The sequence below is a fragment of the Spiribacter salilacus genome (assembly GCF_009649225.1).
Classification (GTDB): domain Bacteria; phylum Pseudomonadota; class Gammaproteobacteria; order Nitrococcales; family Nitrococcaceae; genus Spiribacter; species Spiribacter salilacus.
Genome location: NZ_WJPP01000002.1, coordinates 225,497 through 283,167, shown reverse-complemented (window position 1 = coordinate 283,167; position 57,671 = coordinate 225,497). Strand labels below are relative to the sequence as shown.

At 57.9% G+C, this 57,671-nt stretch carries 18 protein-coding genes (2 of these 18 running past the window's edge); 10 read left to right on the top strand and 8 right to left on the bottom strand.

What is annotated here, in order from left to right; translation table 11 throughout:
• Positions 1–8,002: the 3' end of a filamentous hemagglutinin N-terminal domain-containing protein gene (locus tag GH984_RS04400; protein ID WP_153718987.1), read on the top strand. 15,560 nt of this gene lie to the left of the window's left edge; only the last 8,002 of its 23,562 coding nucleotides appear in the window; its start codon lies beyond the left edge, outside the window; the stop codon is at positions 8,000–8,002.
• Between the two features lie 19 nt (positions 8,003–8,021).
• On the opposite strand, the gene GH984_RS04395 is transcribed toward GH984_RS04400, so the two are convergent.
• Complete coding sequence (locus GH984_RS04395; RefSeq protein WP_153718986.1) at positions 8,022–8,507, bottom strand: DUF192 domain-containing protein; 486 nt, start codon at positions 8,505–8,507, stop codon at positions 8,022–8,024.
• 59 nt (positions 8,508–8,566) lie between these two features.
• On the opposite strand from GH984_RS04395, the gene GH984_RS04390 reads away from it, so the two are divergent.
• Positions 8,567–8,899 carry a DMT family transporter gene (locus GH984_RS04390; protein WP_153718985.1) on the top strand — a complete coding sequence of 111 codons (333 nt, stop codon included), beginning with the start codon at positions 8,567–8,569 and terminating at the stop codon, positions 8,897–8,899.
• 54 nt (positions 8,900–8,953) lie between these two features.
• On the top strand, positions 8,954–9,430 hold the full coding sequence (locus tag GH984_RS04385) for a Dps family protein (RefSeq protein ID WP_153718984.1): 477 nt from the start codon (positions 8,954–8,956) through the stop codon (positions 9,428–9,430).
• Here GH984_RS04385 and GH984_RS04380 read toward each other — a convergent pair.
• Complete coding sequence (locus GH984_RS04380; RefSeq protein WP_153718983.1) at positions 9,419–11,278, bottom strand: sensor histidine kinase; 1,860 nt, start codon at positions 11,276–11,278, stop codon at positions 9,419–9,421. The genes GH984_RS04385 and GH984_RS04380 overlap by 12 nt on opposite strands.
• 38 nt (positions 11,279–11,316) lie before the next feature.
• Here GH984_RS04380 and GH984_RS04375 point away from each other — a divergent pair, with 38 nt between their 5' ends.
• The 7 genes from GH984_RS04375 to GH984_RS04345 all read left to right on the top strand — a co-directional run bounded on the left by GH984_RS04375 (position 11,317) and on the right by GH984_RS04345 (position 52,449).
• Positions 11,317–12,600, top strand: a complete 1,284-nt coding sequence (locus GH984_RS04375) for an O-acetylhomoserine aminocarboxypropyltransferase/cysteine synthase family protein (RefSeq protein ID WP_153718982.1) — start codon at positions 11,317–11,319, stop codon at positions 12,598–12,600.
• 132 nt (positions 12,601–12,732) lie between these two features.
• The gene (locus tag GH984_RS04370) at positions 12,733–14,496 is read left to right on the top strand and encodes a ShlB/FhaC/HecB family hemolysin secretion/activation protein (protein ID WP_153718981.1); all 1,764 of its coding nucleotides are present in this window, start codon (positions 12,733–12,735) and stop codon (positions 14,494–14,496) included.
• 5 nt (positions 14,497–14,501) lie between these two features.
• Complete coding sequence (locus GH984_RS11025; protein WP_153718980.1) at positions 14,502–49,850, top strand: glycine-rich domain-containing protein; 35,349 nt, start codon at positions 14,502–14,504, stop codon at positions 49,848–49,850.
• 42 nt (positions 49,851–49,892) lie between these two features.
• The gene (locus GH984_RS04360; protein ID WP_153718979.1) at positions 49,893–50,618 is read left to right on the top strand and encodes a SapC family protein; all 726 of its coding nucleotides are present in this window, start codon (positions 49,893–49,895) and stop codon (positions 50,616–50,618) included.
• Between the two features lie 3 nt (positions 50,619–50,621).
• A complete protein-coding gene (locus GH984_RS04355) occupies positions 50,622–51,365 on the top strand; it encodes an energy transducer TonB (protein WP_153718978.1) in 744 nt (247 codons plus the stop codon).
• 11 nt (positions 51,366–51,376) lie between these two features.
• Positions 51,377–52,036 (top strand): MotA/TolQ/ExbB proton channel family protein, encoded by a 660-nt coding sequence (locus tag GH984_RS04350; RefSeq protein WP_172973166.1) that lies wholly within the window; start codon positions 51,377–51,379, stop codon positions 52,034–52,036.
• Positions 52,033–52,449 carry an ExbD/TolR family protein gene (locus tag GH984_RS04345; RefSeq protein ID WP_153718976.1) on the top strand — a complete coding sequence of 139 codons (417 nt, stop codon included), beginning with the start codon at positions 52,033–52,035 and terminating at the stop codon, positions 52,447–52,449. Before GH984_RS04350 ends, GH984_RS04345 begins: the two co-directional genes overlap by 4 nt.
• 207 nt (positions 52,450–52,656) lie before the next feature.
• Here the strand turns inward: GH984_RS04345 and GH984_RS04340 are convergent, their stop codons facing one another.
• The 6 genes in view from GH984_RS04340 to phnH are tightly spaced (at most 15 nt apart) and all read right to left on the bottom strand, a layout consistent with a single transcriptional unit that may run on beyond the window.
• Positions 52,657–53,802, bottom strand: coding sequence for an alpha-D-ribose 1-methylphosphonate 5-triphosphate diphosphatase (locus tag GH984_RS04340; protein WP_153718975.1), 1,146 nt, complete (start codon positions 53,800–53,802; stop codon positions 52,657–52,659).
• Complete coding sequence (phnL, locus tag GH984_RS04335) at positions 53,799–54,476, bottom strand: phosphonate C-P lyase system protein PhnL (protein WP_216643620.1); 678 nt, start codon at positions 54,474–54,476, stop codon at positions 53,799–53,801. The genes GH984_RS04340 and phnL overlap by 4 nt, the downstream gene beginning before the upstream one ends.
• A 15-nt stretch (positions 54,477–54,491) precedes the next feature.
• A complete protein-coding gene (gene phnK / locus GH984_RS04330; protein WP_153718974.1) occupies positions 54,492–55,262 on the bottom strand; it encodes a phosphonate C-P lyase system protein PhnK in 771 nt (256 codons plus the stop codon).
• Positions 55,259–56,092 (bottom strand): alpha-D-ribose 1-methylphosphonate 5-phosphate C-P-lyase PhnJ, encoded by an 834-nt coding sequence (locus tag GH984_RS04325; protein ID WP_153718973.1) that lies wholly within the window; start codon positions 56,090–56,092, stop codon positions 55,259–55,261. Before GH984_RS04325 ends, phnK begins: the two co-directional genes overlap by 4 nt.
• Positions 56,089–57,156 carry a carbon-phosphorus lyase complex subunit gene (locus tag GH984_RS04320; protein ID WP_153718972.1) on the bottom strand — a complete coding sequence of 356 codons (1,068 nt, stop codon included), beginning with the start codon at positions 57,154–57,156 and terminating at the stop codon, positions 56,089–56,091. The genes GH984_RS04325 and GH984_RS04320 overlap by 4 nt, the downstream gene beginning before the upstream one ends.
• Positions 57,156–57,671, bottom strand: the 3' portion of a protein-coding gene (gene phnH / locus GH984_RS04315) for a phosphonate C-P lyase system protein PhnH (RefSeq protein ID WP_216643619.1). Its footprint extends 57 nt past the window's final position; 516 of the gene's 573 nt are visible here — the last part of the coding sequence; its start codon lies beyond the right edge, outside the window — the gene reads right to left on this strand; the stop codon is at positions 57,156–57,158. Before phnH ends, GH984_RS04320 begins: the two co-directional genes overlap by 1 nt.

The window sequence follows — 57,671 nt, the reverse complement described above, 5'->3', positions numbered from 1 at the left end:
CGGTTTCAATAACGCCGATGGTGACCTGACGCTCGAGTCGGAATCTGGCGATATCACGCTCAATGACGGTGTTGATGGCAGTGCCGATTTGGTTATTAACGCAAACCTTGATAACAGCGGTAGCGCTGGCAATATCGTGTTGCTTGGCAATGTCGGCAACAGCAGCAGTGATCTGGACTCGGTGAGTCTTACGGGTGGCAACATCACGCTGCAAGATGTCACTACCTCTGGCACCCAGACCTATAACGCAAACACCGGAATTACGACTAACAGCACCTACACCAGCACCGACAGCGACATCACCTTTGATGGCGATGTGACAATCGCTGACGCCGTCAACGGTCTGAGCGTCGAAACAGGCTCAGGTTCGGGTGACATCACGTTTACTGGAACCGTGAACTCTGGGGCTGGCGAGACCAATGATCTGACGCTGACAGCAGGCACCGGCAATGTGAACCTGCAGGGTGATGCCGGTCGTCTGGGCACCTCGGGCGATTTGGGTGCCTTCGAGATTATCTCGGCGGGTCAGGTGGATATGGAGTCTGTGTCAGCTGATTCGATTACCATCACCTCCGCAACGAATGTTGATCTTAATGCGGCTAGTTACACCGCCAATAGCGGTGATGTGTCCATTACCGCAGCAACCGACTTAAGGGCCGCGGGAACCACAACAGTGTCTGCAACCGGTGGTATCACGCTCGATGGCACGGTAGATGGCAACACTGCTGACAACCAAAGTCTCAACCTAGATGCCGGTAGTTTAGGCGCTATCAGCGTTACCGATGCCATCGGCGGCAGCACTGCGCTGGCCACCTTAACGGTGACCAACTCTAACGGCGCCAGCTTCCAGGCTGTTACCGCGGATACCTCCGTCGTCCTCACAGATACCTCCGATGGACAATCCATTATCTTTAATGGCGCGCTGACCACGCCAACGCTGACAACGTTCGGTGAAGGCTACAATCTGGCACTGCTCGGCGGCGGCACCGTCACAAATGCGACTGAGTTGCTCAACACGGGCACCGTCGATATTGGCGATGATAGCGTTGATAACTTTACCTTCGAGGGTGGGCTTGAGACCACTGACAATGCCAGTAACCCATCACAGGTCAGTATTGGGGGTGTCCTGCAGACCAGCGGCCAGGCATTGGTGCTGGACGATATCACGCTGACTGCAGATGCGATGCTAGACACCGGCAATGGGGCCTCTGGCAGCCTATCGGTGGGCACGGTTACTGCAGCGGGTAACAGGCTGGTGCTCGATGTGGGTTCGATCGCAGGGGCAACCATCACGCTGGGCAAGATGGCGGATCTCTCAGGTGGCCTTACGGTTCGTGATGCTAGCGACGCTGCCACGTTGACCGATCTTGGCGGGACGACGCCTGGCGCGGTCACGATCACGCAGAGTCTGGCGGGCGTTGTGACCTTTGCTGGTGATCTCAATGCCACCTCGCTGACACTCACGAATACAAACGGCACGGTGTGGTTTAATGATGGCGGCGATGTGGATCTGGGCAGCTTGTCCACGGCAGCCGCAGACTATAACGTCGTCATCGAATCCTCGACGTTTGACGTGACGAACGCGGCAACCTTCTCGAACACCGGAACGCTCACGCTTGGTTTTGAATCGACGGATGCTCTGACTTTCAAGGGTGGCCTGACGGCCACTGCCGCGGGCCAGATAGTACTGGGCGGCGGCACAGTCGCCACGACGAATAACAACCTGTCTCTTGGTGATGCCAATGCCAATGCGATCAGGGTTATCGCTAACAGCATCTTGACAGCAGGCACCGGCACGATCGATTTAGGCGACACTGTCCTGGCCGATGACGTCACGCTTACGATTGGCGATGACAGTGCTACAACAATCCAGATGGATGCGCTTGCGGGCACCTTCGGCAGCGGTGGTTCGGATATTACATTTAACACAAGGGGCGCGGTGACCGTGGCCGGTACCGTCGGCACCGATATCGGCACGATCACCGTAACCGATAGTCTCGGTGTGACGTTTGAGGACAGCCTCGATGCCACAACCGTGGACATCGTGGACACTCGCGGCACGGTCGCCTTCGAGGGAGATACCACGATCACTGATCTGAGCACGGCTAGTGCGGGTTATGGGGTCAGCTTTACGGGTGCTAGTAACGATATCAGCGGTGACACGACGTTTAATAACACCGGCACAATCACGCTGGGTGATGACTCGGGTGACAGCACGACGTTCACCGGCGGGCTTAATACCACGAGCGGCTCGAGCACCGAGATTGCTGGCACCGTCGAGACTAACGATGCCCTAATGGACCTTGGTGACGTTACCTTGACTGCCGATGGCACCCTGAAATCCGGCAGTGGCCTAATCAATGTGGGCTCGATTAACGGCGGCACAAACTTTGGCCTGACCCTGCAAGATGGCACGGGAGGCTCAACCGGTGATGTGACTTTCAGCGGTGCTGTCACCGCCAAATCGCTGACCACGTTCAGTGGCGATGCCGGCTACAACCTGTCCTTCAATGGTGGCGGCACCATTGTTGATGCAGTCACGCTGAACGTTAGCAACTTTAGTTTTGGTGGATCTGATAGCAATGTCTTCACCTTCAAGGGTGGGCTGAACGCATCGGCAGCTAACGCTGCTACCTTCATCAACATCGTAGGCACGGTGCAAACCGAGGGCGCCGATCTTGTGATCGGTGATGCCGATTTGCCGCTGTTCCTGCGTGGCAACAGCACGTTATCTACCGGTGCGACGAATGCGGGTAACCTGATCATTGGCAGCGTTCAAGAAGGCTCACACGATCTTGTGCTTCAAGCCGGCACGGGCAATGTGGAAATCCTAGGCGATGTCGGTTACAACGGGGCCATTGGTAGCTTAACGGCAACGGGCACAACCATCGAGATAAATGACGTTACCACCAATGGCGGCAATGTTGAGCTTGATGGTGATGTCAGCGTTACTGATTCGGTTCTCGATGCCGGTGAAACCGGTGATATTTCAGTCACCGGCAGCCTCAATGCCTCGGGCACCCTTACTATTGCCAATGCCAACAGCGCCACCTTTATGGGTGATGCCAGCATTACAACCGGCCTTGTTACGGCGGGGGAGGATTACTCCATTAGCTTCACTGGCGCCAGCAACAGTATTGCCGGTGACACCACATTCCTGAATACCGGTTCGATTACCTTGGGCGACCAAACCGGCGATACCACGACTTTTGCAGACGGTTTAGATACGTTGGCGGCATCGGGCACAACGTTAGGCGGTACGATTTCTAGTGCAAGCACGGCAATGGATTTGAGTGCGATCACGCTATCCGCTGACACAACCATTACCGCCGCAAGCATCAATATTAATGGCACCATCGATGCCGATACGGCCAATAACCAGGCGCTAACATTAACTAGCGATGGCGTTATATCGCTGGGCGGTGCTGTGGGTGGCGTTAATGCGCTGAGTAGCCTGACGGTGAATGGCGATGGCTCGCTGACTCTCTCTGGTGGCAGTGTCAACACGCAGAATGCGCAAACCTACAACGCAGCGGTAGCGCTAGGTGCCAACACGCTGCTTGAATCAAACAATTCTGGCAATATCACCTTTGCAGAGGCGCTCACAGGCGCGCACACCCTGACCATTAACACCGCGGGTGAAACGCGCTTCAACAAACCGGTGGGCGAAGGCACGGGCAATGCACTTACTAGCTTGACCACCAATGCGGCGGGCAGCGTTGTTGTGGCGGGTGGCTCAATCAATGCCGCTGGCAATATCACATTGAATGACGCGGTTACGCTGGCGGACGATACCACCTTTACGGGTGCAAACTTTAGTGCTGGCGGTGTGGATGGCGAAAACACGGGTGGTGATGACTACAGTTTAGGCATCAATGCGGCCACCACACTGGCCGGTGATGTGACCAATATCACTAACCTGATCATTGGCGGCGCGGCCACCATTCGGGCGGATATCACCACAGCGGGCAAGCAGACCTATAACGGCGCAATTACCCTTGATCCGCTCACGGGCAGCTTAATCACCTTAAAAGGGGATAGTGGTGAATTAAATGGTGCCGTAACCGGCAATAACAACGGATTGACGCTAGACTTTGATGGCTTGACCGCCATCGATGGTAGCGACTTTACGGGGCTAGGTGCGCTCACAGTCACAGGCGGTGATGGTGGAACGATTCAGCTGCAAGGCACCATCATTACTACGGGTGCGCAAAGCTATGGTGCTGCGGTCACGCTGTCTGATGACGCCTCACTTAATAGTACCGCCGATGCGAATATTACCTTTGACAGTACCGTTCAAACCGCGGCGGGGCAGGGGTATGACCTGAATGTAGAAAGCGGCGGTGTCGTTACATTTGATGGCGCCATTGGTACAAGCAGTGATCGTCTTGGTCAGTTAATGACGCGGGCGGGTGGCACCCTGCAGCTTAATGGCGGGGCGGTGTTCACAACAGGTACTCAAAACTTTGAGCATGCTGTTGTGCTTGGTGCAAACACCACACTTTCCAGCACAGAAGAGCAAGTAGTGTTCACCGCGGGTGCCAACTCCGATGCCGGCCAAAACCGCACCTTAGATATTCAGGGCAACTTTACGCTTTCCAGCGCTATCGGTGCGAATGATGAGCTAGCAAGCCTATCGGTGTCTGGCAGTAGCCTTTTGGGCGCCAATATTGTAACTGCCGGGGCACAAACGTACACCGGCTCTATTCAGTTAGACGACGATGTTGTTTTACGGGGTCAAGACCTGACCTTGGCGTCTGCTAATGGCATTCATGACCTCACACTCACCGACGCAGGTACCACCATTATTAATGGCGCGCTAGGGGATGATAATGGGGCGCTGAGTTCACTAACCGTCAATGGTAAAGGCGGCGTGATTGAAATTAATGGCGGCACCATTATGACTGCCGGAAGCCAAACCTTTAATCGTGCGGTTAGCTTGGGCGCAAATACCTCCCTCAGCGGCAATACAATTAGCTTAAACGGTACGGTGAATGGGGCCTTTGATCTCAGCATTAGTGACGAAGATGAAACGACAATTGCTGGGGTTGTGGGTGGCACTAGCGCACTGACTGATTTGGCGATTGATGCAAGATCGCCCATCGTTATCAACACCACCGGCATTACCACCACCGGCACGCAGCGTTATGGCAATTCAATCACCCTCGGTGCCGGGCTCACGCTGACAGGTTCAGAAATTGAGTTAATTGGTGGTGTTACTGGCGCCCATAGTCTGACATTCGATGGTGATGTGGTGATCGCTGAAAACCTTGCCATCAATACCAATCAGATCACCTTTGAGCAGGCGGTTGATTCCAGTCAAAACGCTGGCAATAGCGATGCACATAACCTAACGCTGACCGGGCCTGTTGCGATAACCGCGGGTGCGATCGGCGCAAACAACGCCTTCGGTGAGTTGACGGTTAATAACAAAATAACCGCCACCAATGCGCTGACCATTACGGCCAGCACCCTGTCATTGCAAGATGTAGAGAGTGCTGGCTCCCAGACCTTTAACGCCAACACCACATTGGCGGGCACTTATGAGATTACCGACACCACCGATGCCCCGGCATTTACGGTGGATGGCACGACAACGCTTGATGACAATGTCACGGTCACCAACGCCAATGGCTCCGTCAGCTTTAGGGACGCCGTAACTGACCCGGGCGCGCATTTTTTGAGTGTTACGGCCAGTACCATCAGCCTTAATGATGTGGCAACTGGTGGCAATCAAACCTACACGGGCGCAACCACAACCAACAGCACCTATACCAGCGCTGGCGGCGCCATCGAGTTTGATGGAACGCTTACGCTTAATGATGACTTAGTTGTGGATACGACCAACGCCGGTGGCACGACTGCTGGCGGCAACATCACCTTTACGGATGTTGTTGAGTCTTCCTCCTCAGATACCTTGCGCGACATCACCCTCACCGCGGGCACCGCTGGCGTGATCGACGCGCAAGGCGCGGTGGCTGCTGATACGCTCAATGTTCAGTCAGCCAGCACGGTCACGATGGATGAATCTGCTAATACAATTACTTCGGTAACTGCTGCAGATATCGGGGCCGGTGGCCTAACGCTGCGCAACGCTGATGCGCTGGTAATAGCCGCGGGTGGTATCACCTCGCAAGGCGAAATCGATATTCAAGTCACGGGCGGTAATCTGACCCTAAATGGTGATATAGAAACCACCGACGCAGGCAGCGATATTTTGCTGGCCACAGATGCCAACTTTATCAACAACGCGGGTGCAGATGCGCTCAGCCTGCATGCAGACTCGCGTTGGTTAATCTACTCAACCGATCCTGGCGAGGACACCCGAGGTGACCTTGAAGGCAACGCCAACTTCAAGCAATACAACACCTCTGTTGACGACGGTTTGGACGCGTTACATGGCGAAACAGACCAAAACGGCCTGATCTATACCATCGCCCCTGAGCTGACGATTCGTTTAGACAAAGACAAGTTGGTTGAGAAGGAATACGACCAAAATAAGGATGCTGACCCAGCAGAGGAAAACTTCAGTATCGCTGGCGCGATTGACGGTGATGACATTACGCTGGATATCAGCGGTATCACCGCCAACTTTGATGATAAAAATGCCGGCGAGGACAAGTTGGTGAGCGTATCTGGCTTGGATATTGATTCTGTCTCCAATGGCGATCTCGACGTGTTTGGCTATCAATTCACCAGTAATGACGCCAGCGGCAACGTGGGCACCATTACGCCAAAAGAGTTAATCGTCTCCGGCATCACACCGCTAAACAAAGTTTACGACGGCACCACAGCAGCGCAGTTCTCGGCCTCTGACAAGCCGAAGCTGGAGAGGTTAATTGAGGGTGATGATGTATCCATTGATGCCGCTACCGGCCAGTTCGCTCAGGCGGATGTGAAGCGCGATGCCAACGGCAACATTCTCAATGTGGACGTGACTGTGGATGCGCTGACGCTGCAGGGCGACGACGCCGGCAACTACACCTTTGGCGGGGTTGAGGGCAACCCGCAGTTCTCAGCACGCATCACACCGCGAGACCTAGCGTTGTCTGTGGTTGGTGCTAACAAACAGTATGACGCCACGACCGCGGCTACGGTTGACACCTGGCGCGCAGACATCGTAGACGGCGAAGGTCAGGTGAGTCGTGTGACCTCCAATGGCGGTAACACGCTGATTATTGACGGCAGTACGATCAACTTCCAAGACTTTGATGCCGAATTTGAAGATCCCAATGTGGGTCAGGCCAAGTTCATTGAAGTCTCTAACATCGTAATCGGCGGCGGTGGTGCCAATAATTACACCATCGTGGGTCAAACGGGCGGCTTTGCCAACATCACTCCGCGCGATCTAACAATACGAGCGCTGGATCAAACTAAACGCTTTGGTCCTACCGACCCTGAGTTTAGCTTTGTGCAGCAAGGCTTGTTGGCGGGCGATTCGCTGGATATCGACTTTGCAGTACCGCGCGGCCTAGAGGCATTTGCCGGAACGCATGTGATCGAGCCATTCGGCACCGTTAGCGCTAACTATGCAGTCACGTTTATAAATGGCACGTTAACGGTAGAAGACAGCACACGCCCGAGTGATCTGGCGCTGCCGTCATCCAGGGGGGGTACAGAAAACACTTTGGTTGAACCGCTTGAACCAGGATTTCAGTTCACGGTACCGATGTCTGTATCGCTCAACAACGGTCAAAGCCAAACGGCCCCGCTTGCAACGGGCAACCTTGAGTTAGTGAAATTATCAACACCGGTAACCTCTGGCGCAGGCACCGCCGCAGACTTTGAGGGAATTTCTGAGGAATCGGTTGAGCAAGCGGTAGCCCAAATTGCCACCACCGTTGGGCCATACCCTTACACACGGATCTTGATTATCGATGATGGCATTAGCGTAGAACCCGTTGATCTGCCAACTAGCCGGCCGCCTGAAATTGACTTACCGCCTGAAGCGAATGAGGATGATGATGATCAGGAAGGCGATGACCGCCTGGCGCTGCGCTAGCTCGTTGTAAAAAGATTCGCTACCGACCAAGCCTTAAGCGCACGCCTACTTCCAAGCCATAATCGGCGGCTTGGCCGGCGGCTAGCTCAAGCGCGGCGGTAATGGGGGCGTTAATGCCGTAGCCGGTGCCATTGGGTTGCATTACCTCGCGGCCAATAATCCTTCCACTGGCATCGATGTATAAAATATCGAGGGGTAAGGCCACATTGCGCATGTGCCAGGACACCACCTGCGGTTGATTAAAGGCAAACCAAATGGGGTGCTCGCGAATAATTGCGGCAGGCAGGTGTTGCATGCCCTGCGCGCGCTGCGATGCGGTTTGAGCAATCCGCACGGGTAGCGTGGCGCTGCTGCCGTCAGGCCTTTGAATTTGTACTTCGCCTACCGCCATGCTTTGCCACACATCAGGTGGTTCAACAGGCTCAGCCGTTAGCCATTGGTTAGCCAATAAAATACTGCCTGCCAAAAGCAGCCCACCCGCAATGCGAAAAATCCAGCGTTTCATCGACTTAGTTTGACATATTGTTCAAGAAAAACCTGCCCAATTCCGTTAGGCTTTGGGTTATGAGTTTATTACCGGCCTGGCTGCTGTTGTTATTTGCGATCTTCTCCGAGGTGGGAGCAACTACGGCGTTAAAAGTGTCTAATGGGTTTAGTCGCCCCGTGCCCAGTGTGATTGTGGTGGTGGGCTACTTATTTGCCTTTTGGATGTTCGCGCTGGTGTTAAAGCGGATGGATATTGGCATTGCGTATGCGCTGTGGTCTGGATTAGGCGTTGCGCTGGTTGCGCTGGTGGGTATTTTCTTTTTTGGCGAGTCGATGAACTGGATTAAGGCCGTTAGCATGGTGTTAGTGGTAGTGGGGCTGGTTGGATTAAACCTATCGAGCGGGCCGTAAATCTGCTACAATGGAATTGTTTTAAACTAGACTGGAAAACGTTAGGAGGAATCCATGGCATCTCCAGCAATTGATATTGGAATTGATACCGCCGCACGCCAAGAAATTGCCGCCGGGCTCAGCCGAGTATTGGCTGATAGCTACTCGGTGTATTTGAAAACGCATAACTTTCATTGGAATGTGACCGGCCCAATGTTTAACTCCCTGCATTTGATGTTTGAGGAGCATTACACCGAGCTTGCCACCGCGGTAGATGAAATTGCCGAGCGCATTCGGGCTTTGGGTGAGCCAGCTCCCGGCAGCTACAGCGCGTATCAGGCGCTCACCTCTGTGCCGGAAGAAGAAGGCCAACCAGAAGCGGTTGAGATGATTAAGCAGCTGGTTAGAGATCATGAAACGGTCTCCAGAACAGCGCGGGAAGTGTTTCCGCTGGCCGAAAAGGCCAACGATGAGCCAACGGCTGATTTGCTAACCCAGCGGATGCAGATTCATGAAAAAACCGCATGGATGCTGCGTAGCTTACTGGCGTAAGCAAACTTCAAAGGCAATACGCCCGTCATCAACGGTGGCACGAATGGTGCCACCGAGCAGTGACATCACTCGATGGCATAACGAAAGCCCTAGCCCAGAGCCGCCAATATGCTTGGAATGATGATGGCGGTAGTAGCGTGTAAATAAGCGCTCGGGGTTGGGGCTAGTGCCTGGCGTTAGCGGGTTGGTTATTGTGATGATAACGGCGTTTTGTTCGTCATCTTGGCTAATGTTGGCATGAATTTCAGCATGCTCTGGCGCGTAACGAAACGCGTTATCTAGCAGATTACTTAAAACCATTTGCAGCAGGCTGGCGTCGGTTTGCACCGTGGTAGCGGCAGATCCGGTTAGGGCCAATCGGTTGACGTGTGATTCATTACTTTGTGCGAGCGTTTCTATTAGTTTAAAGGGCGAAACGGTGGTTCGCTTTACCTCAATGACCTGCCCATCAATTTTTGTGCTCAAGTCACACCGCTCAATTACTTGGTCAATGGTATTGACCGCCCGTTGAATATTAACAAAGCGTTTATGCACCGGCTCTGTGAGCGTAGGCCACTGCGCCTCAAGCGAGCTTGCAGCAATGCCAATGGTGGTTAGCGGGTTTTTAATTTCGTGGGTCAGCATATCAAGCAGCATGCTCTTTTCTTGCTGGCTTTCTCGCTCTGATTGGAGCTGGGCCTCCTGCCTGGCCAGCGCTTGGGCGGCGGCAGCCAATTCTTGATCCGTGGCCCAGTTGCGTAGCAATACCACCGCCATGGCTAGCAGCGGAATCGCAATATCTAACACCCGAGTGATGAGGATGGGTAGCTCTGTGGTGGCGCTGTGCATAATCACCAAATACAGCGCTACCACCTGCAGGGCATCATAAATTAGCAGCGTACTGACCAGCCCGGCTTTAAAAACAGGGTTAATCGAGCGAGCTTTAATCGCACCAACCGTATGTAAGATTGGAATAAACAGAATAAGAAAAAGGGTTAGAAACCGGGCAACGACTAACGCATCGACGAAATACAACCCGGCAGTGATACCCGCAGCGGCGTAGCTAAAATAACAGCTGTACCGATACCAACGGCTAGGTAAATGCGGGGCAATTAGCCCCTGATAAAGCCAGCCCCATAGCGCCACGCGTATGGCCACTAGGCTAATAAACAGCATCATCGCGGTTTCGACCAGCGCAGGCGTAGGTAGCATTAAGGGAATGGCGCCACTGCCCAGCCCTACTTGCACCACAATGGCAATGGTAATCAAAAATAGCCGCAAAGTGATGGCGTCACGGCGCAGCAGCCAGCCAATCAGTGCTAGGCCAGCAAGCGTTAATAGCATGCCTAGGTGAAGGCTAATTCCAAGCTTATGGTCGGCTAACCCAACTGGAGACTGCATCAGCCGAGCAGCAAATGCGATTTGCGCAAACCCTGGGGCATCAAGCTGAATAAGATAGTCATTCGCACCGGGCAGCGCATTAACGATAAACTCATGCCCACCCAGCGTTTGGTGCAAATTTCTGCCTTGGTGAAGGGCACCGCCGGCACCGGCTAGCCTCGTCTGCCCGGCGCGATAGGTATAAACCTCAATACCAGCTAAATAAAAGGGCCGAATGCTTAGAACAATGCTGGTGGGTTGATTAAGCGGATTATCCAGCGTAATTCGTAGTGTTTGCTTGGCATTATCAAAGCGCTGACTGGTGTCTGCGGGGCGTGTGGAGAGTACGCACCGGTCAGCGTCGCCTGCCTGATTGATGTTGATGTCTGTTGGGCAATGATAAATTTGCGGCGTGAGCTCGGCCGCCCAAACCGGTGTATTGAGTAATACGGCAATAAAACCAAAGCCGATAAACATGATTAACCGCATAACGCGTTATGCTAGCGCATTACTAGGAGGAACACGGTATGAAACTTGAAACCAAGGCAATTCACAGCGGCTATTCGCCAGACCCCACCACTAAGGCGGTTGCTGTGCCCATTTACCAAACCACCTCGTATGCATTTGATGATACGCAGCATGGTGCCGATCTTTTCGATTTAAAGGTTGAGGGTAATATTTACTCGCGCATCATGAACCCAACCAATGCCGCGCTGGAGCAGCGCGTTGCCGATATGGAAGGCGGTATTGCGGGCTTAGCGCTGGCCTCAGGCATGGCGGCTATCACGTATGCCATTCAATGCATTACGCGCGTGGGCGATAACATCGTAACCACCAGCCAGCTCTACGGCGGCACCTACAATCTGTTTGCGCATGCCATGCCGAATATGGGTATTGAGGTGCGGTTTGCCAGCGCTGATGATCCCGCAGCCATGGAAGCGCTGATCGACGCAAAAACCAAAGCCGTTTATTGCGAAACGGTGGGTAACCCCAGTGGCAATGTGGTGGATATTGAAGCCTTGGCGGCCATGGCGCACCGCCATGGGGTGCCGCTGATCGTTGATAACACCGTGCCCACGCCGGTGCTTTGGCGGCCCATTGAGCATGGGGCAGATATTGTGGTGCATTCACTGACCAAGGCCATGGGTGGCCATGGCACAACGGTAGGGGGTGTGATTGTTGATTCAGGGCAATTCCCCTGGGCCGATCATGCCGATAAATACCCCATGCTAACCGAGCCTGATCCTTCTTATCACGGCGTGGTATATACCGATGCGCTGGGCCCGGCGGCGTTTATTGGCCGTTGTCGTGTGGCGCCATTGCGCAACATGGGTGCAGCACTTTCGCCAATGAATGCGTTTTTGCTGATGCAGGGTATAGAAACGGTGCCGCTGCGCATGGCACGTCATGGTGAAAACGCGCAGGCCGTTGCCGAGTATCTGAGTGGGCATGCGGGCGTGAATTGGGTCAACTATGCGGGATTGTCCAATAGCCCTTATTACCCGCTGGTGCAAAAGTACATGGGCGGTAATGCCGGGGGTATTTTGAGCTTTGGCATTACGGGGGGTGAAGTAGGCGGTGCGCATTTTATTGATGCCCTGCAGCTGATTACCCGCTTGGTGAATATTGGTGATGCCAAATCACTGGCCTGCCACCCGGCTACAACCACTCATCGGCAGCTGAATGACGAAGAGCTGGCAACCGCTGGGGTAAGTCGCGACATGGTGCGCATATCGGTGGGTATTGAGCATATTGACGATATTTTGGCAGACGTTGAGCAAGCATTAGCGGCAGCGCAAAAGGCAAGCTAAACTCGCAATGTCGGTTTTTGTCAGATAAAGTCAGTTTTATCAGATATTTATCGAAATTTGTCCGTTGATCCTGGTGCGTGAGTGGATATCCTAAAGAGGTATCTAACCGCGTAATCAGGAGGCTCAGCGGTCATGCTCACTCGGTTTGGTTTGGGGCTGATCGCCATGGTAATGGCAACCGCCGTCCCTACCACAATTTGGGCACAAACACGTCCGGCAGATGTTGATGCAGGGTCTATTCTTCGCCAAGAAGAGGCCCTGCAGCGACAAGAGCCGGCGCCGCTTGTTGCGCCAGAAGAGCAGGCCCCGTTGCCTGAGCTTACCGGTATTGGTGAGGTTACCGTTGAGGTAAAGCAAGTTGAGTTTAGCGGCGCTACCGAGTTAGCCGAGTCGGCCGCTTTAGAGGCGGTTGTAGAAGAGGCCATTGGGCGTGAGCTTGATTTTGCCGGCCTTCAGGCCTTGGCCGAACGGGTTACACGGTATCTGAAAGAAGAAGGCTGGGTACTGGCCCGCGCCTTTTTGCCAGAGCAAGATGTGACCGATGGCGTAATCACCATCGAGATTATTCCTGGCCGGTTAGACATTCAGGGCCGCGCCTTTCGAATTGAGCAGATTGGTGATCGCCCGTTAAGGATCGATCCAGAGCGCCTAGGCGCCATTCTGACCGCCCTAATTCCGGCTGGTGAACCTATCCGTCAGGCAGATTTAGACCGGGCGATTCTGCTCATTAATGATCTGCCCGGCATTGAAGCGCTGGCGCGGTTAGAGGCGGGTGAGGCTGAGGGCAGCTCGCACATTCTTTTGAGCGTTCGTGAAGGCCCATTGTTTGCCAGTGGGTTAAATGTCAGTAACTTTGGCAGCCGCAGCACGGGGCGTGAGCGGGCCGGGTTTACTGGCAACTTGAATAATCCTCTAGGAATCGGTGATCAAGCTACGCTGGCCCTTACTGCGGCTGAGGGGCTGAGTCTTGGGCAGCTGAATTACAAATATCCTTTGGGCCCGAGTGGTTTGGCAGCCGACCTATCGCTGTCGCACATGGAATATGACGTCATTAATAGCGATAGCACGAGCAAGCTCGACGGCAGTTCTACCACCACGGGCATCGGTCTTTCATACCCGCTGGTGCGCTCTCAACAAACCAACGTCAACCTTGGGGTGGATTGGACGCGAGACGACCTTGAAGACCGCATTGACAGCGTGGCCTATAGCGATAAGCAGGTCAGCTACTTTGGCACCAGCATTAGTGCCGATCATACCGATCGGTTCTTTGGCCCAGCCGGTCGAACCAATGCCTCGCTGATGCCGTTTTGGGGCAGTGTAGATTTGCCTGCCTTAGTAAATAATCAGGCGCAAAGTGATGAGCTAGGCACCGAGGGCAGCTTTAGTAAGGTGGAATATAGCTTGTCTCGGCTGCAGTCTTTAGGTGAGCGCCCGGTCACGCTTTACACCGAGCTGCGTGGGCAGTGGGCCCAAGATAATCTCGACTCCTCTCAGCGCTTTCAGCCTGGCGGCTCTAGCGGCGTGCGTGCCTATCCTGGGGGTGAAGCCTCGGCTGATGAGGGGCATCTGCTCAGAGCTGAGCTGCGCTATCAATTACCCGAAGACTTTATCGACCTAGGCTCGGTGCGGCTGTCTGCCTTTTATGACACAGCCTGGGTGCGCATTAACGACACAATGCCCGAGGGTTTTGAGCTTGATACCGCCACCGGCAAAAACACCTACCGAATTGATGGGGCAGGTGTTGGCCTTCGGCTAACCCGGGGCGATTGGCTAACCATTAGCCTAACGCTGGCAGCCACCATTGGCGATAACCCAGGTCGCGATATTAACGGCAACAACAGCGACGGGCACTCAGACGAGCAGCGCGCCTGGTTGCAAGCTGTAGTGAGGTTATAGAGATTATGCCGATAACCGCTCTCCATAAAGCCGCACGCATTGCGATGGTATCGGGTACCGTTGCCGCCGTGGGTTTTGCCAGTCAGTGGACTAAGGCGGCGCCTGCGCCAGAAACGCTGCCGGGCGGAGAGCGGGTAACAGCGGGTAATGCCACGATTCAGCGCAATGGTCAGGTCATGACCATTACGCAGGGCAGCGATCGGCTAATTACCGAGTGGCAAGATTTCTCTATTGGGCGCGATGCGCATGTTGAATTTGTGCAGCCCGGTGTTGATAGTGCGGCGTTAAACCGAGTTGTGGGTGGGCGTCCGAGCCAGATCTTTGGTTCGCTAAGCGCCAATGGCCAAGTGGCCTTAATTAACCAGGCAGGCATTCATTTTGCGAGCGGTAGCCGGGTTGATGCTAGCAGCTTAGTTGCCTCTACACTTGATATTGCTGATGCCGATTTCCTTGCTAATCGTATGCGCTTTGCCGGCGGCTCTGGGGCGGGCATTGTTGCTGAGGGTGAAATTAACATCGCCGAAGGCGGTTATTTGGCGCTGGTGGCTCCCACCATAGAACATCGAGGCACTATTGAGGCCCCTAGCGGCAGCGTAGCAATGGCGGCTGCTGAAGCGGTTGAACTAACGCTGGGCGATACCGGCCTCGTCAGCTTTAAGGTCGATAAAGGCGCGCTAGATGCAGCCATCGATAATGGGGGTGTGATTCAAGTGGCCGATGGCGCGGTGGTAATGACCGCGCAGGGTATGGATGAACTTACCCGCGGCGTAGTTAACCACACCGGCGCAATCGAGGCCTCTGGCTTAAGCGCTGAGGGCGGGCGGATTGTTCTGAAATCTGACGGCCAGCTGAATATTGATGGCACATTAAATGTGGCTAGCCAAAGCGGCAAAGGCGGGCTAATTACTGCCGAGGCCGATCATATTAAGCTGGGTAGCAATACTCATGTAGATGCCACGGGCGCCACGGGCGGTGGTGATGTACTGATTGGTGGTGATTGGCAGGGCGGTGATCATGACGAGTACCGTGTGTTTGATGACCCCGATGCCCTGCACGAAGCCATCACCCTTGATATGGCGGCGGGCGCAAAAATTGATGCCAGCGCCACTGGCAGTGGCGATGGCGGCACCCTTGTGCTGTGGAGCGATATTGATAACTCCGCATCGGTAACCAATGTGCGAGGCACGCTACTGGCCCGCGGCGGGCCATCAGGCGGCGATGGCGGCTTAATTGAAACCTCTGGACATAAGCTCATTACCGAAGGCGCGGTGGTGAGAGCCAATGCACCGCAGGGTGAAGCAGGCTTGTGGCTGCTTGACCCTGAGTTCTCTTTAATCACGCAAAGCGTGGCAGATGGCTTTGCCGATACGCTCAACACCGGCACAAACGTAACCAACTTGGTTGCGGGCGATATGGTGTGGGGTGGTGGCGTGGTGCTAACCAAATCAGAGGGGGGTGATGCCACCCTCACGCTTCGCACCACGGGCTCGGGCGATATTACCTTCCAATCTGGCGCTAAAATTGAAAGCACCTCGGGTGCGCTTAATGTGGTGCTGGATGCTGATGGTCGCATCGACATTGCCTCGGGTGTGAGCTTTATTACCAACGGCGGGTTTACAAGCTTTCGTGCAGCCGGCAATGGAGCCGATGACAGCGATGACAGTGATGACGGCGGTGACACGGAAGCGGTGAGTGATGAGACGCAGGAGAGTGAGGAGGAAACTTCTGAGGCCGAAAGTGCTGATAGTGACTCGGAGGAGGGTTCAGCAGACTCGGCGGATGACAGCAGCGACAGCAATGACAGCGATAACAGTGAAGGCACGGTAACAACTGCCGACTCTTCGGAAGAAAACACGGCTGAGGCGGATTCATCAGCAGATGAGCCTGAGCCGGAACCTGAGCCTGAACCTGAGCCTGAACCCGCTAGCAAGCCGAGCGCCCCGGCCGACAACGGAGACGACCGGCCGCTGATCAATATCGCCTCCTCAGTTAGCATCGACACCAGCGTGGGCTCGCAGGCAGCATCAGGCTCCGTAGAGATGATTACCGAGTCGCGACCATCCGCCAAGGCAGATGACGCGGCACAGACCGATGCCGCTGCCCTGCCAGACCTAGAGCAATTCGTGATGATGCGCCCAGACATCCGCCTAGCCGGCGAGGTGGATGTTAGCTCCGATACCCTCGGCGGTGAGGTGTCGTTGCGCGCAAACAGCATTCAGCTGGCTGGCCATATTGATGTTTCCTCGTCTGACGGCAAGGGCGGCCGGGTTAAAATCGAAGGCGACAACATTGAGCTTGAGTCTACCGCCGAGGTAGACGCCACCGGCGCCACAGGCGGTGGTGAGGTGCTGGTGGGCGGTGACTGGCAGGGTGGTGCCAATGAAGAGCGTCGCGTGCTGGATAGCCCCAATGCTATGACCGAGGCCACCACGGTTACCATGCAGTCTGGCGCTACTATTAATGCCAGTGCCACCGATAAGGGTGACGGCGGCACGGTGGTGCTCTGGTCAGCCGTCTCCAACCCTGATTCCATTACCGCCGTGCACGGCACGATCTACGCCAAGGGCGGCCTCAACGGCGGTGATGGTGGGCAGATCGAAACCTCCGGCGCCACACTAAACACCGATGGCGTACGAGGCTCGGCAGCCTCTAGGGGCGGCGAGGCCGGCGAGTGGTTGTTTGACCCCTACGACTTCACCATTGATGCGGCGGCAGCCACCGATATCGTCACCTTGCTGGAGGGTGGCACCGACGTCACGCTGGACACCAATTCAGATCAGAGCCAGGCAGGGCTGGGGCTGACGGGCGAGTCTGGCAGCGGAGATATCACGGTGGCCTCCGCCATTGTGATGGCGGGTGACGAGCCTGAGGCCGAGCCTGAGGCCGAGCCTGAGCCCCCGGTTACCCCCGGTAACCTCACGCTGGATGCCGATGGCGATATTCTGATCAACGCCAATATTGATATTGCCGGGGCGCTGACGCTGACCAGCCAGGGTGACATCACCATCGATGCGGCGCTCACCGGTCAGGGCGATGGCAAAGCCTTTACCCTTAACAGCGCCAGTGGCGCGGTGGGCATTAACGCCGATATCAGCACGCAGGGCACGCTCACCGTCGATACCGGCACCAGTCAAAACATCAGCGTGGCAGCGGATATCACCACCGCTGACACACAGACCTACAACGCCACTGTCAACCTCGATCGCGCTAAGCGCAGCTTGACCTCCACCGCCGGCGATATCGTGATCAGCGGTGATCTGACCGCGCCGCTGCCTTATCTCACGGGTGAGTGGTTTGCCGGCGTTTTCAATCAAGCTACCAACGAAAACTGGCTAATCCCGGAGGCCGTTGATGAAGTACAGGTTTGGTTGATTGGTGGTGGGGGTAGTGGTGCCACGATCAATAATGACCGCTCGACGAGTGGTGGTGGCGGTGGTGCCGGTGGGTTGGCCTATAAAGTATTCGATGTAACGGCTGGTGGGGCGATTGCACTGTCCATTGCCGAAATCGCTAACCGCCCTCAAGGGCCCGGCACCGGCACAGACGGCGGTGATACCACAGCCACTTATGATGGCCATGTGGTGATTGCCGAAGGCGGGCGAGGCGGTTTTTATAATTCAAGTAGCTGGGTTCCCGGTGGCGGCGCCTCTGGTGCTGATGATTTTGTTGAAGGCGGCGATGGTGGTCGGGCTTGGAGCTACTATGCCGGTGGGGGCGGCGGCGCTGTCGGTGGCAACCGTGGTTTTATGGGCGGCTGGACAGGCACGGGTGGCCAGGGCGCCGATAGCAAAGACATGCTTGGCTTGGAGAGCGCGCTAACCAATGCCGGTTTCTATGCCAACGGCAACAATAGTACTTGGCAGATCGGTGATGGGTCGGGTGGCCAGGGTTCGTCACAAACCAATGGTTACGGCCACGGCGAATTCGCGCAAGGCTTTGGTGGCGGCGGCGGCGGTGCCAATGGGTATGGCGGCTATGGTGGACGTGGCCGCTTCGGTGGCGGCGGTGGCGGTGGCAGCGGTGGTGTTACGCAGCCCCAGCTCGGTGGTATCGGTGGTGAAGGCGTCATTGTTCTCAACTATGAGGTCTCTGGCGGTGCTGCGGTTCTGAACGCCGCCGCTGGCGATGTCACCATCGGCGGTGACGTTACCGTTGACGAGATCACAGTCAATAACAGCGGTTCGGGTTCAGAGATCACCGGTGATGTTAGCCTTGCCGGCGGCTTGACGAAGCAGGGCGACGGGACCTTGAGCCTTGATGCCATTGGGGCGGCTGGTGCACGCAGTGCTGTGGACGCCGTTCACGTCGAGGCCGGCACCCTTAAGATCGGCGCAACCAACAACGATGGTGCGATCGCCAGCGAGTCCATCACGGTTGATGCCGGGGCGACGCTGGAATTGCATCGTGACAATCAGACAGCCGGTACAGACTACGAGGTCACTGCAAACATCGCCGGCGGCGGTGATTTCATTAAATACGGTGATGAGGCGATTACCCTTAGCGGTGCCATCACGCACACCGGCACGATGACCCTCGATGATGGATCACTGACGATCCTGCAGGACAGCGGCACGGTTACCACCGGCGATTTCCAGGGCACCGGCATGCTCACCATTGAGTCCAAAGCCGACAGCTTTGATTCGCAATTCATCCTCGAGGCCGGTAAGTACGACACCCTCTCGGCACTGACGATTGGCAAGGCCAGCAACACCGCCAAGGTCAATATCAGCAATGATCTTAACCTTAGCGGGTCGCTCACCATTCATGGTGGGGTATCGCTGGCGGCCAATATCACCACGGGCGACACGCAGACCTACTACGACGATGTCAGCGTCGGCGGCGTGGACGCCAGCTTTACTGCCAACAGCGGTGATGTGGTTTTCAAGGGTGACTTGACCGCGCCGGTGGATACCAAAGACTACGCCGAATTCTTTGCCGGCAGTAATGCAACGTCAGGAACAAGCGGCAGCTGGGTGATCCCCGCCGGAGTGGATGAAGTCAAGGCCTGGGCCATCGGCGGCGGTGGTTCAGGCGGGGGGGCGTCTAATGGTAATGGCGGCGCTGGCGGTGGTGCTGGAGGCGTTACGTATATTACTTTCGATACCGACGGAGGGACGATTGATTACGTTGCAGGTGCGGGCGCGCATGCTGTTTATGGCGGACGAACGGGTAACGATGGCAAAGACTCCACGGTTACTTACGCTGAAGTGACCATTATTGCAGAAGGCGGAAAAGGTGGCGGTCACAACACCTTTGATGGCGGCGCAGGTGGCAGCGGGCAGGGCGGCACCACAGTTGATGGTGGCAGCGGCAATGCCGCTGGTGATTGGCGTCCAGGAGGCGGTGGTGGCGCAATTGGCGGCGTCGACGCTCAAGAGAGAACCAATAGTTCGGGAGATTCGGGCGCGGCCAGCCAGGACGTCAGTGGCCTGAAAGCGGCTCTGGAACTAGCGGATAGCGATCTACCTGCGGTAGGTACTGGTGGTGGCGCCTCTGGTTTATACTATAGCTACTACAAAGACGGTGGTAACGCCACTGGTTTTGGTAGTGGTGGTGGTGGTGCAGGTCAGGGTAGTGGCTCTAACCCAGACGGTAACGGCGGCCGCGGCGCCTATGGTGGTGGCGGTGGTGGCGCGTCTTCTAACAGCCGAGCTATGACTAGCGGTGCCGGCGGCCGCGGCTCGGTTGTGCTGCAGTACGAGATCACGGCGCAAGGCGTGTCGATCAACGCCCCCAGCGGTAATGTGCAGGTCGACGGTGATCTCAGCGCCCGCGATGTCACGATTGAGGCCGACGGTAACAGCTCTCAGGTCACCGGTAGGGTCGATCTCTCAGACAGCGGCAGCGGCCTGACCAAGCAAGGCGGCGGCACGCTCAAGCTCACTGGCGACAACAGCTTCAGCGCAGATACGAACATCAACGCCGGCACGCTGCAGATCGGTGACGGCGGCACCACGGGTGCGCTTGGCAGCGACAGCATTAAGATTGGTGATGAGGCGACGCTTGATATCCGCCGCTCGGATAGCTACACGCTGTCCGGGGATATCACCGATGCGGCGGGCACGCCGAGCACGGGTGGCCAAGTGGTCATCGACTCCACTGGCGCTGATATCACGCTTTCTGGCGATAGTGACTACAGCGGCGGCACCACGGTTACGGCCGGCGTGCTCAAAGCCGGCAGCAACAATGGACTGGGCACCGGGCTGGTCACCGTTGAAGACGGCGCCGAGCTCGATTTGAACGGCAAGACGCTGGGTAACAACCTCTCGCTGTCGGGCTCAGGGGTGAACGGCGGTGCGCTTAACCACACCGGCAGTGGGACGGCGGAGGTGACCGGAGACGTCACGATTGTGGCGCCCACGACATCCGAAAAGACCATCATCAAGAGCGTGGGTGATCTTCTGTTATCAGGTGGTTTCACCGCCCCAAGCGGTGGCGATGACCTCACGCTGACGTTCGACAATGACGGGGACGTCACCCTCAGTGACGATCTCGCGCTGGCTCAAAACACCACGATTGAGAGCAGCACGGGCGACCTGATCCTGGCGGGGGATCTCTCCGAGGCGGACAATGCAACGGCTGAGCTGACCATTGATAACAGCGGTGGTGTTGACCTGGCCGGGGATGTGAATGCCCTCGAAGCCCTCACCATCAAGGGCGTGGCCACCATCATTGGTGATGTCACCACCGAGGGTGATCAGACTTACCAGAAAGCCGTTACGCTGGGTGATCGGGATGTCACCTTTACCGCCAACACCGGCAATATCGTCTTCAACGATAACCTGACTGCGCTGCGCGCGCGGGATGCAGCGCAATTTTTTGACACTCTGGGTGCGAGCACCTGGACGACGCCTGATGGCGTTGACGAGGTCAAGATCTGGGCCGTGGGCGCTGGTGGTGCCGGCGGCAGCGTGGGCCAGGAACGTTACACCATGGGTGGTGGCGGCGCCGCCGGTGGTGTGGTTTACAAGACCTATACCAGCCTTTCGGCAGCTCAGTTTGACTTCGTCATTGGCGCAGGCGGTGTGCCAAGCCAGGGCGCGAATGACGGCGGTGATGGCGAAGACACCACTGTAACGCTCGATAGTGACACCATGACCGCGTTTGGTGGCCCGGGCGGGTTGTTCAACACTAATCAAACTCTGGTCGGCGGTGGCTATGACGGTGGTGACGGCGGCGACACCGGTGGCCGTGCCAACAATTGGAGCGGCGACTACGGCGGCTACGGCGGCAGCGCGATTGGTGGTAACGCCGGCGGTTGGGGTGGCAGTTCCGGCGGTCACGGCGCCACCAGCCGAGATGTGGATGGGCTTTTTGCTGCCCTGGATCTCCTGCCGGGTGGCAATCTAAACCGCGGCGCCGGGTATGGCGGTGGCAGCCGCAGCACGTCTTACAATTATTCTGACGGTATGAACGCCACCGGCTTTGGCAGTGGCGGTGGTGGTGCCAGTGCCTATGGTGGCAGCGGTGGCGATGGCTACTACGGCGGCGGTGGCGGTGGTGCGTCTGCCCACTCGGCCAGCGATCATGTCGGGGGTGCCGGCGGTCAGGGCGCGGTTGTGGTTCGCTACACCGCGCCGGGCCGAAGTGTGGCCATCAACGCGGCAGGCGGTGCCGTGCAGGTTAACGGGGATATCTCCGCTAAAGACGTCACCATTAGTACTGCCAATGACGGCGGTCTGACCGATGGATCGGTGGTCACCGGTGACATTGATCTTAGCGATGATAGCGGCGCCAACGGCCTGACCAAGCAGGGCGCGGGCACGCTCAAGCTGACGGCCGACAACACTTTCACCGCCGATACCCATGTTGAGGCCGGCACACTGCAAATTGGTGATGGCGGCACCACCGGTGCAATCAACAGCGATAATATCGATATCGGTGACAGCGCCACGCTGGCGATCAACCGCAGCGACGATTATGACCTGGACAGCGTGATTCAGGATGCCAGTGCCGGCCAGTCCACTGGCGGTTCTGTGGTTATCGATTCCGATGGCGCGAACATTACGCTCTCTGGGGTGAACACCTACACCGGCGGCACCACGCTTGAGGCCGGTCGCCTGAAAGCCGGCGATGACAGTGCGTTTGGTAGCGGGTTGATCACCGTTGAAACCGGCGCTGAGCTGGATCTTAATGGCTTCACAGTAGGGAATGACCTCAACCTCTCTGGCCGCGGTGTTGACACCGATGACGATGGCACCGGCGATGGCGGCGCGCTCACGCACAGCGGCAGCGAGACCGCCACGCTCACCGGCGATATCACCATCGCTGATCCGGATACCGTTATCGAAAGTCAGGGTGACCTGGTGCTGGATGGCAACCTGACACCCCCAACGGGCGTTAGCGACCTCACGCTGGAATTTGCCATCGGCTCGAATGACAGCGTGACGCTCAACAGCGCCCTCGAGCTGACGGTGCCCACCACCATTATCAGTGGTGACGGGGATCTTATTCTCACCGGTACGATTGATGAGGCGAGCAGTGGCGTTGATGCCGCTGGCACGGCGCTGACCTTCCAGCACACCGGCGACCTGCAGTTGCTGGGTGACATCGGCGCCACCCGCGCCATCGACAGCCTCACGGCCGGTGGTGAATACGACGACAGTGATCAGCTGGTCACCGCGGCTGGCGATCTCTATGTCGGTGCTCTCAGCGGCATGACCCTCCGCACCGATGGCGACCAGCATTACAAAGCGGATGTGGCCACCCTCGGTGATGTGGCGTTTGAGACCACATCAGGCAATGGTGGCAATATCACGTTCGATGGCAATCTGTACGGCCGGCTGACGGCACCGCAGGCAGAGATCTTTGTTGCCGGCGGTGAGAGCGATGATTGGGTCATCCCAACCGGAGTTACAGAAGTCGAAGCCTGGGCCATTGGTGGTGGTGGTGGCGGCGGCGGTGGTGGTCCCACCAACGGGGGCGCTGGCTCAGGCGGCGGTGCCGGCGGAATGGCGTACCGGGATTACACCATCGCCAACGATGAAACAACCATTGCCTATTCTGTTGCAAGGGGCGGATCCGGCTCCACATACAATGCCAGTAACGGTGGCACGACGACCATCGAATTTTCTGACGGTGATATGAAAGCCCTTGGCGGTACCGGAGGTCGGCCGAATGGTTACTTCACAGCGGGTGGTGGCTTTAGCGGTACGGCTGACCACGGTATAGAAGGCGGCGAGGGCGGTCGGTCGTCTAGTCATTGGGGTGGCGGCGGTGGCGGCGGCATCGGCGACCGGAATGGCGGATATAGCGCCAGCTGGGGCGGCGAAGGCGCGAACAGTATTGCAGACTTCCATGGCTTAGCCGCCGCTCTGGAACGCGCGGGTGAGACGGATGAGCTGGGCAAGCAGGAGACGCCGGCTTCCACCAACAGCAGCAACCGCCGTTCTCACGGCGGGTCGGCCACAAGCTATAAGGTTTTTGGCGGCGGCGGCGGTGGTGCTGGCTACCTCGGCGGCGATGGGGGGCGCGGTAACCATGGCGGCGGCGGTGGTGGCGGAGCCAGCGAGGAGTTTTATTGGTACGGTAGTTGGCGGGTTGATCAGGGCTATGGCCGCAATGGCGGCGATGGCGTTGTCGTCTTTCAGTACGAACTGGCAGGCGATGCGGTGGCGGTTACCGCCGATGGCGCGGTCAATGTCAGCGGTGAGGTAACGGGTGATTCGGTAACGATCGGGGCCGAGCAGGATTCCGTGGTCAACGCCGTGACGGTGCATGAAGACTCGGCCGTAGTCGGCGGTGGCTTTACCAAGCAGGGCAGCGGCAAGCTCACCATCGAGACCGATCTGGCGCACCAGACGAATGGAGACGCGGACAACGAGGTCTCCACCACGCAGATCGATGCCGGCACGCTGCAGATTGGCACCGGCGTTGATGCGGGTAGCATTGCCAGTGACAAGATCACCATCGCCAGTGGTGCCACCCTGCGCACGGAGCGTACCGGTGAATTCACCATCAGCGGCGATATAGATGGCGCTGGTGATTTGATCAAGGCAGGCGGCAGCACGCTCACGCTCAGCGGTAGCAGCACCTACACTGGAGACACCACCGTTAGCGCTGGCATCCTCAAAGCCGGCAGCGACATGACCACGGATGGGTCGAACACCCTCACTGGCGGTGCCTTTGGCACAGGCCTGATCACCGTCAGCGATGGCGCGGAGCTTGATCTTAACGGCTACTCCATTGGCAACGATCTGGATCTGACCGGTATCGGTGTGAACGGCGGCGCCCTGAACCACACCGGCAGTGACAAAGCTACCATTCGCGGTGATGTCACGCTCTCCGGCGAAGGCACGGTTATTAAGAGTCTGGGCGACATGGAGCTGACCGGTGCGTTCAACATGCCCACGGCTTCGGGCGATACGCTCACCCTGACATTTGATAATTCCGGCGACATCACCATTGCCGATACCCTGTCGCTGACCAAAAACACCGTCATCCAGACGGCGACCACCGAGTCGGGCGACGACACCGGGGCCCTGATCCTCAGCGGCAATGTTTCCTCGGCGAGCACGCTGCGTTCGCTGACCATCGACAACCTGGGCGAGGTCAAACTGCTGGGCGGTGTGGGCTCACAGGATGATGGTACCGATGGCCTGAACGCCGTCAGCGAGTTGACGGTGTTGGGCGCGGCCACGGTGGGTGGCCATGTCACCAGTGAAGGCGATAGCACCTTTGGCGCCGCCCACGCCTCAGGCGTCGATTTTGTCAACTACAAAGGCAACAGCGCAGACGACTACGGCAAAGACGTCACCACGCAGTCGCAGGATGTCACCTTCCTCTCGAACACCGGCGATGTCACCTTCCACGGTTCGGTGAAAGCGCCGTTGACGACAATGACCGGTGCATTTTTTGAGGGTGATTACAATTTCACTGACACCAGCGCCACCTTCGCAATCCCCGAAGGTATTGAGGATTTGCACGTTTGGGTGATTGGCGCGGGTGGTGGCGGTGCCACGATTCGCAATAGCAGTAACGTCACCGGTGGTGGCGGCGGCGCCGGTGGGGTCACCTATAAACAGTTTGATACCACCAATGGCGGTGTGCTCGAGTTTGATTTGGGCAGAAACGGCCGCTATGGCAATAACAACGCAAATGGCCAGGATGGCGGTGATGCGAAGGCAACCTACAACGATGACACGCAAGACATCGTCATCATCGCCCACGGTGGAAAAGGCGGAAAATACGAAAACACGGACTGGGTAGACGGTGGCGGCGGTTCGGGCGGTGAAACCGTCGAGGGCGGCCGTGGCAGTGGCAGTTCTAGCCACGGCGGTGGCGCTGGCGGCGCGATTGGCGATGTGGATGCCGGTGTCGAGGGTACGGGCAGTTGGCATTTTGGCGGCGATGGCGGTGTGGCCGCCGATGTTCTTTTGGGCGGCCGCAGCCTTAAAGCCGCGCTTGAGTTCGCTGGCTTCAATGGTAGTTATGGTGACCCAGACGAAGGCAAGGGTAACCGCACAACCTATAATTACGGCAATGGCCATGGTGATACGGCAAGCACGTTTGGTAATGGTGGCGGCGGTGCGGCTTATTGGGGCGGCTTTGGCGGCAGTGCCCTGTGGGGCGGCGGTGGTGGCGCAGCCACTGGCTGGTATAACACTCATACCGAGTTCGGCGGCCGCGGCGGTCGAAGCGCCGCTGTAGTTAACTACGAGATTGCCGGTCACGCCCTCAACATCGAGGCGCCCAGCGGCGTTGTGGATATCGCCGGTGAGGCGGCCGGTGACTCGGTCACCATCGATACTGGCGATACCGCTAATGACTCGCGCATTGGCGGTGATGTCACGGTGCATGAAGACCCCACCAAGGGCATCTTCACCAAGGAGGGTGCGGGTGCGCTGATCCTCGAAGGCGATCTTGCGCATGAGACGCCGGATGATCCAGATAGCTTTACCTCCCAGACCAATATCGATGCCGGCACGCTGCAGATCGGCAATGGCGGCTCGAGTGGCTCGATTAGCAGTGAGCTGATCAACCTGGGCGACAGCGCAACGCTTGCCATTAGCCGTGATGATGCCTACACGCTTGAAGGCCAGATCACCGATGCCGGCTCGGTCACGACACCCGGATCGGTGAAAATCGACTCAGCCGGCGGCACCATTACCTTCTCAGGCGATAACGACTACACGGGCAGTACCACGGTCGCGGCCGGCGTGCTCAAAGCCGGCATCAGCAGCACGCTGGATAACTCGGACGTGCTCCAGAGTGGCGCCTTTGGTACCGGCCTTGTCACCGTAGAGGACGGTGCCGAGCTTGATCTCAACGGATTTAGCGTGGGCAATGATCTGAGCCTTGCCGGCAGCGGTGTGAATGGCGGTGCCCTCAGCCACAGTGGAACTAGTGCCGCGACCGTCACAGGCGATGTCACCATTGCTGGCGCCAGCACCATCATAAAGAGCAACGGTGATCTGACCCTGGAGGGGGCATTCAACCCCCCAAGTGGCGGCAGCAGCCTCACGCTAACCTTTGATAATGCCGGCGATGTAACGCTGAAAGACAACCTGCAGCTGTCGGTGGACACCACCATCGTCAGCAGCAAAGTGGGCGATACGGCAAACACCGGTGATCTGATCCTTGAGGGCACAATTTCTGAGGCGGCAAGTGCCAGCGGCTCGGCATTGACGATCGATAATGCCGGCACCGTGCAACTGCTGGGCGGCATTGGCTCTCAGGCCAACGGTGATGGCCTCATGGCCATCGATGCGCTCACCGTCAATGGCGCGGCCACGGTGGCCGCCGACATCACCACGGATGGCGCGCAGACCTACGGCGTGACCAATAACGGGGATGTCAACATCGCCGCTGGATCGGGCGCGGTCTTCACTGCGAGTAGCGGTGACGTCATCTTCAACGGTGGGCTTACGGCTCCGCTTTCCGCAAATACCGCCGAGCTCTTTACGTCTGCTGGAAGCTCGGGAAGCTGGTCTATCCCGGTGGGCCTGACCTCACTTGAGCTTTGGGCCATTGGTGGTGGTGGTGCAGGCGGCAGTGTATCCGGAAGCGACGGCACCGCAGCGGGTGGCGGTGGTGCTGGCGGCGTTGTGTACAACGACTGGGATGTCAGCGCCGGCGGGACGATCACGTTTTATATCGGGAAAGGCGGCTATACCTATAGTGGCGCCCGTAACGGTTTTGGCGGTCAGGTCACCGCGGTTGAGTATGACCCTGCGACCACGATTAAAGCCTACGGCGGTACAGGTGGGCTTCATAACAACAGCACAAACAGCGCTGGCGGTAGCGGCACGGGCGGCACCGTCATCCAGGGCGGCTCCGGGCAGGGCTCTGCTGGCGATGATGGTGGTGGTGGTGGTGGCGCCATCGGTGGCACTGCAGCAAATGACAACATCAACTCCTATGGTGGCGATGGCGCGGTCGGTAATCTTGACGAGTCGGTAATCGTCAACCTGAATGCGGCCATTGAACTGGCCAACCCGAGTCTCGCGACAATCGGCGAAGGCGCTGGGCAGGGCTCCAACAGCTCAAGCGGCAACCGTAGCCACGGAAGCAACGCAACCGGGTTTGGCAGCGGTGGCGGTGGCGGCAGCTGGTACGGCGGCAATGGCGGTGACGGGCGCTTTGGCGGCGGTGGCGGCGGCGCTGGCGGCTACACACAGTCAATGTCGGGCGGTGATGGCGGCGGTGGCGCTTTAGTCTTGCAGTACGCCATTGCCGGTGGAGATGTCACGGTCAATGCCGCCGGCGGTAATGTTGAGATTGGCGGCGACACTGCCGGCGATACGGTTGATATCACTGCAACTGGCAACGTCACCATCGACGGCGATGTCGAGGCGAGTACCGCCGATATTGACACCGGCGGCAGCAATGGCGTTATCAGCGGTGCCATCGATGTGGACACCGATTTCATTAAAGACGGCGCGGGCACGCTCAAGCTGGCTGGGGATAGCAGCTATACCGCCGACACCACCATTAAGGACGGCGTGCTGCAGATTGGTAATGCAGGCACCAGTGGCTCTTTGGATACCGACACGCTGATCACGGTGGAAAGCGGCGCGACCCTGGCCACCAACCGCACGGATACCTTTACCGTTGACAGCAAGATTGTTGGCGATGGCGATGTCGAGAAGCGCGGCACAGGCACCCTCACCCTCGCTGGTGACAACACCTATACCGGCGGCACGACCGTTAAACAAGGCACGCTCAAGGCCGGTATCGACAACACCATGGACTCAGACGGCACGACGATTCTCAGCGGTGCCTTTGGCACCGGGACGGTCGCAGTTGATCCGGCGGTGGGCAGCAATGGAGACCTGACTGGGATCGGTGCCGAGCTCAACCTCAACGGCTTTACCGTCGAGAACGATCTAGAGCTGACGGGTAAAGGCGTGGACACCGATAGTGATGGCATCGGCGATGGCGGCGCGCTCACCCACAGCGGCAGCAGCACGGCCAATATCAACGGCGAGATCACACTCACCGATGCCGATACCGTCATCGCCAGTGAAGGCGACATGGTCATTAACGGCAACCTGGTTTCGCAGGGCAGCGGTGATCTCAAGCTCACGTTTGATCTGGGCAACGACAGCAGCATCAAGCTCAACAGCGATCTGACGCTGACGGTGCCCACAGAGATTGCGACCATCGGCAGCAACAGTGGCGAGATGATCATCACCGGCACGATTAATGAAGCCAGCGGCCTGGCAGCCGATGCTGAGACTGATCTCACCTTCAATAACCAGGGGCCGCTGCGGCTTGAGGGCAGCATTGGCGACACCTTGCCCATCGATTCCCTCACGGCCGAAGGTCTGCTCACGCTCGGCGGTAGCGGCTCCACCGCCACCATCGAGACCAGTGGCGATCAGACCTATGAAGATGTCGTCACCGTCGTCGATGACGGGGAGTTCATCGCCGGTGGCGATGCCATTTTCCAAAGTGATCTGCTGGGCGTAATTACCGGCTTTGAAGCCGTGGCATTCACCAGCCCGGTGAGCAATGCCACTTGGGCCATTCCCGCAGGGGTTACCGAGGTCATGGCCTATGTGATCGGCGGTGGCGGCGCCGGTGGTGGTGGCCGCGGGCAGAATGATTCTGGCGCTGGCGGCGGCGCCGGTGGCTTGATCTATGTGAAGCTCGATGCCACCGCCGGTCAAGGCGACATCAGTTACACCGTTGGTGAGGGTGGTCTAGGGGTCAACAATTGGAATGGCAATAACGGCGGGGACAGCCGAATTGACTATAGCGGTGCCTCTGCCGTTGGTGAGGGTGGCCGTGGAGGCAATGGTAACAGCAGCTACTGGCAGTATGGCGGCACCGGTGGTGGCACGACGTGGAGCAACAGCGGTGGTGTCATCCTCGCAGAGTCCAGCCGCAATGGCGGCGGTGGCGGTACCACGAGAAATGGCTATGGCGGCGGCGGCGGCGGCGGCATTGGTGGCTACAATGGCGGGGGCTATGCTAGCGTTGGTGGCTTTGGCGCCAACAGCATTTCGTCATTCAACGGATTGGGCGAGGCCATCGAACTGGCCGGCATTAGCTACAAGTTAGGCGGAGGCATAGCACAGTCTTATAGGAACAACGGGGTAGACCGCAGCAGACCGGCAGAGGCTTTTGGTGGTGGCGGTAGTGGTGGTGGAACGGCGCCATCGGGCACCTTCGGTGGCATTGGGCGCTTTGGCGGCGGCGGTGGCGGCTCCGAGGCCTACACCTGGTATGGGTCCGATGTCAGCATGCGCGGTGGCTCCGGCGGCGATGGCGCGGTGCTCTTCAAATACGAAAAAGCCGGCGTGTCGGTCACTGTCGACGCGGCAGATGACGTCGTCATCGCAGGCGATGTCACCGGTGATGACGTCATCATCCGCAATGACGACATCAACGCCAATGACACGGTCGATGTCGGCGGCAACACCATCACCGGCTCTGAGATTCTCGGCAACATCGAAACGGAGAATGGGCTAGAGAAAGACGGCAGCGGCCGCCTGGTGGTGCAGGGCGAGCATCTTGACTACACCGCCGAGACCACAATTTCGGCCGGTGAACTCTTCATTGAAGACGATAGCCCCAACCTGAAAACCAGCGGCTTTAACGGCGGCAGTGGTGCCACCGGCGGCCGGCTGGTGATTCAGCCCACCGAGACCGAAGGCGACTTCACCAGCAATTTCTCCACCAGTGGGCTGACCTTTGGCAGCAAGCTCACGGGCGTGCGCATCGGCAAGACGCCAGGCGATAACGACATTGCCGGCCGCGACTCCGAGATCACCGTTGCCTCGGCCATCGACATCGCCACCGGCGCGGTGGAGATTTTCGGCGGCAGCATCGACCTCAACGCCAACCTGGGCAGTGATGCCACCACGGGCACGGGCATTGACCTGCAGGCCAATGAGATCGTCCAGGCCGCGGGGCTTAGCGTCTCGACGCAGGGTGCGGATGTGAATTACACCGTCCACGCCAGCAACGACACCTACGCGATGCGTATTGGCGAGAGCACCAGCGGTGCGACGACCACCATCGATGCCGACGGCGGTGACATCACACTGAGCTCCACGGCGAAGTCGGGACAGAACGTCCGCCGCGCCATTCAGGTGATCAACGCCGATCTGCTCACGACCACGGGCAACATCGCCGTGACCGGTGATACCACCGAGAGCGGCATCACCAGCAGCAATGCCTGGGGCATCCAGTTCTACGGCAGCCAGCTGCAGACCACCAGTGGCAACATCACGCTCACGGGTACCGGCGGGCAGGATTCCCGCGACTCCCGCGGCATCGTTGCCCAGAACACCGATCTCAAGCTGCTGTCCGCTTCGGGTGATATCACGCTGATTGATACCGACGCCACCGACGGTGGGTCCGATGGCAACCGCGACTACAAAGGCCTGTGGTTGGCCCCGGACAGCGACGGCAATATTGTCCTCGGCGCCGATGGCACTGATGTGGCGAGTGCAACCGGCAACATCACCCTCCAGGCCGACACGCTCCAGGCCAACGACCACACCGTCTCGGCGGTGAGTAGCGGTAACCTGGTGGTGGAGTCGGTGGGCGACGACTTCCTGGGTGAGACCAGCACCATCAATGTCGATGCCACGGGGGATAATTTCAGCAGCATCACGCTGGGCAAGAGCGGCAACACCGGCGAGCTCACCAGCAATGCCGAGCTCACCGCCGATGGCACCTTCATCGCCCATGGCCCGCTGACGCTGGGTGATTCCATCACCACCTCGGACACACAGACCTACAACGGCGATGTCACCATCGCCGCCGACAGCATCACCCTCTCAAGCATGGGCAGCGGCAGCACCGGTGGCACCATGGATTTCACCGGCAACATCGACGGCGCCCAGGCCAATTCCAATGACCTGGTGCTGCTCAGTGGCGATCAGACGATCGACGTGGCCGGTGGTGTGGGTAGCACGGTGGCGCTCGATCGCTTTGAGCTTGGGACGTTTGGTGACTTAAGCGATGTTTGGACATTCAATTTCACCGGGCAGATTGAAGACTTCGCTCTTCCTTACCAGACGACGTATCGACTTGAGGCCTGGGGTGCCGAGGGCGGTGATGGCGAATCGCCCGGTGAGCCCGGTCGAGGCGCGATCATCAAGGCCACGGTCTCAACACTGAACTACGCTGATCTGTTGAAGATCCTTGTCGGTGAAAAGCCTTCTGCAACCGGAGAGGGCAGTGGTGGCGGTGGCGGCACGTTCATTTGGCGTGATGCTGATGAAGAGCCTTTGGTTATTGCCGGTGGCGGCGGTGGTGTCGGTGATCATGACGATCATGCGGATTACCGGGATGGACGAGACGCCGAGACCGGAACCGCCGGGTCGAGTTCCGGTGAGGGCAATATTGCTGGAGGCACGGATGGCGATGGTGGCGATGCAGTCGCTAACGGCGGCAAAGGCGGCGGCGGTGGCGGCGGTTTTCTGACTGACGGCGCCGATAATATAATGGACGGAACTACCTATAGCGAAGGTGGCCAGGCAGCGCTGAATGGTGGTCAGGGCGGTCAGCGTAACCAGAATGTTGATGCCGGTGGCTTTGGCGGCGGTGGCGGTGAGGGACGAGAGAGTTCTGATAGCGAAGGTGGCGGTGGTGGCGGCGGCTACTCCGGCGGTGGCGGCGGCGATGGCAGCGGTAACCTGACTGAAAGCGATGGCGATGACAGCGGCGGCGGTGGCGGCGGCAGCTTTGTACTAGCTGACGCCGCGGATGTCGCGACCTCCGATGGATTCTTCGTCACGACGGGTAATGAGCCGCATGGTGTATACACCGGGGCCGTTCAAAATCTGAATGCGTGGAACACGGGTGACGGCAAAGCCAAGATAACGATGCTTGCCGCACAAACCGGCAACATCACCATCGGCGGTGGTGTGAATGCTACCGAGCTGAAGACGGCTGACACGGACTTCGACCTTGCACTCGCCAGCGATGCCACCAAAGGCGGCAGCGTCAACATCGGTAGCGACACCACGCTGAACAATACCGGCACGGTGCAGATTGGTGGTGGGGATTACGGGCAGAACGCGCAGATAAGCGGCAAGCTGGATACCACCGCTGCCAGCAAGGTGACGTTGGGCGCCAGTGTCACCACGGATACCACTCAGTCTTACAACGAGGTTGAGCTGCTGCGCGATGTGGTCCTGAAGACCACCGACAGCACCGTGGATATCAATCAGACGATTGATTCAGATACCAGTGGTCCGCACTCCCTGACCGTCCAGACCGGCAGTGGCGATATCAATTTTGATCAGGCTATCGGCGGTAGCCAGGCGCTCAATAACATCATCTTGGACAGCACGGGTGCGGTGACCTTTGACGGTGCGGTGACCGCCGCCTCCCTGCGCAGCCAGGGCAGCGCCACGGTGGCCATTAACGGTGGGAACATTCTCACAACCGGGGGGGATCAGTCCTACAGCGGCGACATCACGCTGGGTGCTAATACGACCCTAACGGCAGACAATCTGACCGCCGAGGGCATCAGCCTTACCGACTACACGTTGACTGTGGATCTGACCGGCAACGACAGTGAGATCGTCGGCAATATCACCGAGTCGGCCAGCGCGGGCAATACGTTCACCCAGCAGGGCAGCGGCACACTGACGCTCGCGGGCGATAACACCTACACTGGCGCAACCACAATCGCCGGTGGCACGCTGATTCTGGCCAATGATGACCCGAACAGCATGACTGATAGTGCCAGTTTCTCTGGCGATGGCGAGCTGCGCATCCAGCCGGCGACGGCGGACTTCAATAGCAGCTCCACCAGCAGCAATGCGCTTGAAACCAGCCTGTTCACCTTCGGCGAGATCAAGGGCGGCCTGGTACTCGGCCAGGACGGCAAGGCCGCGGCCATTGAGATTGACAGTGCGCTGACCCTGGATAACACGCTCACGGTTTACGCCGGTGAGCTGGATATTGATGGCGCGCTGACCATTAACGACGCGGGCGCTGGTGAGGATGCCCACCAGCTGCACCTGCATGCGCGCACCAGCGCGGATCAGTCGGCGGCCATTGATGCCTCCACGCTCGCGCTCTACGGCACGGGTGACTTCACGCTGGATGACACCGGTAACGTGGTCGACACGCTTGCGGGCGGCTCGGCCGAGAACAAGCTCCGCAGCCTCGCTTTTGTCAATAATGGCGCGCTGACCATCGGTGACGTGAACCCCACAGGCATTACCGCTACCGGCGAAATCGACATCAGCACCAAGACCGGTGATCTGATTATTGCCGAGGCCATTGCCACCGACAGCGATAGTGCGACGGCTGTTGTGCTCAATGCCGGCAGTGATGTGGATATCTCTGACGACGACAATGTGCCGGGGCCGGATAATGACACCGGCGGCGACATTCAGATTACTGCCACGGATGCACCGAATGCCGTCACCATTGGCCAGGGTGGCCGAGCCACGCTCTACACCGGAGCGCTGAGCATCGCGGACGGGGATAGCCAGAACCTGGTTGAGTCAGGCGATGACGCCGGTGACGGGCTGGTCGAGTGGGGCTCAAGCCGATTCCGCTACGGCAGTGATGAGACGACGACGCGCTTCAGCGCCGGCCTGGGCGGTGGTATCTACGCGGTGTTCCGTGAGCGCCCGGAGATCTCGATCTCGGCGGAAAGCCAGACCATCACCTACGGTGAAAATCCCTCGCTATCGGTACTCCGCGATGGCAACACCCAAAATGGCGACAGCCTGGCCCAGGCCATTCCAGGTGTGGGCGACGCGATCACGGTGAAAGACTCGGGCACAGAGGTTGTTCCAGATGCTAACGGCACGGCCTATTTCGACGTCGGCACCTACGACCTGGTGGCGGACGAAGTGAGCGAGTCGGCGCTCGGCTACAAGATCAATGCCGATACCAGCGGCAAAACCCTTACGGTCAACGCCCGCGATCTGCTGATCAAGGCGAACAATGACGCCAAGTTCTCCATCGAGACGGATGATCCGGATGGATTCAATGGCATCACCCTCTCCGGCATTGCCGAAGGCGAGGCGATTGTCGTGCTGCAGGACGGCGATACCTATATCGACGGAGGAGGTGCGACCGTAACCATTGATGGCACTACTGCGGGCAAGGCTTTCCTTGTGCCCGGTACCGAGACTGGGTCTGTTGATCTTCAGCAGAACACGCATCATGAAATCGGTACGCTGACGCTGGATCGCGCTAATGAAGGCAGCAGTGAGGATGGCGCGGTCACCGGCAATCAGGTCGGCGTCTATGACCTGAACCTGAACACCGACAGCACGCAAACCAGTGGCGCGCTGGACCTTGGAAACTACAACGTGACCGAGAAGAAAGGCACGTTCACCATCGTTCCAGCCAATGAGCTGCTGGTGACGACCAACACCACACCGGAGTTCATCTACGGCGACACCCGGGATTACACGCCATCGGATGTCACCGCCGAGTATGTGAACCAGTCGCTGGTGATCGACGGTACAGGCACCGGGGTGAAGTCGGGCGACACCCTCACTCAGGGCAGTCTCTCTGGTTTGGTCGTTGACGTTACCGAGGATACCGGTGCGAGTACGACGACGGTGAAGTTGAGCAATGTCACGGGCGACGGAGACTTCACCGCGGCTTCCGCGGATATCGGTGATGGCAATGGGACGAATACTACGGTCACGGTCGACAGCGTCGCTGATGCGAGCGTGGACTCCGTCAGCCTGACGGATGCGGGCGGCAACACGTTTGACTTCGGCGTCGGTGGGCAGACGCTCTCGTTTGATATCGCGGAAGATAAAGCCCCGGATGCGGGTACACGTACCGCATCAACGCCGGACGAGCATCTGGATGTGGGCGTCTATGACTTGATGCCCACTAACCTGAGCACCGGAACTAATCAGGTGGCCAGTGCCGTGAATGTTGTGGGTAACGCCCGCATCACTCCGCGTGAGCTCACGCTCTCCGCCAGCAAGGTCTACGACGGCCAGAACACGGCAACGATTACCCTCGGTAATCTGGTTGACAGTCAGACGCTTGAGCAGGCCGACGTCACGCTCTCAAGCCCCAATGCTGGCAATCGCAACGTCACCGCCATGCAGCTAAGTGATGGCACTAACGGCGGTAAGGCCAGCAACTACAAGCTGCCGGATCTCTCGGGCCGCTCTAGCGACAACCAGGTGGATATTGCTCGCCGGGCGCTCGCCATTCAGGCCGAAAAGACCTACGACGGCTCGGCCACAGTGAATGCCACCGCCATTGATTTGACCACGATTAGCGGTGAAGAGGACACGACAGGGCTCGTTGAGGGCGAGACGCTGGTGATCGATTCGGCCACGGGCAGCAGCGCCCGCGCGGGTGATGCGCACCACATCAGTTCGATCACCTTCTCTGACGGCACTGGTCTGGTCAGCAACTATAAGATCCGGGGTCAGGATCTCGTTGCCGGCACGGCCGAGACACTCACGCATGACGCTGAGGAAAACAACCTCAAGATCAATCAGCGCGAGCTGGTCATCAGCCTGACCAATAGTGACGTCAGCAAGGTCTACGATGGCACGTCCGATGCCAAGGTGGGTGATGGCACCAGCGCCAATGCTGACTTTACGCCGCAGTATCTGTTCTCCAACGCGCTGAGCGAAGATACGTTCACCATCGACGTGGCTGATGTCACGATGTTCTATGCGGGCGCTGATGACACGGCAACGGCGAATGTCAGCGATGCGGCACAGCTGCTTGTGGATTTCTCCGACACTGGTGACATTGGGCTAAGCTCTACGGTCAGCTCTGAGATCAGCGACTACAGCATCAACACCTCGGCCTCGGTGGAGGCGCGCATCACACCGCGTCCGGTGTCGGTGCAGGGTGATGGCGTGACCAAGGTTTACGACGGCACCACGGCGATGACGGAAGAGATTTCGGTCTCCCTGGATGCGGTGTCCGGAAAAGCCGAGTCCGGGCTGGTGAGTGGCGAGAGCATTACCGTGACTGGCGGCGTGGGCGCGTTTGACTCGGCAGATGCCGGTGAGAACGTGAGCTACACCCTGGCTGGTACGGCCGATGAGCCGCTGGATATTTCCGGCGATGGCAGCACGGACATCTCCAACTACGACATCCCGGGCAGCATCGGTGCGATCTCGGGCTCTGACGGCATTATTTACCAGCGCCCGCTTGATATCACGTTTACCGCCAACGACAAGGTCTATGACGGTGACGCTGATGGCACCGTCGAGGTCTCCTTCGATAATCCCAATCCTGATTACGGCATGGTCAAGGGCGATGACCTGCAGATTAATCGCACGGTCACCTTCGACGACAAGAACGTCGGCGCCGGGAAGGATGTCACCATCGGCAGTGTCGGCCTGGCGGGTGATGACGCGGGCAACTACCGAATCGCGTTTGATAACACCAATGCACTGCATCAGGAAGACACCGCGGCCGGCTCACCGGATGTCGGCAACGTCTACTTCAACACCGCATCCACGGCTGATATCACGCGGGCCGAGTCTGCAACCTGGTCTGGCGATGGCGATGGCAGCAACTGGTTTGATCGGGATAACTGGGTGGATGGCGTTGTTCCAGATCTGGCCAACGTCGCCAGCGTGACGATTGGTGAGGGCGAAACAGTCACGTTCGATGACACGTCGCTTTCCGGACTCGCCGAGGCCGGCACGGTACAGATCGACTCGCTCACCTACACCGATACCGATGCGGGCACTGACCTGAATGACAGCCGTCTGCACATGACCGATGGTGCACTGACCATCGCAGGTGACGCCACACTGGGCGGCCTGCAAACCGTCAATGGCACCACACTGGATATTGGTAACACGCTGAGCCTCGACATCGTCACAGACGGCAACAACGGCGTGATCAGCGGTGACATCACCGGCACCGGCGACATCGTGAAAGCTGGCGCCGGCACGCTGACGATGAGCGGCACCAACACCTACACCGGCGGCACCACGGTGAACGCTGGCGTGCTCAAGGCCGGCAGCGCCACCACCGGTGGCGCGGGCAGCATCACCGACGGGCCGTTTGGTACCAGCACGGTCACGGTCAACGACGGTGCCGCGCTTAATCTCGATGGCAATTCGATCGCCAATGATCTTGCCCTTACCGGCAGTGGCATGAGCGATGGCGGCGCGCTGGTGGTTGGCGGCTCGGCGGTCACGCTGGATGGCAATATCGCGCTGGGTGCGACCACCACGATTAATGCGGCCAGCGATCTCACGCTCAATGGCACGCTGCAAGCCAAGGATGCGGGCACGGCCATGGCGCTGACCTTCACTGGTGACGGCGATGTGGTCGTTGACGGCGCTCAGTCCATCGACGCCGACACCACGGTTAACAACACCGTCGGAAGTCTCACGTTTAACGGCGCCATTGATGCCGCGGCAGGTGCCAGCAGCAGTGTGCTGACGCTGGATAATGACGGTGGCTTGACGCTGAACGGTGCAGTCGGCGGCAACACCGCGCTAAGCGCGCTGGATATTAAACACGCCGCCACCATTGACGCGAACATTACCACCGCGGGCAACCAGAGCTACGGCGGCGCCGTCACAATCAATCCGGCCACTGCCAACTTCCTGGCAACCGCCGGAAACATCACCTTCTCCGATGCCATTAGTGCCGGCCCGGCGGATAGCACGGGTTCCGTGGTGAACATCACCGCTCAGGATGGCAATGTTCAGCTTGATGGCAATGTCACCGCGCAGACGCTGAATGTCACCGCCAGTGGCGATCTCACCATGGCCGGCGATGCCGATGCAGACGACATGACCGCCGATATCGGCGGCAGCAGCTCGACGATCAGTGGCGCGCTCACACTGGCCAACGGGCTGACCAAGGCCGGTAATGGCGCCCTGGTGCTCACCGGTAACAGTACGGGCACAACCGCCACGACGGCCGTTCAGGCCGGTAGCCTGCAGCTGGGTGATGGGGGCACGACCGGCTTTATTGGCAGCAGCCAGATTAAGTTGTCTGAGGGTGCAGCCTTGCTCATTGATCGCAGCGATGCGCTCACGCTGGCAGCGGATATTGTGGCGGTGGACACGGATGAAAACAGAGATCTTGTTGGCGGTAGCCTGACCAAGCTCAACAGCGGCACGCTGACACTGACCGGCGGCAGCACCTACACCGATGGCACGACGATCAGTGGTGGGGTGCTGAAAGTCGGCGCAAATAGTGCGCTCGGCACCGGCGATGTGACCGTGAATGACGGCACCCAGCTGGATCTGAATGGCAAAAGCATTACAAACGACCTGACACTGGCCGGCGCGGGTGTGGATAGCGATGACGACGGTACGGCCGAAAATCCGGGCGCACTGCTGAACAGCACCGGCAGCTCGACGTTGAGCGGTGATGTGTTTGTTGAGCCGGACTCGGTGATCAAGGCCGATGGCAATATCACCTTCGATGGTGGCTTTGCGGTTGGGCAGCCGGACATCGCCGGGTTGCCTGAGCCGATAACAGACGACGAAGGCAATGTCATAGAGCAGCCAGAGCCCACGGTCCCTGCGCGCTCGGCAACGGATCAGACCGTCACCTTCCAGGGCAACAGCACGACCACCATCAATGGTGATATTACCCTGCCGCGCAACACGACCTTTGACAGCGGCGCGGGTGATCTGGTCTTCAATGGCACGATCGATGAGTTTTTCATCAATGAGACGCAGTCCGTCGGCCCCGAGCCCCTCTCTGCGCTCACTTTCAATAACACTGGCACGCTCACGCTGGCCGGCACGGTCGGTGGCAATCAGCGCATCGATAAGCTGAAGGTGACAGGCGCGGCCATCCTGGGCGCGGATATCTACACTGAGGGCGGCCGGCTCTCAGAGAAAGTTGATGGCGTAACGACGCCCATCCCGACGTTCGAGGATACGGTGACGCTGACCAGTGATATCACACTGGATTCGGCCACGACGGGCTTTGTCTTCGAAAAGGCAGTGACCTCCCAAGACATGGATGATCGGCTGAGCCTGATTGCGCCGCAGGGCGTCACGCAGATGACCAACGCGCCAATCAAGGTGGCCGAGCTTGCCCTGCAGGGTGTGGCCGGCTTCACCCTGGAGAACGCCGGCAACGAAATCGGGGTGCTGGCAGCCGGCACGGCTGTTGACCGCACCGGCCGTCTCACCATTGTGAGCAACAGTGATATGGCGGTGGGCACCGCGGGCGGCTTTACCGGCATTTACAGCACATCGGTTGTGGATCTGACCAGCACCGGCGCTAACCTCACGATCAACGAAGCGATAGACACCGAGAGCGATGCCAACGACAGCGCTGGCACCGGCCGCGCCGTGACGCTTGAGGCGACCGGCGGCGGTGAAATCCGCTTCGGTGCCGATATCACCTCCGTGGGTGATCAGCTCTACACCGGCAGCGCCCGGATGATGGCAGATACCACGCTGAATGCCGTGGGGACCGACACGCTTGATGCCGATATTGTCTTTGACGGGGCGATGACGAACGCATCGGGTGGTACCGAGCGCCTCACTTTGATCACTGACGGCACGGTCACGCAGACCAACAGCATGGCGGTGGATGAGCTGGTGCTTGAAGGCACCGGCGATTTCACACTCACCAACACCGGCAACGACATCGGCTGGCTGGTGGCGGGTGTGACGCCGGATGCGCCGGTGGGTGCACTGACGATCGTCAGCGCTGGCGACATGGAAGTGGGTGCCGGCGGCGTTCTGGCCGATGGCGATATTCATCTGGAGACGAGTGGTGCCAAGCTCACCGTCAGCAACGCCATCCAGGCCAACAGCAGCTCGGCATCGGCACTCTCGCTTGAGACCAGCGCAACAGGCGGCGTCATAGAGCTCGGCGCGACGATTACTTCGGTGGGTGGCCAAACCGTCACCGGCGCCAGCCAGATGATTGCCGATACCGTGATGGATGCGGGTAGCTCGGACATCACCTTTGCCAGTGTGATGACCAATGCCACCGGCACGGACGAGCGCCTGACGCTCATCACCGATGGCGCGGTGACTCAGTCAAGCGGCAGCCTGACGGTCAACGAGCTGGCCTTGCAGGGCACGGGTAGCTTTACGCTGAATCAGACCAACAACGGCATCGGTCTGCTGGCGGCCGGCGCGAGCGATCAGCGCGTCAGCGCCCTGACGCTGGTGAATAGCAGCGATATCGAGATTGGTACGGTCGGCAGTCAAAACGGCATCTTTGCTGCCGGCGCTGTTGATCTGACGATTGATGGAGCGGCGTTGACGCTGACTCAGGCGATTGATGCGGAGAGCCGGTTCCAGAACGATGGCACGGAAATCGATGGCAGCGTCTCGCTGACTGCCACCGGTACCACCGGGGTTGCCAAGCTGGCGGCGGACATCACCAGTGAGCGTGACCAGCAGTACACCGGTGCGATGGAACTCACCGGCGATGTGGTCATGGATGCGGGCACCGCTGACATCGACTTCAACGGCGTGATGACCAACGCGGCGAGCAACACCGAGCGGCTGACGGTGATCACCAGTGGCGATGTGACGCAGAGCGGCGGCAGCCTCGATGTCGATGAGATGGCGCTGCAGGGTAATGGCGGTAACTTCACGCTGGATGCGGCAGGCAACCAGATTAGCCTGCTGGCGGCCGGAGCGCCGACGCCCTCGGACGCGGAAAACAGCCTGAGTGTGGGCACGCTGAGCATTGTGAATGGCGCGGCGATGGAAGTGGGCACGGTCGGCACTCAGAACGGCATCTTTGCTGGCGGCGACATCAGCCTGACGGTTAACGGTGAGGACCTCACGGTTAGTCAGGCCATTAACACCACCAGCGAGACCACGCAGGCCAATGACAGCGCCAACGCCATCACCATCGCCAATACCGGTGGCGCCAGCAACATTAACGCGGGCATCACCGCACCGGGTGATATCGAGTTTACGGGCACCACCCACATCACCGGTGCAACGGTGGCCACTCAGGCCAATGAGGCCGGCGATAACATCGCCAACATCACCATCAGCGGTGATGGCGGCAGCTTGGATTCTGGCGCCAGGATCGAGACCGATGAGGGCACCATTGCGTTGTCCGGCGACAGCATCACGCTCACCAATAGCGCATCCGCAATAGAGACTACCAGCGGCGCCATCACCGTCTCGGGCAATGGGTTCACGCTGAATGACAGCGCCGAGCTTAAGTCCGACACCGGTGTGGTGACCTTCAGCGGCGCCAATGCGGCAGTGGCCGGCGCCGCTACGGTAGAGACTGACAGCAGCGCCATCAGCTTCACCGGCACGGGCGCGACGGTGAAAGGCGGCGCGACCGTCAAGACCACCAGCAGCGACATCACCTTCTCTGGGGCCGACGCGGCGATCAAGGCCGGCGTGGAGACCAGCAGCGGTGATGTGATCCTGTCCGGCGGCAACACGGCACTGAATGGCGGCACCGTCACCACGGCCAGTGGCGATATTGATGTCACCGGTTCGCTCAATATGACGGGTGACGGCACGCTTGAGGCCACCAGCGGCACGATCGCGATGGATGCGGCGGTCACCAACGACAGCAGCGGCACCGAGACCCTCACGCTGATCACCAATAACGCCGTAACCCAGGCGGATACCGACGGTGTTGCGGTGGATGAGCTCGCCCTGCAGGGCACCGGCACGTTCACCTTGGACGATGCGGATAACGAAATCTGGCTCTTGGCTGCGGGCATCCAGGCTGACGCCAGTGCCGATCCCGAGGTTCTGGAACAGCGCACAGGCGCGCTCACCATCGCCAATACCGGCGATATGACCGTGGGTACAATCAGCAGCACGCAAAGCGGCATCCTCGCCAATGGGGCGGTGGATCTGAGCGTGGCTGGCGGTGTGCTCGCCATCAATCAGGCCATCGAGACGCAGAACACCTTTGATGATTCTGGCACGGCCGTTGCCGGTACACTCAGCCTTACCGCGACCGGCGTCACCGCGACCGGCGTCAGTGGGTTGATCGAATTGGCCGCCGACCTGGACTCGGGCGCCAAGCAGACCTATACCGGCAATACCGAGCTGACCGGCGATGTGGCGATGGACGCCGGTGACGGCGACATCGAATTTGCCGGCAACATGACCAATGATGCCAATGGCACCGAGGTGCTCAGCCTGACCACCAATGGCACGGTCACCCAGTCGGGCACCATGGCGGTGGATGGGCTGGCCCTGCGTGGCACGGGTGATTTCATCTTTGACCAGGCCGGTAACCAGGTCACTAAGCTGGCCGCGGGTGTGCCAGAGGCGGAGATTGAGGATCCGGATAATGCCGAGCAGAACATTACGGTGCCTGCCGAGCGCATTGGCCAGTTAACGCTTAATAATGTGAGTGCCCTTGAATTGGGTAGCGTCACAACGATTGTGGACGGTGAGCCCGACACCGTTTCCGGCATTACGGCCAGCGGGGCCGTCAGCATGGCGGTCACCGGGGCGTCGCTCACCATCGATGAGGCCATCGACACCACGAATACGATCAGCCTGAGTACGTCGGATGCGGCGCTGACGGTGAACGACACCATCAATACGACCGATGACACGACCTCGGCCCTGGCGCTCACCACCAGTGGCACCGGCGGGGTGATCGAGCTGGGCGCGGATATCACCACGGTGGGTGACCAGAGCGTGAGCGGTGATAGCAAGCTCATTGCCGATGTCACCCTGAATGCCACCGGCGCGGGCAGTGCGCCGGGCGATATCAGCTTCACCGCCGGGGACATGTCCAACCTCGCAGACGGCACCTTGCCAAGCAAGGAGCGCCTGACGCTGGTCAGTGGCGGCACCGTTTCTGCCACCGGCGCCATGGTGATTGATGAGCTCGCCCTGCAGGGCACGGCCGATTACACCCTGGACAATGCCGGTAATCAGATCAGCCTGCTGGCCGCCGGTCGCGAGGCCGAGCGGATTGGCACGCTGACCGTAGCCAACACCACAACGGCCCTTGAGGTGGGCACGCTTGGCAGCCAGAGCGGCATTTATGCCACGGGCGATGTCGACCTTACCTCTGCTGACGCGGATCTGATCGTCAACCAGACGATCGACACCGAAAGCGCCAGCGCCAGCGCACTGACCCTCACTGAGACGGGCAGCGCTGGCGTGATTACGCTGAATGCCAACATCACGAGTGTGGGGGATCAGACCTACAGCGGCGATCAAGCCGGCAGCCATGATGTTGTGGTTGCCAATAATGTGACCCTGGAAGCCAAGGGCACCGACAGCGCGGATAGCGACATCACCCTCACCGGCAATACGGCCAGCGCGGAAAATACCGAGCGCCTGACGCTGATGGCCGATGGCGCAGTCAGCCACAGCGGTGCGCTTGAGATTGATGAGCTGGCCCTGCAGGGCAGCGCCGATTACACCCTGAACAATGCCGGTAATCAGATCAGCCTGTTGGCCGCCGGTAGCGAGGCCGAGCGCATTGGCGCGCTGACGCTGAGCAATGACATCTCACTGACCATCGGTACGGTCGATACCCAGGCCGGCATTCTGTCAACCGGCGATATCAGCCTGACCTTGTCGGATGCCGACCTCACCATCAGTCAAGACATCACCGCCGGGGCGGTGGGCCCAGCGGGGGCTGGCGAGACCTTTGCGCTGAGCGTGGATGTGGGCAGCGGCACCACATTGCTCAGTGGCGATATCACCACCGAGGATGATCAGACCTACACCGGCGATCTCAAGATCACGGGCAGCGATGTGACGCTGGACACGGCGGATGGCGGCATCACCTTGAATGGGGCGGTAGGCAATGCCGAGACCGGCACCCAGCAGCTGACCCTGGATAGCAGCGGCGCCGTCACCCAAACCGGCGCGATGACGCTGGAGGTGCTGGCGTTGGAGGGCAGCGGCAACTTCACGCTTGATCACGCGGACAACGCCATCGATCTGATCGCGGCGGGCAGCGCGGACAACCGCATCGGCGCGTTGACCCTCAACAACAGCCAGGCGATCGAGATTGGCAGCGTGGGTGACTTCAATGGCATTACGGCCAGTGGAGATCTAGATATCCAGACGCAGACGGGTGATATCACCCTATCGCAGATGGTGGATACCACAAGCACTGCCTTGAGCGCGCTGATTCTCAACGCCGGCAGCGATCATGTTCATGAGACGGCCTTTGTTGACGGCACCAACACGCTGGGCAGCGATGACAATGTTGTGATTGCCGATGGCGGCGGCATTGATGTCAGCGCGGGCCGCGGTGTGATCTACACCGGTAGCATTGCGGGCAGCACCGGGCTGGTTGAGACCGCGGCCGGCGCGGCTGACGGCGTGATGGCTCAGGGCACCGGGCGCTTCCGCTACAACGCCGATGAAACTGCCGATTTCACCGACGCGACCACCTGGACGGCGCTGGACGCGACGGGGCTGAACGCCGTTTACCGCGAACAGCCGCTGCTCGAAGTGACCGCCAACGGCAACATCATCACTTACACCGAGGCCCTGCCGGACGCCGGGGATAGCAACGACTACGGCACGACAGTCATCGGCCTGCAGAATGGCGATACTACGGCCGATATCGAGGGCTTTGATGATATTGAGTGGACCACGCCGTCGCGGGTTACCGAAGACAACCCCAATGGCGTGATTCCGGTATCGAGCGCAGGCTTTGAAGCCGCCGGCACCTATGATCTAGACGTGGCCGAAGCCATTGCCAACAAGTTGGGTTACGCCACTGAGGTGGGCGGTCAGCTCACCATCAATCCGAAAACGATCACGCTAGATAGTACGCTTGTGGCAACCAGCCGTGAGTACGACGGCACCACCAAGGCACTCTTTACCGGCAAGGTTGAAATTCCGGGTACCGTTGAGCTGGCCGAGGCCAACAGCGGCGATGGCCTGATCCTGGCCCTGGATGAGGTGACCGCCACCGCCCCGGCGGATATTACCGGTGCCTTCTTTAGCGAGGATGTGACAGAAAATAACGAGGTTGTCTTCGACAATCTGCTGCAAGGCGCTGATGCCGGCAATTACGCTTACACCGTTGTAGATGCCGACGCCCAGATCAACCCGCGCACCCTCGAGGTGTCGGCCGAGAAGGTCTATGACGGCAACACCGACCTTGATGGCTACGTGACCCTGCGCACCGGTGTTGACGGCGAGGTGATCGACTACGAAAACGCCGAGGCTTCGTTCGCCAATGTGATCAACACCTCACCCGAGGGCGAGGTCCAGCGTAACTTCATCCTGAATATCGACCTTAAGGCGGTGGATGCCAGTGATTTGGCAAGCGGTGAGGTCGCTGCCGATCTGAATAACTACCGCCTGCCGTCGGATGACAATGGGGCTTTTGATGCCGACATCGCCCCGGTAACGATTACGCCGAAGACGCTGACGGTAGAGCTGAATGACACCGATGTCACCAAGATTTATGACGGCAGCAACGCCGCACCCACCGGTTTTGCACCATCGCTCACGATTACCGATGGCTTTTTGACTGGTGACAGCCTGACCAGTGATGCACTGGCCTCGCTCGGCTTTACCGTGGATAGCGGCCAGGCGTTCTTTAACAGCAAAAATGTGCTCCAGGCCAACACGCTCACGGTAGAGGGCCTGGCGCTTTCTGAAATCGACAGCAATAACGGCTCGATGGTCACCGACTATCAGCTCGACACGGACACGCTCACAACAACGGGTTCGATAACCGAGCGAGAAATTGAGTCGATTAGTGTGACCAAAATTTATGATGGTTCAACACTGCTGTTTAAGACGGAAGAACTGGTATTTGGCAACATTGTTGACGGCGAAACATTTGATTCTTCGAGCGGTAAATCTGCGCTCCAAAATGTTTCTGATAATGGCACTAACTATGTTGAAGAGATTCGTCTAAAAGATGGCTTTGGCGGTCTGCTGAGCAACTACAGCCTGCCCGGTACCCAAACAACGAACAGTGACAACTCCATCACGCTGAGCTTTGGCTCGCTGCAGACGGATAATGGCAATGCGGTTAACCCGGTTACCATTGAAAAGCGTGCGCTGGCAATTCGGGCGGCTGATGATGCCAAGCTCGAAGGGCAGGACGATCCAGCAAACTACGCTGGGGTGTTCTATAACGGCTTTGTAACCGGCGAAGGTGAGGGCGATTTAAGCTCACTGCCAACCATTACGCGCGTGGCCGCCGAGGGCACGGGTGATCCGGAAGAAGCCGTTGGCGTTTACGAGGGCGTACTCGAAGTTTCAGGTGCAGCCGCAGATAACTACGAGATTGCTTATGAATCGGGTGACTACGAGATTCTTGGTGCCGATGTATTGCTGCTGCGTACCGAAATTTCTGCCCAGCAAGACTATGGCGATGATGCGGTCTATGACTATCAGTCGGCCCAGTACCTGGATGATGACGGTAATGTGCAGACCATTGAGAACACCGAATTTGTTCTTAACGGCAATGCCGTCACCCTAGAGGATGTTTCAGAAGGCAAGGGTATTGCCTTTACGCTGGGTGCTTCGGAAGAAACTGCTAAATTCAGTAGTTCTGGCAACCTGGCAGTGGGTGGGTACAACATTGCCGCGCGTGATTTCACGGCAGTGCGTGATGACTTAGAGATTTTTGATGACATCCGCGTGAAGGGCGCACTAACGGTTGATCCAATTGTGCTGAATGTGCCTAGCAATTTTGACTTTGGCATTACTGAGAAAGTCTATGATGGCAATACCAGCATCAACGACCTGGTGGTTGAGAATCAGCCCACTGAGATCTTGGCTGGCGATCAGGCGGCACTGAGTGGCCTGGGCAGCTTCGATACCCGTCATGTGGGTGAAAACAAGCAGGTTAACCTAACGCTGGGCCTAAGCGGTGCGGATGCGGGCAACTATACGCTGGGCGCGCAGGAGTTTAACAACAACCAAGGCAAGATTACTCAGCGCGAGTCGGTCACCTGGGTGGGTGATAATGAAGGCCGGTGGTCTAACTCACTGAACTGGGCCGATGGCGCCACGCCCGATAACAGCCCTGATACCGGTCAGGCCAACGTTGCTAAGGTGATTATTCCTGAAGAAGCGCTAACGGTTTATGACCGCGATAACTTTGGCGATACCGACTCAGATCTGCAGATTGATGGCACCATCCAGTTAGATTTCTCGGAAAGCGAGCTGGACTTTGATAACGCCCTAAGCGGCGGCGGCCGGCTAGAGCAGATTAGCGAAAATACGCTGACCTTGTCGGTGGTTAACGAGAACTTTAATGGCACGGTTGATACCAACAACGGCACCCTAAAAATTACCCATGCCAACGCACTGGGTACCGCCCCAATTGTTGAAGGCAGCGGCGGTACGCTGGAATTTGACATTAGTGGCGAAAACGGCAAACCCGCCGCCAAGCTGGCAAGCCTCATTACACGCGGCACCCTGCGCATTGCAAGCGATGTGCACACCACCGCAGAGCAAACCCACGAGGCAAGCCTAATTACGGCAACCGGTGAGGTAGGCAATACGGTTTACAACCGCATTACCAAGACCATCGATGGGGTCGAAAATGCCTTCTTTATTCAAGAAGATGATGAGGGCAATAAAAAGGTTTACCGAGAAATTGAAGGCCCTGGGGGCGAGCATATCTTTGTTCACGATTTGATTGTGGCTGATGTGCCGGTAGAGCCTGAAGAGGGCGATGAGGATGCCGAAGAAGGTACCGACGAAGGCACAGAAGATACGGCACCGGTGGAAACGACAACTGAGATTCGCGGTGCGCTTTATACAGTCTCTGAAACTAACGACATTGTTGTTAATTCCTTGGCAGAAGAAGAGCGCACCGTGCGGGCCGATGAGATGGGTGAGGAATTACCGCTTCATCACTATGTTTACGATGAAAACAGCGACGGCTATTTGAAGCTGCAGCCGGTTGAGTTCACCACAGAAGACGCGGATATCGCGTTTAACGGCGGCATCTCAGCAGGCATTAATGCTAAGGCCACCAAGCGCTCGGTATTAATTGATGCAGGCACAGGTACGGTGAGTGTGGGCGGTCAGGTGGGCCAAGACGTGCGTGCCTCCGGTGCGGTGGATGCTGATTTGCGTGAGAGCACCTCACGCATCGCTTGGAGTGCGTTTGATCAGCAGCACACCAGCCCTTATCGCTTTGAGGTAATTGGTGAGCAAATCAACCTGAACGGTGATATCACGACCTTTGAAGAGCAGATTTACCGAGGTGCCGTGCGTATTGGAGCAGAAGAAGGCCGCAGCCTAATGCGTTTGTTGGTATCCGTTGACCCGGCTATTCGCTTCCTCGATACGATTGATGATGCGCAACCGGGCGGACGTACGCACAGCCTTGCCTCTTATGCGCTGTCTGCCGTAGAGCGGGGCAGCCGTGGCTTTGTCAGACCTGAAATTGTGTTTGAAGGCAGCATTGGTGAGACTGATCCGCTACTGCACTTTACCGCAGAAACCGGTGTACAGGATGGCCAAGCACGCGTTGGCAATCTCTTAGATCGAGATCGTCGTGCAGACCAAGACCGCTTCCCCGGTGAGGTGCGCTTTGGTGAAGAAGTGGGCCAGATTGCGACGGCGGGTGATCAAGTGGTCTACGGTTGGGATATTGTCTTTGACACCAGCACCACGCGCTTGGCCGATGGCGAAACGGAATACCGAACCGGCCAAGTCTTAAACGAAGAGGGCGTACTGATCCCGCGGGATGTTGGTGGCGAAGGTGATCCGCCACCACCGGGCGCGCTGACCGTGCCAACGCCGCCTGCGATCGGTCTGTTTGCCGCGCCGGTGGTAACGGGTAGCCAAGACGGATTCTTTGTGCCCGTGATCAGCGATGAGCCGCCAGTCGGTATAGACTTTGAGCGTGAGTTAGCACGTCAGGCTCTGGCCCGTATTCGCGGCGCTAAACCGGGCGATAGCCCACTCAATCCGGCCGGTGCGGGCACGACCGGCCTACTGACTGCGAGCGTGCAGGTGGGTGAGCTTGCGGCAGACGGCGTCGATGAGTGCATTGATGAAGATGACGAAGACTGCGAACAGCAGTAATATCTACCCCTTAAATTAGAGTGATTAAAGGATTAAGCAAGAATGGCTGAGCTGCTGTTTTACAATGAGCCGGTTGCGTTAAATCGCGAAGAACATAAAACCATGAAGGTCAACGCCCCGAAAGACTACGGGTTTACCCGTGAGACTAACTCGGTGGTATTAACCGGTATTGAATTTGCCAAGGCGTGCCGGCATTTCCCGATTGTTTTTACCCGCAATGCAGACCAAGTTATTCCGGTGGCGGTGCTCGGCATGCGCGATAACGAGAATCTGTTTGTTGATCAAGACGGTACTTGGCGTGCGGGGTACATTCCCGCCTACATTCGCCGCTATCCGTTTGTGTTGGCCAATCGGGGCGAGGATCAGGATGAGTTTTTGATCTGCGTGGAAAATTCTGCTCTTCGCAAACGCGGTGGGGAGGCCATTTTTACCAAGGAGGGTGAAGAAACCGAGTATTTGCAGAATGCCACTCGGTTTATGCAGGAATACCATCAAGGTTTCTTAAGAACGGCCGCGTTTGGCAAAAAGCTCGATGAGCTAGGGCTTTTTCAGGAGATGAATGCGCGGGTAACCCGCGATGATGATTCTTCTGTTGTGCTTGGCCAGTTTTTAAGTGTAAACGAAGATGCGCTGATGAAAATAACAGCGCAGGCAGCCGATGAGCTATTCCGTGCCGGTTATTTGGGCTGGATTTATGCCCATTTAATTTCGATGGATCTCTTTCCTGAGTTGGCTCGGCTCATGAATGAAGGCCCTGAAGAAAGTTAACCGATGAATCAGCCACCCCTGGCATCCCTGTCGGCCCGCACGACAGGGAGTATTGGTGCAGCGGTAATTGCGCTGCATTTTGCCGCTTTTTTTTGGCTCTCACGCCAAGACATTGAGGACCAAACAGATTTTGAGCCCGCCGAGGTAATGGTTGAATTGGTGGCCAGCCAAAGCCTTGTTGTGCCTACCGATACGCCGGTAGAAGAGGCGCCTGAACCCGAACCGGTGCCTGAGCCAGAACCCGAACCCGAACCCGAACCTGAACCTGAACCTGAGCCTGAGCCCGAGCCCGAGCCCGAGCCCGAGCCCGAGCCCGAGCCAGAACCAGAACCAGAACCAGAACCAGAACCAGAACCTGAGCCTGAGCCAGAGCCCCAGCCTGAACCTCAGCCCCAGCCGCAGCCCCGGCCGATTCCGCCGCCGCGGCCGCAGCCAGATATGTCGATGCAGACGCTCTCGTTGCCCATGGACGGTGCAACCGAGTCGGTAGAAGGGTTAGATAATCCTGTACCGCCTTACCCGCCTGAGGCCTATTTTGATCAGCTCTCGGGTACGGTTTTGCTACGGATTCGCGTGAATGCACAAGGCGGAGTAGATGAGGTGCGGGTTAAACAATCCAGCGGCCATCAAATTCTCGATGATTCGGCAACTTCCACCGTCGTAGACTGGGAGTTCAAGCCGGCTCGAAATAAAGGCATTGCGGTTGCGCAGTGGGTAGAGATTCCAATTACTTTTGAGTTGAAATAGTAGGTATGCAAATGTCATCCGATTTAGTTTTTGATCTCACAACGGTCACGCTGTTGGCAATGTCTGCACTGACCTGGACCATTGGGCTAGCTAAGTTGTTGCAGCTGCGTATTGCACGCGGCCGCGCCTCAATACTTGAGAATACGTTTACCAATGCGATGGATTGGTCGGCTTTTCGGGAAGTAGGTCATGGCTCAGAGGCCGGAGATGCCAGTTATCTGGCACAAACGCTCAAACAAGTGTGTCGCGAGTACTCAGGGCCAGAGCATTCGACTTATACGTTTGAGCAGCTGCAGACGCTGCTGGCAGCAGAGGTGCAGCGCAAGCTGGGTGTGGTGGCGCGACATAAAGAAAGCTGGCTCAATGCCTTGGCTACCATTAGCTCAACCGCCCCATTCTTAGGGCTTTTTGGTACGGTTTGGGGCATTATGCAGGCGCTGGTAATTATTGGCGAAACGGGTGCAGCAAACATCACGGTAGTCGCCGCTCCTATTGGTGGGGCATTAATCACCACCGCCATCGGTATCGTAACGGCCATTCCTGCGGTTATTTTCTTTAATATGGCAAGTCGTCGCGTGCGACAACATATTGGGCAACTCGAGAACTTCTCAGAGGGGCTGTTGCGCTACGTCTTGCACAATCGCCCTCGCTGGCAGGAGATTGAACAATGAACTATGGCGACTCAAACCACCAATCAATCACAGACATGAATGTGACGCCGATGATTGATGTGATGTTTGTACTGTTGGTGCTGTTTTTGGTGTCTATTCCACTCATGATGCCCCAAACACTAGGGGTCGATCTGCCCGACACCCAAGCGCATAATGCCGCTGATCCAGAAGAAAATCCCCCCTATCGGCTCACTTTGCGCAGCAATGGAATTGCGGAGTTGGATGGTGAGATCATCACAGAAGAGCGACTTGCCGTGCGTTTTGAGGAAATTGCGGCAGAAGAAGACGCGCGCTTGTTGCTAGAAGCCGATAAAAGCGTCACTTACGATCGAATTGCCAAGCTTATGGTCGATGCGCAGGTGGCCGGCATTGCTCAGTTGGGCTTTTTGACCGAGGCAGAGCTTGGGCGCTAAGGCCAACGATGACACTTTGAGAGGTTTGCTAATGAAAAAGGTGAGTGTCCGAGATGCCCGTGAAAACTTTGCTTCCGTCACGCGACTCGAGGAAACGTCTGCTGTGCCCTTTATCTCACGGGCGTCGTTGCGCAATCGTTTACCACCGATGCGTGAGACAGCAGCTAAGAGCGTCAGCGCACTTAGAGACGAAGAAGAACGTAAGGCTTAGGCGGAGCGTAAGCCCTTGACCCAAGTGTGCCGCACGCGCGGTGTGCCGTTGAGTAAGGTTACCCGCAGCAAGTCTGCCCGTTTCCCTGTGGTTAAACTGCCGCGATCGGTTAAGCCGGCGGCCTTTGCCGGGTTTTCGCTAATTAACGCAATAGCGCGTGCAAGATTGCCCCAGCTATCCCCTAACTGGAATGCCGCAAGCAGCAAAGCGGCGGGGATGTAATCAGAAGATAGAATATCGAGTAGGCCTTCGTTGGCCAGGTCAATTGCCGCAACATTACCAGAGTGGGAGCCACCCCGAATGACGTTTGGCGCCCCCATGACAACAGCCATACCCGCTTGGCGGCAAGCCTGCGCCGCTTCAGGCGTTGTGGGAAATTCAGCAATGCTCACCCCTTCCACTTTTGATGCCGCAACATCCTCATTCGTTGTGTCATCGTGGCTGGCCAGGATGGCGCCAAGCCGCCGGGCCTCAACCGCCGCCTGATGACGGTGTGTGGGGCCTAAACGTTGGCTTAGTGCGCGCATTCTTTCGACGTAGTCATCAAATTCATGATGACTCATGCCATGCTTGCCGGTCATGTATCGACGATACTGTGAGATATCGCGAAATTGCCGCTGCCCTGGGGTGTGATCCATCAGGCTAACAATACCCACTCGATCATGATCAAAAAACTGCGCCAGCTCTTGGGTTAGCGTTTCTGAGCAGATTTCTGCGCGCAGGTGCAAGTAATGGCTGATGCGTAGTCCACCATGATCGCGCAGGCTGAGTAACTCGCTAGCTAGGCCGCGGGCATACGGTTCGTAGGCATCCCGCGCGCGTGAGATGGAGCCAACGCGCAGTGCATCAAAAACGGTGGTAATCCCAACACTGGCAAGCTCAGCATCATGCGCCAAAATGGCGGGTAAGTGGGGCCAATCTACGCCAGGGCGCGGGGTAATATGGCGTTCTAGATTGTCGGTATGTAGCTCAACCAACCCGGGCATTATCCAATCGCCTTCACAGTCTATGGCGCCTGACGGAATGTTTTTGCCCTGATCGATATCGGCAATCAAGCCATTAGAAATTGATAAAGAGCCGGTGATGATTTCCGTTGGCATAACCAACTTGGCATTGGCAAAAATGACTTCAGGTTGGCTCATAAAAATTGGCTCACGTCTATTTCTCCGGTACACACCTGCTCACGCGCTGCCTCATCGTGGAAAATGCCCAAAATAGCGGCGCCTCGGGCGCGCGCTTGCTCAATTAAAGACAGCACCACGGCGCGGTTTTCGGCGTCTAAGCTGGCGGTTGGCTCATCCAGTAAAAGCACCGGGTAGGTATGGATAAAGCCGCGCGCGATGTTAACGCGTTGTTGCTCGCCACCCGAGAAGGTCATTGGCGATAAAGACCAAAGGCGTTGTGGAATATTAAGTGCTTTGAGCAGAGTGATGGCGCGCTCATGAGCAACCTCGCGCTCAACACCTAGGGCAAGCAGCGGTTCTGCAACAACCTCGGTTGTTGGCACACGGGGCACGACACGAAGGAACTGACTCACGTAGCCGAGCGTTTGTCGGCGTAGCATTAAAATGTCTCGTGGCGACGCTGAGCTGAGGCAGACATCGCCCACCCAGATCTCTCCAGCATCGACCAGGTAATTACCGTAGGCCATGCGCATTAACGTGGATTTGCCGGCACCTGAGGGGCCGACCAGTGCGATGCACTCGCCTGCGGAAACACTGAGATGCGCCTCTGACATTACCGGAATCTTCACCCCCGCTTGGTTGTGCAGGGTGAAGGATTTGCTAACGCCAGAGATTTTAAGCATTGCCGTCATTCAGTACTCCGGTATTCAGGCTTGCAGCACGCTGGCAACCAACAGTTGGGTATAGGCATGATGCGGATCATCAAGCACCTGATCAGTTAGGCCTGCCTCGATAACTTGCCCGTCTTTCATGACAAGAATGCGATCAGCCAGCAGTCGAACGACGGCAAGGTCATGGGTTACAACGATGGCTGATAGTCCCATTTGCCGGACTAGGCCTCTGAGTAGGTCCAAAAGACGGGCCTGTACGCTCACATCGAGGCCGCCAGTGGGTTCGTCCATAAAGACCAAGCGTGGTCCGGTCACGAGGTTGCGGGCAATCTGTAAGCGTTGCTGCATGCCACCGGAGAACTGAGATGGCCGATCGTCAATACGATCAGCAGGAATTTCAACGCGCTCCAGCCAACTCAGCGCCTGTTCGCGGATATTGGCGTAGTGCCGTGCCCCCACGCCCATGAGTCTTTCGCCGACATTGCCGCCGGCACTCACACTCATGCGCAGTCCATCGCGAGGGTTTTGGTGCACAAAGGCCAGTTCTGTGCGCGCGAGGGTGCGTCTTTGCATTTCAGATAGTGTCAGCAGGTCGCAAACGCCCTGCTGAGCGCTGTCAAATAGGATGCTCCCGGCATCGGGCGTAAGCTGGCCCGCCAAGCAATTAAGTAACGTGCTCTTGCCTGAGCCTGATTCGCCAACAATGCCCATGACCTCTCCGGGGTACAGGTCAAAGCCGATATCCGCACAGCCAATGCGTTCGCCATACCGCCGCGTTATGCCCGTTGCACGTAAGATGGGATTCATGCGCCCTCCTGAACCCGACGGGCACAGTAATCTGTATCAGAGCAAAGGAACATGCGGCCCCCGCTATCATCGGTAATTACCTCATCCAAATAGCTGCTGGTGCTGCCGCAAAGCGCGCACTGTCCAGCGGCGCGGCTTGGGTCGAAGGGATAATCCTCGAAGTCGAGGCTTTTTACCGGCGTCCAGGGTGGTAGGGCATAGATGCGTTGTTCACGGCCTGCTCCAAAGAGCTGAATGGCCGGTGAGCCGTTAAGCTTTGGGTTGTCAAATTTCGGAATCGGCGAGGGGTCCATCACATAGCTTTTGCCCACGCGCACAGGATAGGCGTAGGTGGTGGCAATTTCGCCATGTCGGGCAATGTCCTCATAAAGTTTGACATGCATTAGCCCATATTCACCCAGGCTATGCATTTTGCGTGTTTCTGTTTCGCGCGGTTCTAAAAAGCGCAGTGGCTCAGGGATGGGAACTTGGTAGACAATAATCTGACCTTCCTGCAGCGGCGTCTCTGGTATGCGGTGGCGCGTTTGAATAACCGTGGCTCTATCTGCTTCGGTGGTTGTTTCAACACCGGCTGTGACTTCAAAAAATCGCCGAATGGAGACCGCGTTGGTGGTGTCATCCGCGCCTTGGTCAATCACTTTTAATCGGTCTTCTGGCACCAGTGTTGAGGCGGTAACTTGCACACCCCCCGTGCCCCAACCATAGGGCATGGGCATTTCGCGGCTGGCGAAGGGCACTTGATAGCCAGGAATGGCTACCGCCTTAAGCAAAGCCCGACGAATCATTCGCTTGGTTTGCTCGTCGAGGTAGGCAAAGTTATAGGCACTCATTGCTCTGCCTCGGCGCGAAGGCGTCTAACGAGTTCTAGTTCTGATTGAAAATCGACATAGTGTGGCAGTTTGATGTGCTCAAGAAACCCAGTGGCCTGAATGTTATCGGCATGACTTAAAACGAACTCTGCATCTTGTGCGGGTGCGCCGGTATCATCTTCACCAAGCTCTTCCCAGCGCAGCGCCCGGTCAAGCAACGCCATGGCAATCGCTTTGCGCTCGGTATGCCCAAAGGTTAGGCCATAGCCACGCGTGAACTGCGCGGGTTGTTTACGAGAGCCGACAAATTGGTTGACCGTTTCACACTCGGTTACCGTGATTTCACCGATAACAATTGAAAAGCCAAGCTCAGGTATTTCCATGGAGACTTCTACATGCCCCACCCGCAGCTCACCAATAAACGGATGATTACGGCCGTAGCCACGCTGCGTGGAATAGGCAAGGCAGAGCGCAAAGCCCTCATCTGCGCGAGATAAAGACTGCAGCCGCAAGGCGCGGTCAGCCGGAAAGGCCAACGGCTGCCGGGTTAAATCACCAGGCTCCTCATTACCCGATGGTTCGGGCTGGAGCAGGGCATCTTTGCCAAGGATATCGCTGACCCTGGCCAGTGGCTCGTTAAGCGTCTGCCGCTCCGTTTCAGCCAGCTCTGCCTCACCATTGGCGAGCAGCGTGAAGTCTAAAAGCCGATGCGTGTAGTCAAAGGTTGGCCCTAGCAATTGCCCGCCCGGAGCATCCTTGAAGGTGGCGGAGATTCTTCTGATGCAGGTCATTGCGCCGGTATCAATGGGCGCAGATGCCCCAAAGCGGGGCAGTGTGGTGCGATAGGCGCGAATCAGAAAGATTGCCTCAACCAAATCGCCACGGGCCTGTTTGATGGCTAGCGCAGCCAAGTCTGGATCGTAAAGAGAGCCCTCGGCCATAACACGATTGCAAGCCAGCGTGAGCTGGTCACGAATTTGGGCCGTATCTAACACGGCGGTGTTTTGATCACCCCGGCGAACTTCAGCTAACCAAGCGTGCGCTTGATCAATCGCTTTTTCGCCCCCTTTAACGGCAACGTACATTACACACCCCCAATGCGGGTTGAGCGTGGTAGCCCGCTGATTTGACTACCTGCGGTGAGATAAAAATCGAGGCCGAGAGGGAACAGTGCCGCATTGGCGGCTAGTCCACGCTCGTCTGGTAAGTTCAGAAAAGTTTGTGACTTAATGCCGGGGCCGGTTAAGCAACTGCCCGTATTCAGCAATTGATCGCATTCGACAATTAAGGTGGCTGAGCGCTCCGGGTATTCTGCCTCGCCGTGTGCGAATTGTGTTAACGGCAGTAAATCTTGCCAGCGTCCAATAGCAAACAGCGCCTGTGGCGCCGGCAGAAACGGGGCGCCGGTATGAAATGATAACCATTGTTTAACGGCGGGCGAGTTGTATCTACCGCCTAAATGCACGGGAGTTTCATGATCGATTAAGGTTAAAAGCAGCGCGCCGGCTGCTTCAGAGAGGGGCAGGGGTGGCTCTATGCCTGTCATTTCAAAAATTTGACCGGGTTGTGACATTGCATTTAATGCCACCCGGAATGCGCG

Excerpts from the sequence above, each read along its gene's own strand:
- GH984_RS04395 (WP_153718986.1), bottom strand. The coding sequence starts at position 8,507 with ATGAAACGCTGGATTTTTCGCATTGCGGGTGGGCTGCTTTTGGCAGGC.
- GH984_RS04390 (WP_153718985.1), top strand. The coding sequence starts at position 8,567 with ATGAGTTTATTACCGGCCTGGCTGCTGTTGTTATTTGCGATCTTCTCC.
- GH984_RS04385 (WP_153718984.1), top strand. The coding sequence starts at position 8,954 with ATGGCATCTCCAGCAATTGATATTGGAATTGATACCGCCGCACGCCAA.
- GH984_RS04380 (WP_153718983.1), bottom strand. The coding sequence starts at position 11,278 with ATGCGGTTAATCATGTTTATCGGCTTTGGTTTTATTGCCGTATTACTC.
- GH984_RS04375 (WP_153718982.1), top strand. The coding sequence starts at position 11,317 with ATGAAACTTGAAACCAAGGCAATTCACAGCGGCTATTCGCCAGACCCC.
- GH984_RS04370 (WP_153718981.1), top strand. The coding sequence starts at position 12,733 with ATGCTCACTCGGTTTGGTTTGGGGCTGATCGCCATGGTAATGGCAACC.
- GH984_RS11025 (WP_153718980.1), top strand. The coding sequence starts at position 14,502 with ATGCCGATAACCGCTCTCCATAAAGCCGCACGCATTGCGATGGTATCG.
- GH984_RS04360 (WP_153718979.1), top strand. The coding sequence starts at position 49,893 with ATGGCTGAGCTGCTGTTTTACAATGAGCCGGTTGCGTTAAATCGCGAA.
- GH984_RS04355 (WP_153718978.1), top strand. The coding sequence starts at position 50,622 with ATGAATCAGCCACCCCTGGCATCCCTGTCGGCCCGCACGACAGGGAGT.
- GH984_RS04350 (WP_172973166.1), top strand. The coding sequence starts at position 51,377 with ATGTCATCCGATTTAGTTTTTGATCTCACAACGGTCACGCTGTTGGCA.
- GH984_RS04345 (WP_153718976.1), top strand. The coding sequence starts at position 52,033 with ATGAACTATGGCGACTCAAACCACCAATCAATCACAGACATGAATGTG.
- GH984_RS04340 (WP_153718975.1), bottom strand. The coding sequence starts at position 53,802 with ATGAGCCAACCTGAAGTCATTTTTGCCAATGCCAAGTTGGTTATGCCA.
- phnL (WP_216643620.1), bottom strand. The coding sequence starts at position 54,476 with ATGACGGCAATGCTTAAAATCTCTGGCGTTAGCAAATCCTTCACCCTG.
- phnK (WP_153718974.1), bottom strand. The coding sequence starts at position 55,262 with ATGAATCCCATCTTACGTGCAACGGGCATAACGCGGCGGTATGGCGAA.
- GH984_RS04325 (WP_153718973.1), bottom strand. The coding sequence starts at position 56,092 with ATGAGTGCCTATAACTTTGCCTACCTCGACGAGCAAACCAAGCGAATG.
- GH984_RS04320 (WP_153718972.1), bottom strand. The coding sequence starts at position 57,156 with ATGTACGTTGCCGTTAAAGGGGGCGAAAAAGCGATTGATCAAGCGCAC.